This is a genomic window from Agrobacterium sp. CNPSo 3708, assembly GCF_028674915.1.
GTDB classification, from domain to species: Bacteria; Pseudomonadota; Alphaproteobacteria; order Rhizobiales; family Rhizobiaceae; genus Agrobacterium; species Agrobacterium cavarae.
This window is the reverse complement of the sequence record NZ_JAQZSF010000005.1, coordinates 345,720-402,778: the sequence shown is the minus strand read 5'-3', so window position 1 is coordinate 402,778 and position 57,059 is coordinate 345,720. Positions and strand designations below refer to the sequence as shown.

The window sequence follows — 57,059 nt, the reverse complement described above, 5'->3', positions numbered from 1 at the left end:
TCCAAAACCTCCGCTGCCTGATAGAGCCGGATATCGCTACGCAAGAGGGCCGGGTCAGCGATGCCGCCTACGTCAATGCGCATAGAAAATCGCGCTTACCTTTTTTATTAAAAGAAAGCTATTCGTATTTAGGCTTCGTCACTCAGTATGATTGATAGTTGGTATTTACACCATCGATAAGTACTCTTTATCGTTAGCATTGCTCCTTCAATAGAACGGCTGTATTTTTCACTTCTTGTGGCGTGGGCGGCGACCATGTCACTGATGACAGGTTCGTGCATATAAGCAACGATATCTAACGGGCGCTGGCAATGAGCGCCGCCCGTTAGGTATCGTCGCGTTTGCTTCGAGCATATCACCGCCGACGGGCACGAATGCAGTCAATAGCCAGTGACGGGACGAGTAGCTTTACTTGATGAGCAGGCTACGAACGATCACATTCCTTGCGCTTGCCTAGTTGTAATGTAGAATGTCCGACCGGGATCGCAGAATCGTGTTTTCCCAATCAAAACTTTATAGGCTCGCGCCACAGCGTCGACCTCTAGTTGGCTTGGAAATAGCAATTTTCGCTCCTCTACCGCGTCTGGCGTTGTCTGAAGGAAATCACGACAACGTAAAAGACTGGAACGAAGAATATGGCCAGAATGGTCGCCGAGATCATGCCGCCGAAAAGGCCTGTGCCGATCGCGTTCTGCGTTTCGGAACTTGCACCTTTGGCAATCACCAGCGGTATGATACCGAGGGTAAACGCTAGCGAGGTCATGACGATTGGACGCAGACGCAGACGAGAGGCTATGATGACGGCGCCGAGAAGCGCTTCTCCTTGCTGCTGGCGTTTGCGCGCGAACTCCACTATCAGCACGGCGTTTTTGGCGGATAGGCCGATGAGTGTAATCAGGCCGACCTTGAAGAAGACATCGTTTTCCAGCCCGCGTAGATGTACTGCGATCACAGCGCCGATGATGCCAAGCGGGACGACCAGCATCACGGATAATGGCACCACCCAGCTTTCGTAAAGCGCCGCCAGAACCAGAAAGACGATCAGGAATGAGAATGCCATCAGCATCGGTGCTTGCGTGCCCGATTGCCTTTCCTGAAGGGACTGGCCGGTCCACTCCACAGCAAAACCCTTCGGCAAGTCGGCCGCAAGTCGCTCCATCTCCGCCATCGCTTTACCGCTGGATACACCCGCAGCCGCGGACCCGGAGATGCTTGTGGAAGGATATCCGTTATATCGGGTGAATTGCAAAGGCATGGTAGACCAACGCGGCGTAACGATTTCCGAAAGCCGCACCATCTTGCCGGCATCACTGCGCACATGAAGGTTCAGTACGTCATCCACCTGCATGCGGCTTGCAGCCTTAGCCTGGACGATGACCTGCTGCAGGCGTCCGTCGCGTGGGAAGTCGTTCACATGGGTTGAGCCGATCGCCCCGGCAAGCGTGTCACTGAGCGTCAGGAAAGAAACGCCAAGAGCGCTGGCCTTGGCTCGGTCCACGTCCAGGGTAACGCTCGGACCTGACGGCAAACCATCGACACGGACACCGGTGACCAGCTTGCTCTGAGCTGCAAGCTCTGTCAGCTTTGCCGCAGCATCGGCAAGCGCCTTCTCGCCGTGGTTGGCGCGATCCAGAAGCCGCAAGGCAAAGCCGGACGTCGTGCCTAGCTCGTCGATCGCTGGCGGCTTGAGGCTCGATATCTCGCCTTCACGAGCCCCAGCCATTGCCACGGTCGCAGCCGACAATTCAGCGTCGATGCTCGTCTTTCGTTCTCCCCAGTCCTTCAGCGTGGTGAAGGACATTGCGGTATTGGGTCCGGAGCCCGAGAAGCCAAATCCCATGATCGTCAGGTTGTTGGCAATGTCCGGTCTGGTCTTGACGTGTTCCTCGAAGAGATCGACGACGGCTCGGGTTCGTCCCGCCGTCGCTTCTGCCGGAAGGGTGAAGGACGTCATGAAGGAGCCTTGATCCTCTTCCGGGACGAACGCCGTGGAGATCGTACCATAGCCGTAAACGACGGCTGCAATGATCGCGATGTAGACGACCATCGCCCGCCCCGTCCTGCGCACGAGAGCCTCGACCCAGGAGGTATAGCTGGCGGTCAAACGCTCGAAACCGCGATTGAACCAGCCGAAAAAGCCTTTCCGCTGATGCTGATCGCCTCTGACGGGCTTCAGGATCGTCGCGCAGAGTGCAGGTGTCAGGCTGAGAGCGAGAAAGGCCGAGAACAGGATCGAGACCGCCATCGACGCTGTAAACTGCCGGTAAATTGCGCCGACAGAACCGGACGCAAGCCCCATCGGCAGGAAGACCGCCGTCAGAACGAGCGTAATGCCGATGACCGCGCCGGATATTTCGCTCATCGCCTTGCGTGTGGCCTCAAGCGGAGAAAGCCCCTCCTTCGCCATCAGCCGCTCCACGTTTTCAACCACGACGATAGCGTCATCGACGATAATACCGATGGCCAGTACCATGCCGAACATTGTCAGCGCGTTGATCGAATATCCGATCGCCAGCATGACCGCGAATGTTCCAAGAAGGGCGATCGGCGCGACGATGGCGGGGATGAGCGTGTAACGAAGGTTTTGCAGGAAAAGCAGCATGATCAGGAACACAAGGATCATGGCCTCTGCAAGAGTCTGAACCACCTTCTGGATGGAAACCTTCACGAAAGGCGCCGTATCGTAGGAAATCGCATATTCCAGTCCCTTGGGCATGGTCGTCGATAGTTCGGCGAGGCGCTGGCGCACACCGGTCGAGGTGGTCACCGCATTGGCCCCAGGCGTCATCTGAATGGCAGCGGCCGTCGCGGGCTTTCCACCATCGAGGATGGAAAAGCTTGAACTTTGCGATCCGACCTCGATCGTCGCAACGTCGCCTAGCGTCAGTCTGGACCCATCAGGATTGGAGCGGAGGATGACCTGCGCGAATTGCTCGGGGCTCTGCAACTGCCCGCTAACATTCAAAGGTACAGTGACCTTTTGACCCGGCACGGTAGGCGCTTCACCGATCCGTCCCGGAGCCACCTGAATATTCTGCTGCTGTATGGCCTGCGTCACCTCCGCCATCGAGATGGAATGGGCAACGAGGCGCACCGGATCGATCCAGATCCGCATCGCGGCCTCGGAGCCGAAGGACTGCACGCGGCCGACGCCGGAGACACGCTTCAATTCCGGGGCGATGTTGCGCACGAGGTAGTCGTCAAGTGCAAGCCCATCAAGCGAACCATCCTTCGATTTCAACGATACGATCATCAGGAAACCGGACGATGCGGATTCCACCGTCAAGCCGGCGCGGCGAACCTGTTCCGGCAGGCGCGATTCCACCGCCTTCAGACGATTTTGAACGTCCACCTGCGCAAGTTCCGGATTGGTGCCTGGCTTGAAGGTGACAGTGATGGTCGTGGAGCCTGAGGAGTCCGCCGAGGAATCGAAATAAAGAATGTTCTTCGCGCTCGAGAGCTCACGCTCGATCAAGCTCGTGACACTGTCATTGATGGTTTGCGGCGTTGCTCCCGTATAGGTGGCGTAAATTGACACGCTCGGTGGAGCAATCACAGGAAAACGCGAAACAGGAAGTTGGGGTATGGAAACAATCCCTGCAATGACGATCAGAATAGCGATAACCCAGGCGAAAACCGGCCTGTTGATGAAAAACTGCGGCATGATGCGTCCGCTCCTTAGCGTTTTTTCTCTGATGCGGCAGATGAATAAGGGGAGGTTTCAAGCCGCTGTCCGCTCTGGACACGATCCTGCCCCAGCACGACCAAAGTCTCTCCCGCGGCCAGCCCGCCGGTTACGATGTATTGGCCCTCGACGGTCGGTCCGAGCTCCACCGTCCGACGCGCGCCAGTCCCATCCGCGCCAACGACGAGGACCTGTGGTCGTCCAGCCAGATCGCGGATCACCGCCTCTTGAGGCACGCGTATTGCCTCGCTGTAAACGGCGCGCGGCACCATGGCCCGGATGTACATGCCTGGAAGCATCTGTTCATCCGGATTGCTGACGAGAATGCGAATGCCGAGGCTGCCTGTGGTGCTGTCTACCGAAATGTCCGAGAACTGAATTTTCCCATCGTGGCGGTAGGGACTTCCGGCAATGGTCATGATCTTGACCGGCAGTTCGTCTGGATTCTGCGAACCCGCCTCGGCAGCGGTGTCGCGCAGAGCCTCCATGCTCATTGCCGACTGTCGGACGTCGACATAGACTTTGTCGATCTGCTGGATCACGGCGAGTGGCGACGTGGCAGAGGACGACGCAAGTCCGCCCTCGCTCATGAAAGACTGACCGATAACCCCGCTGATGGGGCTGCGGACGGTTGCATAGGAAAGTTCGAGCTTCCGGCGAACCAGAATGGCTTTGGCTTCCGCCGCAGTCGCCTTGGCCTGAGCGAGCGCCGCAGTGGCGTTATTGAAGGACTCCGCGCTGGTAATCTCCCGGGCAGACAGCGATTTCGCCCGATCATACTTGATCTGCGCGTTCAATAGCTCGGCCTCGGTACGCGCAAGCACAGCTGCTGCTGCATCCACGTCGGCGGAGAACGGCGCAGGGTCAATCTGAAAAAGCGGCGTATCCGCTTCGACGAACACGCCTTCGGTATAGAGCTTTTTCTGAATGATACCGCTGACCTGCGCGCGGATTTCCGCCGTGCGATAGGCAGACACACGTCCCGGCAGTTCGTCATAGACCGTAACCGTTTCAGGCCGAACGGTCATCACACTGACGCGGGCAGGCGTTGCCACCTCGGCATTGTCCTCATTCTTGCTTTTGTCGCTGCATGACAAGAGAACGATCGGCAAGCATAAGACGCTCATTCTCCAGAAGCGGGATCCGCATAGCATGAGTGTCCACCATCCAATTCTATGACAACCTGTTTGACCGGCGACCGTCTAGAATTCGACGATGGGTGGGATGTGCAGGCTTTGTCGAGATACTGTGGAGGCCGCGCCCTAAGCTCGGCCAGAAAGCCTGGCGTGGCGGGTAGAAAGTCAGCGTTTGACAACTTCGCGCTTGATCACGCATCGCTTCATCGAGCGATCGAACCGATGCTGTACTCTGCATTCAGTTCTCTTTATCTCCACGAAGTCTCCACAATCCGTCCATGAAACCATCAAGCACCGGCACTAGCGTCGGCCCTGTAGATCTCTTCGACTGACGTATCAGGAAGTCGCGGCGCTCCATTGAATCTGATGGTGAAAATGATGACGATCCCAATGGACCAGAAGAACCTGACGCAATCCACACCGGTTCATGCACGGCGATGGATCATTCTCATCGCGGTCATGTTGGCATTTCTGCCTGTCGTGCTCGATATGACGATCCTGCACATCGCCGTGCCGTCCTTGACGCTCGCGTTGCAGGCGTCCACCACGCAGGTCCTGTGGATCATCGATATTTATTCGCTGCTCATGGCGGGGCTGCTCGTTCCAATGGGAACGCTGGCCGACAGAGTTGGCCATAGAAAGATGCTGCTCACAGGGCTGCTCGTTTTTGGCATGGCGTCTGTCGTGGCAGGATTTTCGACCGGCCCATGGATGCTGATCGGTGGACGCGTCCTGCTCGCTTGCGGTGCTGCAATGATCATGCCCTGCGTGCTGGGGATCATTCGTCGGACCTTTGAGGACCCGGGTGAGCGTGCCATTGCACTTGGCCTATGGGGCACTGTCGGTGCGGCTGGCGCAGCTATCGGTCCGCTGGTCGGCGGCGCACTGCTGGAGCACTTCTGGTGGGGATCGGTCTTTCTCATCAATGTCCCGGTGGTTCTCGTCATCATACCGATCATCGCCCTCATCTTGCCGAAAAAAGAATCTGTCTCACCAGGCGGGTGGCAGATAAGACAGGCGCTGTTGTTGATCGTCGGGATCATAGGCCTGGTCTTTGCCATCAAAAGCGGCTTCGCCGGGAAGCAATCGCTCGTGGTCGTGGTAATAGCCGCCCTGATCGGCGTCGCTGCCCTCGTGGTTTTCGTGCGCATGCAGCGTTCTGCCGCAAATCCGATGCTTGACGTGACACTCTTTTCACGCCCAGCGATCGTCACCGGCGTCGGCATGGCGATCGTCACGGCAGGCGCACTTGCTGGCGTCGAGCTCACCATCGCACAGGAGCTGCAATTCGTGCTGGATAAATCTCCACTTGAGGCTGGTCTGTTCATGCTGCCCATCATGGCGGCCGCGGCCACAGGAGGGCCGCTCGCGGGCTTCCTGTCGGCCAAGTTTGGTCTTCGCGCCGTCGCCACCACCTCGCTTGCCGTCGCAGCGGTCTGCCTCGTTATGTTGGCGCAGTCCGATTTCCACAATCAGAATCTCGTCGTCGCGGCCTGCCTCACGATGCTTGGCCTGTCGCTCAGCATCGGCCTGACAGCGTCGTCTATCGCGATCATGGGCGCTGTCGAAGCCGACAAGGCGGGCTCGGCGGGGTCGCTCGAGGCGACGGGATACGAGCTTGGCGCGGGCCTCGGCATTACTTTCTTCGGCGTTGCTCTATCGGCAATCTACATGGCGGCGATGGCGGTGCCTGCTGGCATCCCCGCAGAGATCGTCGATGCCGCACGCCATTCCATCGGCGATACCTTAGTTCTAGCTGAGACGCTTCCGGACGACCTCGCGACGGCGCTCGTAGCGGCTGGCAAAAACGCCTTTTCTGCCGCGCATGCGGTGCTGTTGACTGCGGCAGGTACACTCATTGGCCTCTTGGCAGGCGCCGTCTTTTTCGCCCTTAAAAATGTCGCGGCTGATCATTAGGGCGCAGTCACATCCTTAGGGCAGCCAACCTCTTTAAGCTCCGCAACAAGCATTCTGAAATCGATTTGGATCTTCAGATCCGAACAGACAAAATAAGGATATTAAGATGTCGTCCATCGAAGCTGGGAAAATCAATCTCAAATACCCTCTGCCCATCCGTTGTCTACACTGGGCAAGGGCTTTGCTGATCCTAGGGCTGATCGCGTCCGGCTGGTACATGACACGCCTTCCCGAAAGCGACATGGCGACCGCCTCGATCCTCTACCCCAATCACAAGCAGTTCGGCATTCTCGTGTGGCTGCTTGCGATCGTTCACCTGACGCTGCGCTGGCGTTGCGCAAAGTTCATGCCGTCCGCCCCATCAGCGCTGACCGCATGGGAAAGAATTCTTTCGCACGCGGTTCACAAGCTTCTCATCCTTCTCACTCTTCTCGTTCCAATGCTGGGCTATTCGCTCTCCAGCAGCTTCTCCCAAAGCGATGGCGTGCCCTTCTTCATGATAGCTCATCTGCCGGAACTGCTTCCCAAGAACGATAGTGCTTTCGTGGTCTTTCAAACATTGCATCGGTACGGCGCCTACACGATTCTGGTGTTGATCGGGCTACACGTTTTGGGGGCTCTCAAGCACAGGCTCATGGACAAAGGCGGCCCGAAAGATGTGCTTGCCCGCATGATCTGACCCATCAGGTGGATTGCTCCACCCGTTATACGCTCCGATGCAGACGTGAGGTACGAGGTCGCTTCCAAGTATGAAGTACATGCAGTTTCACAATATCCAACGGGCAAAGGCGGGGTCCGGCGGTGCGGATCCCTGCCCCAAAACACATTTGTGCTGTGGTCGGGACGTCGGAAAAGCTCCAGATCGTTTAGTTGCTCAAGCGGGTCATCTCCTTCTCGCACCTGAACATGCCTCTCTCATCAATATCGGAGCCGCTTTCGTCATGACCATGCGGGCCCGGATGCGGAGTATTGTATTATCCGACGATTTTAAATCTGCGTTCGTCGACGTAAAAATGAATCTAACGCTTTCAACAGACGGTTTGTGTGTCGTTCATTTGCGGGTTTTAGGATACCGCCGCTCTGTCCCGTACCAGGGCTTTTGTTACATGCCTGGGCATGCTTGCCCGGATCGAGTAAAAAAGGCATGCTCATTCTTATGTGAAACATCGTCTATTGTGACGACGGCACCTCCGACCCACTCCTCATCGACGAGAACGCGAAAGACAATCGAACCTTTGGTCTGAAACGAACGCTCTATGTCCTTGTCCTAGGATCTTTTTCCTAGTAGCTCCCGGTTCATTGGCGAGCGCGCCGGATAGGGCGCGCTAAAATACCTTCTTGAACTATAGCAGATGCTCACCTTCCGCGGCATACAGACTCAGATTGGCTAGCGTGGAGGGTCCGACATATGGATTCCTGTCATCGATGTAAGCAATGGTGACTTCCTGCCGCGGACCTTTATTCAACGCGTTGAGCGGTTCCTGAGCAGTCGTTACGGGCGAGCGAAAGTAGACTCATCCGCCCTCTCTTCGATAACCTCGACGGCATCTTCCCTCGCGTGCCCTTATTCGGTCGCGACTTGCTCTACAGTCGCTCGTAAGCGATCGTTTATTTGCGGACCGGTCGTATGCCACGCAAGAGCCAGCTCAAGGATAGAGAAGGCAATACAGGCGAGAAGCAGTGTTTTCTCGTTCATGTAGCGTTTGCCGCGAAGAGTCGTAAGCGGGTTTCGCACAGCACTGCGGCGAAAAGGGTGCCGTATCACCAGCTCGGATCCCAGCCGGGTGGAGGCTCGTCGGCTTCCCAGGTGACATCGTCCCACGCATCGATCTCGTGATAGAAGTCCCGATCCTCATAGTGATCGGACCAGTAGCTATTGATACTGAAGGAAACCGTCGGCACCGCGGGCTCACGCACAAGACGGACGTAGGCTGGCACGCGAAGCCTTTGAGAGTCGTGCTCTATTTCAACATAAGCGCCCGATACCCAGCCCCGACGGCCGGAGACTTCGACATCGCACCAACGGTAACCGTTTGTGCAGCCCAACACGTTCAGATTTATACCTTGGGGAAGAATACCGATTGAAGGATAGCGCGTGCTTGGACCCGCTCGCATGTTGATTTCGGCAGCGGCATAAGAGCCAGCCTGCGCAGCGTTATTGGTGAAGGTTGCTACGCCAGCTATGGCCGCAGCGAGAATGAGCGCGTTTCGCATCGAAACCTCGTTTAGATAACTCAACCGGTAGGAAGCCCGGCCGCTGGGAGCGGAAAATGCTCTCGAGTATGACTAAGCAAGTCAAAATCCAGATTTCATGGAGGAAACGTAGATAAACGATGGCGGCGGTTTATTTGTATGCGAAGTATTCTATCATAAATCCCCCGCGAAAGAGAGTAATGAGTTGTCGGGCAGACAACATGAGAACGCCGTGCGGAAAACTCTACCCGCGGGCGTGATCCCGGCACGGGAGTTGCAGTTCGATGCTGAAACCCTTGTCTTTTTTGGGAAGGATGATCGCGTCCCCTTGATGAGCCTGCATGATCGCCTTCACGATGGACAGGCCAAGGCCTGAGCCCCCAGACACGCGGTTCCGAGACACGTCGGCTCTCCAAAATCTCTCGAATGCGCGGCTGCGGTTCTCTTCTTCAACTCCTGGTCCCGTATCCGTGCATCGGAAATAGACATGATCCTTGTCCTGCCAAGTCTCAAGATAGATCGTGGAGTTCGGAGCATAACGGCGGCAATTGTCAAGAATCGCGACGATTGCCTGCCGTAGCTTGGACTTGTCGGCAACGGCCACAGCCTGATCCAACCGTCGGACCACGAGGCTGCCGGCGCCGGAGAGCTGATCATCCATCGATGTCACCGCAGCATCAACCTCGCTGGCGAGATCGATCTGAGAATATCGCAGGTCGAGTTGTCCCGCATTGCTGAGAGCCAACGTGCGCAACTCTTCGACAATACCGCCAAGGTCTTCAACATGGGCGATAAGACGGGAATACAGCTCAGGGCTCGGCTCGAACGCTCCATCAAGCAAGCCCTGCAGTCTGCCTCGCAGGATCGTCAACGGCGTCCGTAATTCGTGAGCGATAGCCGAATTGGAGTATTTCAATTCCGTCTCAGCCCGTTCCAGTCGCTCTGCCATCAGATTGAAGTCGGAGACGAGCTCGCCAGCTTCACCAAAGCTGCGGCGAGGCAGCACCGCGCGCGCTGAAAAATCGCCGTGAGCGATCGTTCTTGCTGCGCTTGCGACCGATTTCAGCGGCTCGGTAACATAGCGCGCGAGGCGCCAGCCCACCAACGATGCGGTCAATATCCCGACTGCGAGCAATAGGCCCAACGTTATGGTGTCGCCGAGTTGCCACGCGCTTTCGTTTTCCACGCCTGGATAGAGCCAGTCGTAAATGAAGAAAAAATAAGCGACCAAACCGGCGTAAACGACGACGAACGCCAGCAATGTAAGCAGCACCATTGCCCGTATGAGGCCTGCATTTAGGTTAACCCCTTTAGATGTCATCAATTCGATACCCTACGCCCCGAACACCCGTTAGGACGCCCCCCGCCCCCGCAGCGGTCAGCTTACGCCTGAGATTGCTGACATGGCTATCGACGGTGCGATCCAGCGCCTCGCCCTCTGGAAGACAAGCGTCAACAAGTTCAGATCTCTCGAACACCCGGTTCGGCGACGATGCCATATGAGCGAGAATTCGGAACTCGGTACGTGTAAGATCGAGGATCACCGGTTCGGAACCGGCATTGACCACCGCCCGATGCGCTTGAGGATCTACGCTGAGGGGCCCGACGCGTAAGACGTGATCTGCACTACGACCCGCCACGCGCCGTAACACTGCTTTAGCGCGCGCGACGACCTCAAGCGGATTGAAAGGTTTTACGACATAGTCATCCGCGCCGATGCGCAGAGCTTGCAGCTTGTCCAGATCATCTGCAAGTGCCGTCACCATGATGACAGGGGTGTCGGAAACCCGGCGTATGGCAGCAAGCACCTCATACCCATCTTGACGCGGTAATTTTATGTCAAGGACGACTAGATCAGGTCGCAAACGCTGGTGATGGCTCAAACCAACAGCACCGTCACCGGCAGTAATCACTCTGAATCCTTCACGCGCAAAATAGGTTTCGATGATGTCTGATATTTCCGGATCGTCTTCTATGACGAGGATGAGGGCGTTGTTCATAAGTTATCTCTCGATACAAAAGGTCTAGAAGCCGGGATCTTGGGCACCTCGCAGACATTCCATCGCTCTACGATGCGCCTCCCGCGATGATAGCGTCACAACTACTTGCGAGCTTCGTCGTTCAAAAGTTAGTTGGACTGACTTACCGAGGAACGTCAACCGATGATGTTGGCTGTCGGCCCGGGCTCCACTCAACGCGAATATTTCCTCGACGATTTCTCAACAAACCAGGCGCAGTAGCTTCTCTGCCAGACACGCACCGGCGTCAATGTGCCGCTGTGCCGGTCGAGCTGGCTTTCACGGAGAGCCTTTCACAAATGAAAAATCCAAACTTCAACAGAGAGCAAAGCCCACTGTGCCTTAAGGCGGTGTGCTAATGCACGCCTACTGCGACTTCGACGGTACCATCGCTGAAATCGATGTCACAGACGCTGTCCTTGAGCGGTTCGCTTCCGCAGAATGGCGTGATGTCGAGCGAGCATGGGAAGAAGGGCACATCAGCGCCCGTCAATGCATGAGCGCACAAGTAGCACTCATACACGCATCCATGAGCGAAATAGATGCATTCTTAGATACCGTGAAAATCGACGCGGATTTCGCGGAATTCGCGAGTTGGTGCTCGACCCACATGATTCCCGTTACCGTGGTCAGCGATGGTGTGGACCGCTTTATCCGTCGCATACTGGCCAATCACGGTCTCGAGCATCTCCACGTCATCGCCAATCGTCTTTCTGTCGAAAATACCGGTAGCAGACTCCACTACAGTTTGGACACCCCGTTCTTCGAATCTACCTGCGGGGCTGGATCAGGCGTGTGCAAATGCGCCATCGTGCAATCGGATGCCAGACAAATCTATGTAGGCGACGGGCGCAGCGACTTTTGCGTCTCCTCGAAGGTCGACCTTCTTTTCGCAAAGCACGCGCTGGCTGTACACTGCGCGAGAAATTTCATCCCGTTCGTTCCTTACACAACGTTCAAGGATGTTCAGAACTTGGCGGCCGCTCAACTGATGAACCTCGTGACGTTCCATGACGCAGGCCTTCTCCTCTCCCAAACTGCCTAATCAGGACAATAACTATGCATTCTCTAGTCAAGCCGGCTAACGGCCAAATGAATATCGCATCAGAAAATGACCTCCGTGTCCTCGAGCAAACATATTGCTCGCACGGCGACACTGTCCACTATACCGATCACCCGAAGTTTTTCTCGGGCTGTGACGGCTCGTTCATGTATGACGAAGCCGGTACCGCATTCTTGGATCTCCAGATGTGGTACTCAGCGGTCAATTTCGGTTACCGCAATCCGCGCCTTAACGCAGTGGCTCATCGGCAGTTAGACACGCTACCTCAGGTCGCTTCTCAGTATCTCCACCGTGAAAAAGTCGAGCTAGCGACGTTGATCGCTCAGGATGCGGAAAGAAAATTCGGTCGAAAAGGCCGTGTGCACTTCAACGTTGGAGGCGCCCAAGCTGTCGAGGATTCGCTGAAGTTAGTTCGCAATTACTCCGGCGGGAAGAGCCTCATGTTCGCCTTTGAGGGCGGCTATCACGGGCGCACGCTTGGCGCCACCTCTATTACGTCCTCTTACCGTTACCGTCGCCGTTATGGACATTTCGGTGAGCGCGCACAGTTCATCGAGTTCCCCTATCACTTCCGGGGACCGAAAGGCATGTCGAAAGAAGAATATGGGCACTATTGCGTCCAGAAGTTCGCCCGTTTGTTCGAGAGCGAATATAATGGGGTGTGGGATCCCAAAGCCGGCAAGTCAGAATACGCGGCATTCTACATCGAACCTATTCAGGGAACCGGTGGTTACGTCATCCCGCCGATGAACTTCTTCGTAGAACTGAAGAAGGTGCTGGATGAGCACGGCATTCTTCTCGTCGTCGATGAAATTCAGATGGGCGTCTACCGAACGGGCAAGCTCTGGTCGATCGAGCATTTCGGTGTGTCCCCCGACGTGCTGGTGTTCGGCAAGGCGATCACCAACGGTCTCAATCCGCTTTCTGGCATTTGGGCACGCGAAGAGATGATCAATCCGACGATCTTCCCGCCTGGCTCGACGCACTCGACGTTCGCGAGCAATCCAATGGGAACGGCTGTCGCTCTCGAAACTCTGAAAATGGCTGAAGAAGAAAACTTCGCCGCGAGCGTCACGTTGAAAGGCGCGGCCTTCCTGGATGGCTTGCGTCAGCTTCAAAGAAAGCACGCCATCGTCGGCGAAGTGGATGGCCTCGGTCTTGCATTGCGGATGGAGATTTGCCGCGACGACAGCTTTACCCCGGACAAGGCCACACTCGACTGGATGTCTGATGAGGGCATGAAGGGCGATATGATCGTTAACGGACGCAAATATGGTCTGGTGCTCGATGTCGGCGGTTACCACAAGAACGTCATCACATTCGCCCCGAACCTCAACATCTCCTTCGATGAGATCAATCTCGCAATTGAACTGCTTGATCAGCTTCTGACCCGCGCCGAACGGAGGTGATCTCGTGGACACGCTTCTGCTCCATCTCGACGATGCCCTACATCTGCAACCGACCTTTGTCGATGCCGCACTTTCGGTGGGCGCGCATGAGGTTGACGAACGACGCTGTGGGAGCGCCGTTCGCCTTTGGAGCAGGAGAGAGTCGCTCGATCTTCTGAGACCCAGCATTTCACGCTCTGCCCGCCTGCGTTCGTGTCCTAGACTATGTTTCCTTGGATCGGGCGACTTTCACCACGTCTCGGCGTTACTGATCGCCGAAGTGGCAGAAGCCTTCGACGGACCTTTGACCGTCATCCATATCGACAACCACCCGGATTGGGTGAACTTCCACAATGGTGTTCATTGCGGCTCCTGGATCAACGAACTTGCGAAAAAAGCGAGTGTTCAAAAGATCATCACGCTCGGTGTCTGCAGTGAGGATTTGCAATCGCCTGAGCGTAAGGGCGCTAACCTCACGAATTTGGTCAACGGGAAGGTCGAACTCTATCCGTATGATCATCCACCGAGCCGCGTGAAACGCAACTATGGCGATTGCGCAAGCTACACTCAGTCAGGCGATCGTCTCGTCTGGAACACAATGAAGATGATGGGCTCGACAGCATTCAACGAATACCTGATCTCCAGGATTTTCACCTCCAACGTCTACATCACCATCGACAAAGATTCTCTCGCCTTGGATGACGCAATCACCAATTGGGATCAAGGCAAGTTGCGTCTCTCAACTCTCCTCAGGCTCTTGAGCGACATCGCCGCACGGCACCGCATCATCGGAGCGGATATAATCGGTGATTACTCGAAGCCCACCTACTCTGGCTCCCTCATCACGAGGCTGTTGAAGCAGGGTGAGATCTTGATTGACCAGCCACTGTGCGCCCCCGACGCCGCAATGACGCGGGACCGCAACACTGTCACCAATCTCACACTTCTAAGGTCTCTCTCGGAGATGATGAAATGACGGACGGGCTCAATAACACGATGCTCGCTCTGATCCTGTTTTGCGTGCTGACGGAGGCCGGCCGGGAAGTCTGCTTCAAACTTGCCTCCGCCAGAAGCGGTCGTAATGCGTACCTGAATCCTTGGACCTTAACCGGGATCGTCTTTTGGGGCACGGAACTGGTGGCATGGACATATGTCCTTGCCCACGTCCCTCTTTCCATTGCGTTCCCGCTGATGGCTTCAAGTTACGCGGTTGTCAGCGTCGCCAGCGCTTATCTCTTCAAGGAAAAGATTGGCCTGCGGCATTCTATAGGCGTTGCTCTCGTCTCTGGCGGCGTCATTTGCGTGGGAATATCAGGCCTATGACATATTCTTTCACTGCCTCACAAACACAGTTTTCCCGACCGATCACACGCCCTACCAGCGATGGAAAAGCCGAGACTTTCAGCCCTTTGAACGACGAGCTTTCATTTTTTGAAGAGGGCACGAACGGTAAGGCAATTCTTCTTGTGCATGGCATGAGCGGCGCGCCTGCCGAGATGAGACTGGTCGCAAGGCAATTCAATCGCATGGGCTACTCCGTGCTTGCTCCTTTGCTCGCTGGACACGGGCGCGGCGAGAAAGCGCTGCGTGGTTCACGCTTCGAAGACTGGCTGGAAAGCGTTGCAGCTGCAGCCGACTGGCTTTCGACCAGAAGCGACACAGTCTTCGGTGCGGGCATCTGTGTCGGCGGTAAGCTGACACTACTCGCGTCGCATATGAAATCCTCGCCCATTACGTCGGTCGCACTTTACTCGCCCTGCTTTCATTACGACGGGTGGAACGTCCCGCGCTACTACGCGATCCTGTCGCCGCATATCAGGTGGATCAGGCTCATACCCTTCGTTGATCGCCTTAATTTCAACGAAACGCCTTCGCTTGGCATAAAGGATGAGCGAATGCGGCGCATGATTTCCGGAATGGAGAGTGAAGGCATTCTTAGCCATTTCCCGGGCCGCGGCTTGGTGGAAATGGATCGCCTTGGCCATCACCTCAAAAAGCAATTGTCCGATATCGTTACGCCGTCGCTCATCATTCATTCGACGCAGGATGATCTTAGCGGTCCAGACCACGCTCGTTACATCGCCGCACGACTAGGCGGACCGAAGGCACTGCATTGGTTGAACGACAGCTATCACATGATCCACGTGGACAAAGAGCATCGCAAAGTAGCCAATCTTTCCACCAGATTTTTCGAGATGAACCATGCTTCTAGAAACGCGATTTGATATCGACCACGGCCCGAGGTTCAATGCGCAAAATCTCAAATTCGAGATGCATGAGACGCTTGCTACCATAAACAGAGGCGCGTGGGATGCCTGCTTTCAGTCTGACATAGAGCGGTACGATTATTTACTGGCGATTGAGCAATCGGAACTTGCCGGTTTTAATTGGAGGTATGCGACGGTTACCTACTGCGGAGTGATCGTCGCCGCCGCGCCAGTTTTCCTCTGCGATTACCATCTGGAAACAACACTGGAACGAGGCAGGCTCACTTCGTTGATCGAAAGCATCCGGACGAAGTTTCCGCCATTTTTGTCGCTCAAGCTTGCATGCATCGGGTCTCCCTGCACGGAATGCGCTGTCATTGGCATTCACCCCGCTGTACCTGGTTATAGCGAGGCTGATCTCATATCGCTGTTACTCCGTTGCTCGGAACGGTGGGCGCAAAAATCCGGGTACGGATTGTTTGCACTCAAAGACGTGCCAATGCCTCTTGAGCCCGAGTTGTTTGAAACAATTCAGTCGCAAGGCTTCGTTGCCATGTCGAGTCTGCCGACAGCGTGGCTGGCCATCGATTTTCCTGATATCGAGACCTATCTGTCCAGGCTGTCCAACTCGACTCGCAAAGACATGCGCCGCAAATGTCGTTCAGCAAGCGAGGTGTCTGTCGAGAGGGTCACCGATCTGGGCGACATGCTGCCTCGCTTTCTCGAGCTTTATCACGATACCCGCAACCGAAGCGAATGGCAGTTCGAAGAACTGACCTCCGCATACTTCGCTGGTGTCCTTTCGCGCTTGCGAGAAAATGCGTTCTGCACCGTCTATCGTGTCGGGGACGACATCCTCGCCTTTAACCTGCTTCTTCACGATGGTGATCGGCTGATCGACAAGTTCTTCTGCATGGATGCCGAGCGAGGCAGGCATTACAACCTCTATTATCTCAGCTGGTTTGAGAACTTGCGCTTCTGCCTTACGCATGGACTGAAAATATATCAAAGCGGCCAGGCATATTACCAGAACAAGCTGAGGCTTGGCAGCAAGCTCACCATGAACTCGATGTTCTTCAAGCACCAAAATCGCACTCTGCACACGCTATTGAGCTGGATTGCGCCGTTCTTCAGCGACAGCGGACTGGAAAAGCAATGAAGGATTTTCATACGCTGTGGCTCTCGATTCCGCTGTTAAACACGCTGCAGCAGATTTTTCTCAAGCAGAGCGCCCACAGTATGTCAGGTGACTTTGGTATCGTTTGGATCATGTCACTCGGCTCTTCCGCTTGGTTCATCCTCGCCATCATCGCAGAAATTGCCTGTTTCATTTTGTGGATGCGCGTGCTTGCGAAGACAGACTTGTCGAAGGCATTTACCCTCTCTGCCATCAGCTATGTTTTTGTACTTGCAAGCGCATGGTTATTCTACGCCGAGCCGATCTCCACCCTCCAATTGGGCGGCAGTGGGTTGATCATCCTTGGAGCCTGGTGCGTGTCGACGGCGCCGGAGGAACGTAGCGCGTCGGCGCCCTCGACCAAATCTGCACAGTGACTGCGCGAAATCTTACGCCGGCGATGATTTTAAAAGCCGGAATGCTTTCCAACGCATCAATCGTCAGAACGGCTTCGCCCAAAATAGGGTGACGGCAATTGTATTGGGTTTCGTATGCCTCATGGTTCAGAAATGAGTGGGATGCAGTTCGCACCCTTCAAGCAAGCGCCCACGGCCTGCGGTTTTATGCTGAAATCGCAGCACTGGATCCTCGTCTCTCTGCTTCTTTCTTCCTGTCATCAAGGATCGCTGAACCCGTCAGACATCGCTCAGACGGCATTGCCGGCGCAACCCCAAAGCCCTGCAGTGTGGATTGCGGAACCAATGAAACTGGAATGGTGGAAAGCACTGAACGACAAGCAACTCGACGCGATCGTATCGCGCGTTCAGCAATCGAATTTAACTCTCGTCCAAGCACGTGAGCGCAGAGCCGCTGCCTCCGCGATGGAGCGCAGCGCATCTTCCGCTTACCTACCCAATCTCGCGCTCTCAGGGTCTGCAACCGGATCGACCGGCAAGATCAACATTGACGACATCTCCCGCCGCCCCGCCCAGATCAATTTAGAGACCGGATGGGAAATCGCTCTGTTTGGTCAGAACGAATTGACCCAAAAAGCTGCTTCCTTGGAACGCAATATGGCTGCGGAAGATGTCGAGGCTGCAAAGCTGTCTGTCACGGCGGAGGCCGCAATCAGCTATGTACGATTGCGGGCACTGCAACAGCAACGCGGCAATCTCGATGGTCTCTCCTCAGCCTACGCGAAATCTAAAAATGTCGCTGCCGTCCGCTCAAAGAGTGGGCTCGGAAGCAGTCTCGATACGCAGGTCGCTACTGACGAGAGCAGAGCGATCGAACAACAGAAACATGGCCTCGACAACGCAATAGCCGGGGAAATACAGCGGATTGCTATCCTTCAGGGTTTGCCAGATGGCGATGGCGCTCTCGCGGCAAAAGCGTCTCAACCCCTTCCCGCCAGAGCTTTCGTCGCACAAGTTCCCGCTGAAGTGCTTCGACAACGACCTGACGTTCGACGAGCCGAATGGAACGTATTGAAGGCAGGAGCTGACGTGGGGCTAGCGACTGCCGATCTTTATCCAAAGCTTCACCTCTCTGGGGTGATTGGGTTTGGATCACCGGTTTCCGGGTCTCTTTTTGGCGTCATTGGCGGACCCTCGTTACAGATACCCATTTTCGACTACGGGAAAAGACACGACATCGTCGAGGCAAGAAAAGCGCAAATGCGAGAAGCGATTTCAGCATACCACCAAGCAATTCTGGTCGCTCACGGCGAAGCCTTATCCGCCTTGCGCGCCCTTTCCGTTGCGCGACAGGAAACGCTTCGTGCGAACGCTGCGCACGCCACTGCCAAGAAGTCTGTTGCCGCCGCTGAGCTTCTGGCTCGCCAGGGTTTGTCGGATCAGTCAGTTCTTGCGGCGCGCCAAATCCACGCCGCGGAGAACAGACGCCTCCTGATCGAGGCGATCAAAGATGAGGCTGAAGCGTTGGTCGCACTTGCGCGAGCCACGGGAGGAAATCTGACCTCAGCCGCCCAGGGCGCGAAGAACAACTCTGATCCGCAACGAAAGAGCCGGTCATGACGATATCCATCGCTCGTAAGACGTTGCTTCACGAGTGGCGCCGGTTTCTGCCCGCGGCGATCGCGATTGCATTTTCAGGGGTTCTGATGACGGTTCAGGGTGCGTTGTTGCTGGGCATCGTCGGCGCCAATGGCCTTTACGTCACGCAATCCACGGCGGCGTATTGGGTAGGCTTTCCCGGTACGCAGAGCGTTGACCTTGGACGAGCGATCCCAGCAAGCGCCGCGACAAGTCTCTACGCCCAGCCTGCAATTTCGCATGTCGAGCCGGTCCTTTTTGGGTCCGGTGACTGGAGAGGGATCAAAGGCGGTGGCGGTGTGAGCGTCACTGTCCTCGGTATCGAAACGGCAAATAATAGCGAAGCGCTCGCGCGCATTATTCCGCAGACGCTTCGCAACGAATTGATCGAACCAGGCAGCGTTCTCGTCGACATTGCAGACGCATCAAAACTGTCGACAAAAAAGGGCGGCGTCGCGGAAGTTAACGGGCGTGCAGTCCGGATCGTCGGTTATATCGATGGGCTGCGAGGCCTCGGAGGTGTCAACGTTGTTACGTCTCAGGAAACTGCGCGCAATCTTGATCATAGCCTCCCAAGTGACGGTGGCGCGACTTACTTCCTCTACGACCTCAAGACAGGCGCGAACGGCCCTGCCGTTCAGGCAAGTTTGAACAGTGCAACCGATATCCGTCGCTTCGAGGTATGGTCCGCGCAAGAGCTCGCCTCAATGACAACGATGTATATGCTGCTTGATTCAGGCGCGGGCATCGCCTTCATCTTTGCAACATTGATCGCCGTGATGATCGGTGCTGTTATTACAAGCCAGACCTTGATGGGAGCGGTAGCAGGAACTGTTCCGCAATACGCGACGCTGAGAGCGCTCGGGATACCTTTCGACCGGTTGAGGATCATCGTCGTCGAGCAGGCCGGGTGGGTCGCGTTCTTCGGCTTCGTCATCAGCCTTATTCTGAGCGCCGCAATCGCCTTGGCGGCAGCGATCTACCGTGTCCCGTTCGAATTGCGTTTCAGCATTGTAGCCGCGGCCTCGACGGTTGTGCTTCTTGTGGCAGCAGTCGCCTGTCTACTGGCGATACACCGCCTTCAGGATACAGATCCCGCCATGCTTTTGAGGTAAGCCATGCTGCCTGTCCTCAGCGCACGCCATCTTTGCAAGTCTTTCACCATCCACAATATCCGTATGCAGGCGCTGTCGGATGTCTCGGTGGATATTTTCGCCAGCGAATTTACGCTGATGATCGGCCCCTCTGGCTGCGGCAAGAGTACTCTTCTTTCGATCCTCAGCGGAATGACGAAAGCGGATGCCGGCTCGGTAAGCTCTGGCAGCCTCACGCTTTCCTCATTGAGCGACAAAGAACGAGACGAGTTTCGCTTGAAGAATTGCGGATTTGTCTTTCAGGGCTTCAACCTTTTTCCAGGGCTGAGCGCTGTCGAGCAGGTGCAGGTCCCCTTGGACTATATGTCGGTCCCTTCACCGGTGGCTCGCGAGCGCGCGGTTGAGGCGTTAGCCAGTGTGGGGCTATCGAAGAAAAGCCATCTTCGACCAGCGGAGATGTCCGGCGGCGAAAAGCAGCGCGTAGCGATTGCCAGAGCTATCGTCAAAAGGCCCGCAATCTTGTTCGCCGATGAACCGACAAGCGCTTTGGATAGCGAAAATGGTCGCAACATCGTCGCGATACTTCAGGATATCGCGAAAGAGTCTGGCTCGGCCGTGCTGTGCGTTTCTCACGATATGCGTCTGGTAAAACAGGCTGATCGGGTTCTCCAGATGGAGGACGGACGATTGCTAAGAGATGTACGTCCGGTCTCCGGCAAAAGCACCACAGGATCTTGAGGATATGAAGTTTCTACCCCGCGTCAAACGTCCCACCGTGACAACAATTTCCGCTGGTCTAATTGGTGTCGCGCTCCTCTATTTCACCGCGCTCTCTCCGAATGCCGAGGAAGATACTGACAGGCCAGAGCTTGTGGGACCCCCAATCATGGCTGCCGCACGGGGTGTGGTGGATATTCCCGGCGGCCTATTACGTGTCACTTCTCCCAGAGATGGATCGGTTGCGTCCCTCTTTGTGCACGAAGGTGATCAGGTCAGAGCGGGCGACATCCTGGCGACACTGGACTCCGAACAGGAGTCGCTAGCAGCCAAGATTGCCGCGGAAGAGGCGGTGCAGGCGCAGGAGCAGTACAAGCTGCTGCAAATGAAGATGAAGAACCTTTCACGCCAGGCGGATCGGGTTAAACGCGCTGCTGCCGGCAATGCTGTCTCAGACCAAGCTCTCGATGATGCGATATCGGCGCGAGACAGCCTCGGCTCTGAACTCAAAGTCGCGGCGTCCATTCTCGCTGCTTCGCAAATGCGGCGCGATATGGCGATCCGCGAAGTCGAGATTAGAACAATTAGGGCTCCCGTCGACGGCTTCATTGTTCGGCAAGGCATCAAAGTAGGCGAGTTTGCCACTGCGAGCGGGGCGACGGAGATGTTTACAATCTTGCCTGAAGGTCAAAAGATCATAAGGGCGGAGATCCCCGAACAATTTCTCGACAGCGTAAAACCGGGACTGCCAGTTGAAGTCCTTGCCGAAGACAGATCAGGTCAATCATATGAAGGCCGTATCAGCCGTGTCTCCCCGGTGTTAATGCAGTCGACTGGAACGCCCGGAGAACGCAACGACATTCGTACCGCAACCTCTACCGTTTTGGTGAGTCGTGATGCTCCTTTCCGGGTTGGTCAAAGAGTGATAATTCGCGTCTACGAGTAGCTTGTCTTCTTTGAAATCAACCCGTCGGAAGTGCTTTTGCCACCATTTTCGCTGCAAACAACGTGACGGTTTGGAGGAGTGAGGCGATCTGTACAATAAGCATGGCCAGCAGTGACCATGGTACGCATTCAAGCTCGATCTGCACGCTTTCTGGACGATTCCTTCACAAACCTGTGTTTTTTAAGGGCACACCGATTGAGGCGCGTTGACGTTTGTCACCTGCAAGTATGGGCGGCTCGCAGACGTACAATATTTAACGCTCTAAGCAGGTCACGGGGCCCCCGTGCCAGAGATCCTATACTATGAGATGAGATCATGCACGATCCAGACAACGATTTTGGAGACTATGAAAAGTCCGCGCAGTTGCACACCCCATGGAGACGGGTGATTGCACTGTTTCGCCCTCACCGTAAGGCCCTCCTGATTGTTCTCGGGCTAATTGCATTTGCCGGCATTGCAGGCGCAACAACTCCCTTCATGATGCGCGCCATCATCGACAGCGCGCTCCCTGCTCGCGATGCCACACTCCTAATCTGGCTCTGCGTAGGCCTCATCGGCGTTGCGGTTCTCTCCGCCATCACCGGTGTCCTTCAGGCCTATGTTTCGACACACATCGGCCAGCAGCTCATGCATGAACTCCGTGTCACCCTTTATGAACACCTCCAGTCACTATCCCTCGCCTTCTTTGCGACAGCCCGCACGGGAGAAGTGCAATCGCGTATGTCGAGCGATATTGCGGGCTTGCAGTCTCTGTTTACGACAACAGCGACTGATGTCGCTCGGAATGTGAGCGTTGTGCTCACCACCATCGTCGCTATGGTGTTGCTTGACTGGCGTCTTGCATTTGCCTCGCTTGCATTCATGCCCGTGCTGCTATGGCTGAATAACCGCGTCGCAGCGCTGCGCGAACGGCTGACTTTCCGGCAACAAGAGCGAATTGCCGATATGTCTGCGACGGTCACAGAGTCCCTTTCCGCCGGAGGCTTTATCCTTGCTCGCACAATGGGTCGGACGCGTCATCTCGTTCGGCTTTTCCGCGAAACCTCATCCGACGTCGCGCGTCTTGAACTCAAATCCCATACCGCCGGCCAGTGGGAAATCGCGATCATCATGTTCGCGCTCGACATTCTTCCCGCCGTGACCTTTCTGATAGGCGGACTGATGCTTGCTCAAGGTTTCGGCGTTTCGATCGGAACGTTGGTCGCACTGATCGCGCTACAGGAGCAATTGCTGTGGCCAATGCTCGAGTTATTCGAGGCGCGTGTCGAGCTGCGCAAGGCTAGAGCATTGTTAACCCGCGTCTTTAGTTATCTCGATACAAAACCTACGCTTTTCGAACCTGCGAAGCCAGCCGTTGTCGACGTTATAAGTGTTCGTGGTGAGATCGTCTTTAATAACGTCTCCTTCTCCTACCCTGCGGCAGGCCGGCCGACGCTCGATCGCATAAACTTACGCATCGAGGCCGGTAAGCATACGGCCATCGTTGGTTCGACGGGATCAGGAAAGAGCACATTAGGCTATCTTCTCGCACGCCTATACGACCCGGACAGTGGTCGAGTAACGCTGGATGGCGTTGATCTCAAGGATTTCAGCTTTGAATCCCTCTCGCACATATTGGGTGTTGTTACGCAGGACCCATTTCTGCTCAACGCCAGCATTGAAGAGAACCTCCGCTTCGCCAAGGCCGATGCATCCGTCAATGAAATCGAACAGGCCTTGGCGTAGGCGCAGTTGAGCGAAAAAGTCTCACAGCTTCCTAAGGGCATACTCACTGAGGTAGGTTAACGCGGTTACCAGTTTTCCGGCGGTGAGCGGCAGAGGCTGTCGCTCGCCCGCACCATCCTTCGCAACCCGAGGGTGCTTCTACTTGACGAGGCGACCAGCGCGCTTGATCCAGAAACCGAAAACGCATTGTCCGCCGCACTGGCGGCCAGCCGGGATCGGACCGTAGTTTCGATCGCTCATCGTCTGTCGACCATCCGTCACGCCGACCAGATCGTTGTGCTTGAAGAAGGACGCATTGTAGAAACTGGAACACACGATCAGCTGCTAAAAGCGGGTGGCCGCTACCACCAGTTGGCGACGATTGGCTAGCGCCGACAACGACTGTTTCAGCACACGGGTCAAGAATGACGCCGACATTACAAATGTGCACAGCACTGTTGCAGTGAACTAGCGAACAATGGCTGCAGACTTGGAACCTGCAGCCGACTTGCATACGCTACAGCCTCCATCGCCCGGAATTTGACATCTGACCCGCTTTCTCGACGCGTCTTTATTGATGAGGCGGCAGCGGCCATCATCTCTTTGAACTCACTCAGAGCGACGCCATCCGCGCGCATTACCGAGAGGATCATCGGATCCCTGTACATCTCAGCGAGGGTCATTTCTCCTGTCGTACTGGTCATAACAGTCTCCTTCCGACGAGTTCGAAATCCAGAAAGCGAGCCGTCACTTGACGATCTCGCGACATGGTGTTACCGGTAAGTAACAAATGAATAGTTACCGACCAGTCACACCCCTGTCAACCGTCCCTCAGGATAAAATCTAAGTCTCATGAAATCCCTCAAATCTGATCGCTTATCGGAAGAGAAAATCCCGCCTCGTGACAGGATCGTCTCGACGGCCTGTCAACTGTTTCGCGAACATGGGATACGCGGGATTGGCGTCGATGCCATTGCAGAGGCCGCAGCCACCAATAAGATGACCTTGTATCGACATTTCGGCTCCAAGGACGATCTGGTGTGCGAAGCGCTCAAACACAGTTCTCAAGCGCTTGATAACGCTTGGGAAGATCTTGAGGCAAAAAACCCAGGCGACCCGAGAGCTCAGCTTGCGGCGTGGGTGGAAGCACGTGCTCAGTGTCTGTCGAATGAGCCCTATGGATGCGATCTGACCAATGCCGCCGTGGAGTTAAAGGAGCAGGGTCACCCGGTACACGCGGTTATAGAATCCCTGAAGATGCAACAGCATTCCCGTCTTGCCGATCTTTGTCGTTCGACGGGTGTCAGCGATCCCGACCTTTTGGCTGACACACTTGCCATGCTTTTGGAAGGCGCGCGCGTCAGCAAGCTTGCGATCGGAAACGAAGGTCCCTCCATGCGGTTCACACGTGCGTGTGAAGCAGCGATGGCCTCGTTCGGCATCGCTGCCAAGGCTTCCTCCTGAGTTCAGCGAAGTCGCGAGGAAGCAGGATCGAGACCAACGAGATCGGCCGTTGATCGATGCTTGAGATCACTACTCTCGATTGGCGAGACTACCAGCACTTGACAACATTCCGCCCCTCGGTAGCACGGCCTTTCTTCGAAATGATCCAGAACCGAGAGCGGGAAACTATCAAGACATTATCAGACCGCCATCGACGTTGATGGTCTGACCAGTGATATAGGCAGCATCCTCCGAGGCCAGGAACGCCACCAGGGCCGCTACTTCTGCCGGTGTGCCGGCGCGGCGCATGGGAATGTTAGCGACCCATTCGGACATCAGTTCGCCGGGCTTATAGTCACCAAGCATTTTGCCCCAGACGCGATCGTTGTAATCCCACATTTCCGTATCGATGATGCCAGGGCAGATAGCGTTGACGGTAATACCCTCTGGGGCGAGCTCCTTGGCAAGGCTTTGGGTAAGGCCGACAACCCCGAACTTAGATGCGGCATAGTGCGGCGTGTAGATGAAGCCTTGTCGAGCCTGGCCAGAGGCGGTGTTGATGAGGCGACCCTTCGTTCCGCTCTGGCGAAAACGGCGGATAGCTTCCTGGCAGCAAAGAAATGCGCCCTTGGTATTGACCTCCATATTGAGGTCCCACTGATCCTCACTTAGATCCTCGACTTTGGAAATGGTGATGACGCCCGCATTTTGAACAGAGATGGAAAGGGCTCCCAGCGCGGTCTCCGCCGCCTCGTAAGCTTCACGAACCGCTGCGGCATCACGCACATCAAGCGTGACGCCAAAGGTTCGAAGGCCGGTTTCTTCGGCAAGCTTCGCCGCGACATCCGGAGTGTCCTTCTCTACAGCAGCGATGGCGACCTTTGCTCCTTCTTCAGCGAAGCGACGAGCAATGCCGTAACCGATACCCTTGTTGCCGCCACTGACAAAGACGGACTGACCTTCAAAACGTTTCATCTCTCCTCCTTATGAAACTTGGAACTCGCTATGGGCCGACCAGGCGTTCGGCGGTGAATTTGTCGGTGACCAGAACATCGATAACGCCGGTTCTGAGAGCGCCGGCAATGGCCTCGGTTTTCTTTGCCCCGCCAGCCAGCGCGATCACGCGATCAACATTGGCCAGATTTTCTAGCGGTAGTCCGATAACCCGGTCATCCAGCGGCGTCTTGACGGGCGTTCCGTCCTTGTCGAAGAAGCGCAACGAAATATCGCCGACAGCGCCTGCTTGAGACAGGTCCGCTAGCTCCTTATCGGAAAATATGTTGCCGGAGCGTGCCAGAAGCTCGGACGGCTCGACTGCGCCGACGCCAACGATTGCAAGCGTGATCGAGCCGAAGAGATCGATCGTATCGCGCACGAAAGGATCGGACAGCATCAAGAGCTTCGCTTCGCGAGAGCTTGCTACACCCGGGACAGCTAGAAGCTTCGGGTCGGCTTCCGTTAGCCGTGCAAGGCGAGTGGTAATCTGCGTTGCGTGGGTCTGTACCGATGGATCGCCCATGCCGCCAAGTGTCTGGACAATGTATTTGGCTTTCGCACCTTTCAACGGATGAATGTTTTCGACCATTTTGAAGATGGTTTGGCTCCAACTGGACACGCCGATAATTTCATTTTGCGAAAGGGTAACTTCCAGAAAATGCGCTGCCGCTTCGCCGATCCTCGCCATGATCGCCCCGTCACGGTCTTCGCTGCAATCGACGACGATGACTTCAGGCAAGTCGAAACGTTCACGAAGCTTCGTTTCCAGCTCGCTGAAGGTTCCGACAGGCGGTATGATGCTGGTGCGCACAATGCCTTCCGCCTCGGCGCGCTTCAACATGCGTGAAACAGTTGCCTGGGACAAGTGAAGATGTTCGGCAATCTCGGCCTGGCGCTTATGCTCGCTATAGTACATCTGCGCGACACGCGAGATCAGACGAAGTTCGTTTATCCTACCCATGGCACCCCCAATGAATTTTTATTCACTTGTAGCGGACGGGATTCTCAAGGTCGAGCGGGCAATGGCATCCTTCCACGTGGCGAGGTTGTCATTTTTGTTGGAAGTGACCGGAGCGATCTTGGTGCCGCTGGCATTGAGGCTGGCGACAGTCTGGAGGTCAGACCACATACCGAGCGCAAGCCCTGCGAGGTAGGCGGCACCCAGGGCAGAGGCCTCCGGCGCATCGCGCTGAATAATGGGATGATCCAGCATATCGGCTACGCATTGCATCAGAAAGCGGCTCTGGCTCGGACCGCCATCGACGAACAGACGGCCGAAACCTGTGGGCGACTGTGCACCCATCGTTGCGAAGACGTCGTAGACCTGAAACGCGATGGAGTCGGTTACAGCACGCGCCATCTGTGCGCGGCTTGTGGAGAAATTGATCTGGGAAAACAAAGCGCGGCAATCGGAATCCCAGTGAGGTGCGCCGAGGCCGACAAAGGCCGGCACGAAACCAGGCCCGCCCGGCGCGGCCGTCGAGGCCAATTCCACGAGCGTGGCGACATCCGGCAACCCTAGGATATCGGTCATCCATGGTAGCGAGGCGGCAGAGACCAGAATATTGCCTTCGAACGCGAAGGTCGGCGTGCCGCCAAGCTGCCAAGCTACCGTCGTGGTGATGCCCTGTTTGGGTGCAATGAAGTGCGGCAATGTGGTCATGACCGAGGATCCGGTACCAAAGGTCACCTTGCCATCGCCAGGATTGAATGCCCCGTGGCCGAAGAGCGCGGCGTGACTGTCGCCAATCGCCGCCAGAATAGGCGTCCCGTCTTTGATGCCAGGGACGTCTTTAGTCACGCCGAATTCGCCGCTACTATCACGAACATCCGGAAGGGCGTTAATGTCGACGCCGAAGAGCGTGCAGAGTTCGTCGCTCCAGACGAGCCGCTTGAGATCCAAGGCTTGGCTGCGGGCTGCGTTTGACGCGTCACAGGCATGGACCTGACCGCCAGTGAAGCAATGGATCAGCCAGCTATCGATAGTGCCGAGCCTGACCTTGCGAACTTTGGGCGCGCGGTCGAGCAACCATCGCATTTTGGCGCCGGGAAACATTGGGTCGATAGGAAGGCCCGTGAGCGCCATGACACGATCGGCGTGGCCACCTTGGATGAGATCCGCACATGCGGATGCGGTGCGGCGGCATTGCCAACTCAGGACGGGCCCGAGCGGATCACCTGTCACTGCATCCCAGATCGTTACGGATTCGCGCTGGTTGGAGATAGCGATTGCCTCCACGCACACAGTGACTGGCGCGGCTTTGAGGCAACCGTCGATAGCTTCTAAGACGGAGGACCAGATGCGTTTTGGGTCCTGCTCCACCCAGCCGGGCTGTGGATAAGCGATACCGACGGGTGCCGAGCCTCGCGAGAGGATCGCTCCTTCTTCCGAAACCAGAATTGCTTTGGAATTCGTAGTACCCTGATCGACAGACAAAATGGCGCGCATCGCTATGCTCTTTTCCCAGCAGATAGTGTTGGCGCGTGATCCTAGCCGGGATTGTCAGGCAAATCGAAGTACCACGCGGGTGTGAAAAAGGGCGCCGCCCACGCCTCAAAGATGGAGACGTGAGCGGCAGGGAGGAGACTTATTTTCTTTTGATCAGTGCCTGAGCCGCGTCGGCAATAGCGGCCGGTGCCATCCCGAACTCATCGAGCAGCCATTCGGCCGGGCCGGTATGGGCAAAGACGCCGGGAACGCCGAGGCGTTTCATTGGCACCGGAGCCTGCTCCACAACCACTTCGGCGATGGCAGAACCCAGCCCGCCATAGATCGAGTGTTCTTCCGCCGTCAGGATCGCACCTGTTTCCGTTGCCGCCGCAACGATGGCCGCTTCATCGATCGGTCGCACGGTTGCCATGTTCAAAACGCGAGCTTTAATGCCGCGTGTTGCCAGGATGTCTGCGGCCTTGACCATGCGGTGTGTCAGGGTGCCGTTAGCGATCAAAGTCAAATCCGTGCCGTCGCGCAGGAGATTGGCTTTGCCGAGTTCGAAGATATGCCCTTCCGGCAGCAGATCCGGCACGCCGACACGCGACAGGCGCAGGAAGCAAGGGCCTGCATACTCAGCCGCCCATTTCACTGCAGCGGCAGTTTCGATACGATCACAAGGCGCAATCACCGGCAGATTTGGCAAAACACGCGTCCACGCGAAATCCTCGATGGAGTGGTGTGTCGGCCCAAGCTCGCCATAAGCCATGCCCGACGAAATGCCGACAAGTTTTACATTGGCATTGGAATAGGCAAGATCGGCCTTGATCTGCTCCAGAGCGCGGCCTGTCAAAAAGCAGGACGCGCCGCAGACGAAGGGCAGTTGCCCACCATTTGCAAGACCAGCACCAACACCAACCATGTTTTGCTCGGCAATACCGACATTGACCAGACGTTCTGGAAACTTCGCCTTGAAGCCGCCGAGCTTTGACGAGCCGACCGAGTCATTGCATACGGCGACAACGCGTGAGTCGTTTGCGGCAAGCATCTCAATTGTCTCGGCGAAGGCATCGCGGCAGTCATGGAGTTTGGGGGCAGATACGGGCGCGTTCATTATAATGCCTCCGAAAGTTCTTTGACGGCGATGTCATATTGTTCTTTGCTCGGCACCTTGTGGTGCCAATCCACCTTGTCCTGCATGAAGGATATGCCATGGCCCTTGTTGGTATGGGCCACGATGCAGTGCGGGCGATCGCTACGGTGTTCGAGTGCGGGAACGACCTCGCCCATCTCGTTACCGTTGATTTCAGAGACGTCCCAGCCGAATGCTTCCAGCTTGGGTCGAAGCGGTGCAATATCGTTGGTGTCAGAGAGCGCCGCACCTTGCTGGAAGCGATTGTGATCAATGATAAGCGTCAGATTATTGAGGCCAAACTGGGCGGCAGACATAATCGCTTCCCAGTTAGAGCCTTCCTGCATCTCGCCGTCGCCGGTCATCACATAGGTGTGGTAATCGGCGCCAGAAAGCTTGGCGGCTTTGGCCATGCCGACCGCAACCGGCAGGCCGTGGCCAAGTGGCCCGGTATTGGTCTCGACACCCGGCACCTTATTGCAGTTGGGATGGCCATTCAGACGCGAATTAGGCTGCAGGAAAGTTGAGATTTCGTCTTCCGGAATAAAGCCGCGCTTGGCGAGCGTGACGTAAAGGGCGCATGCCGTATGCCCCTTTGATAGGACGAAGCGGTCGCGCGCCGGGTTCTTCGGATCATCCGGCCAAATGCGCAGGACGCGGAAATACAGCGCCGTCATGACATCGATGGCAGACATTTCTCCACCCACATGACCTGCACCGGCTTCGAAAACGGCTTGCACATCGCGCAGGCGGATCTGGCGCGCCACGCGCTCTAGTTCTTTCGGCTCCATGAAATCCTCATCAAGATGCACGTGTGAATATTTATACATATAGCTATATAATTGCATAAGCGGCCAAAGTGTCAAGTTCCAAAAGAGACAGCGCGGTGATTTCATTTAATCACCCGCCCGCATCTGCGCTATTGACAAGGGTCCAGAAACTGAATTATGAATTTTGCACCGGATGTGAATATTTATTCTCATCGGACTAAAAGTTCTAACGTAAGACCAGTGGGAGGAGCCATGACCGTGTTGGAGCGCAAGGACGCAAACGTCCAAATGAAAAATCCGCTCGCCTGGTTGAGTGGAGCCACGGGACCTCTCGTCGGTCTGCTGCTTCTGTGTGTGTTCCTCTCTTTTGCCAGCGATAATTTCCTGTCGCTGCGCAATGGTTTGAACATCCTCGATCAAATCACCGTTCTCGGCATCATGGCCGTCGGCATGACGTTCGTTATTCTGCTCGGTGGCATCGATCTCTCGGTGGGATCTGTTCTTGCCCTGTCGATGATGATCATGGGATGGACTGCAAATGTCGCCGGGATGCCAATGGGCGCAGCCATCGTGCTAGCATTGCTGGCATCTGGCGTTTGCGGGCTTGCTGTCGGCATACTTGTCACCGTGTTTCGTGTGCCTGCATTCATCGCTACTCTTGCCATGATGTCGGTCGCGCGTGGTGTTGCCAACATGATCACCGACGGCCAGCAGATCGTTGGTTTTCCTGACTGGTTCATGATGCTCGCGATTGATCGGCACTTCGGCGTGCTAACCGCAACCGTGCTTCTGATGCTGGTTGTCGTCGCCGTTTCATGGGCATTTTTGCGCTACCGTGCTGAAGGCCGTACCGTCTATGCCGTCGGCGGCAATGCTGAAGTGGCACGTCTGGCCGGCATCAATGTTCAACTGGTGACTATCGGCGTCTATATCGTGTGCGCTGTTCTCGCAGGTCTTGCCGGTATCGTTCTCGCAGCGCGCCTCGACTCCGTCCAGCCGTCCAGCGGCTTTGGATACGAGCTTGATACGATTGCAGCGGTTGTCATTGGCGGCACATCCCTCTCGGGCGGCGCTGGAGGTATCGGCGGTACGCTTATTGGCGTCCTCATTATCGGCGTGCTGCGCAACGGCCTCAACCTTCTCAACGTCTCGCCTTTTCTTCAGCAGGTCATCATCGGCGTCGTCATCGTTCTGGCGGTCGGGGCAGAAACCCTGCGCCGTAGAAGAGCCTGATCTTCAAGCTTCGGCGGAGATCGACTCCGCCCTCAACAGACCATCTCCCTTCCTGGAGGGGGAGGAAACCGGCCCGAGGGGAGGAGGCAAAGTCTCCCGAAAGCCATCACCAAAACCGGAGGAAAACAACATGAAACTGTCTCGTATTCTACTGGCATCGGCAGCACTTGCCCTCTCACTCGGCTCCGCCAACGCCGCCGAAGTCAAGAAGATCGGCCTTGCAGTGGCCAATCTTCAGGCAAACTTCTTCAACCAGATCAAGCAGTCGGTGGAAGCAGAAGCCAAAACGCGCGGCATCACGGTCGTGACCGTCGACGCAAAGGGTGATGGCCCGACGCAGGTCAACCAAATCCAGGATCTTCTGACCCAAAATATCGACGCGCTGATCTACATTCCTGCCGGTGCTGCTGCCGCGACCGTTCCGGTGAAGCTTGCAAAGGCCGCCGGCGTGCCTGTCATCAACGTTGACCGTAACGCAGACGGTGCGCCTGGCGATACGTTCCTGGCGACTGATTCCGTCGCATCTGCAAAGTCGGTCTGCGACTACATCATCAAGCAGGCTGGCGGTAAGGGGAAGATGGTCATCATTCACGGCCAGAAGGGCACGACGCCAGAAGTGGATCGTACCAAAGGCTGCATGGAATCCGTCAAGGCGAACCCGGATGTGAAGATCGTTGCTGAACAATGGTCGAACATGTGGAGCCAGGACGAAGGCTTCCAGATCATGCAGAACATGCTTCAGGCAAATCCGGATGTCTCCATCGTCTTCGCTCAGGCGGACGGTCTGGCACTTGGCGCAGCGCAGGCCATCAAGGTTGCCAATCCATCGCAGAAGATTGTGGTTGGCGGTTTTGACGGTGACACCGCGGCCCTCGAAGCGCTGAAGAACGGCGTCTTCAATGCGACAGCCACCCAGCAGACGCAGAAGATGGGCCGCACTGCTGTCGAGATGGCCGTGAAGATTGTCGGCGGCGAGAAAGTTGCACCGGTTCAGTTGATGGATGCGACCCTGACCACCAAAGAAAATGTCGACGGCTTTATCGCCAACCATCCTTGATTACACTGCGGGTGCCGTTTCTCGGCGGCACCCCACCTCGTCGAACCGGACATGGCGCGTTGCGACCATCCGGTCGTCTCGATTGCAAGTTTTGGGAGGTCGTAAGCATGCGTGAGCCGGTTCTTTCGCTGCGTGGCATCAGCAAACGTTACGGTCCGCTTGAGGTCTTAAAGAACATCGATCTCGACGTTTATGCTGGCGAGGTCGTCGCGCTTCTGGGCGAGAACGGCGCAGGCAAATCGACCCTGTCTGGCATCATTGCAGGATCGCGCGAACCATCGCAAGGCACCATGACCTGGCTTGGCCAACCCTACGCCCCCGCCTCGCCGCGCGAGGCGATCGACAAAGGCGTCGTGCTGATACACCAGGAACTGAAGCTTCTGCCTGAGCTATCCATTGCGGAGAATGTTTTCATCGGGCGCTGGCCGATGAAAAATGGCAAGGTCGATCGTGCCGAGATGGTGAGGCGCGCGCAGGAGCAACTGGCCCGCCTCAATCTCCACATTCCCGCCTACCGCAAAGTCGTAGGCCTTTCCACTGCAAACCAGCAGCTCATTGAGATCGCCAAGGCGCTGGCGCTTGATGCGAAGCTACTCATCCTTGACGAGCCGACAGCAGCCCTTGGCGGGGCGGAAACGCAGGCGCTGTTCGAACAGGTCCGAAAGCTGAGGGCTGAGGGCGTTGGTATCATCTACATTTCGCACCGAATGGAGGAGATCCGACAAATCACCGACCGGATCGTCGTCTTGCGTGATGGAGAACGGGTCAACGAATTCGCTGATAGTTCTACGCCCGTACGCACCGTCGTGGAGAGCATGGTCGGCCGTTCGCTGGAGCGCATGTTCCCTACCCTACCGAAGGCCAGCCAAAAGGTCGTGCTCGAGGTCAAAGGACTGACAGGCGTCAACAGCGCATTTCGCAATGTCAGCTTCGATGTGCGTGCCGGCGAAATTCTTGGTATTGCAGGCCTCATCGGCGCTGGCCGGACCGAATTGGTGCGGGCAATTGCCGGTGCAGATGCGACTTCTCAGGGACACATTATCCTCAATGGCAAACAGCTCAACCTGAAATCCCCCTCCGACGCCATCGATCATGGCATCGTCATGGTGCCGGAGGATCGCAAGCTTCAAGGGCTCGTGGTCGAGCATGAAATCGGCGAAAACATTATCTACGCCAATCTCGACCTACTTGGAACGCGTTGGATCACACCTGGGCTCAAGCGTCGTTTCGCCAATGCTGCTATTTCGAAGTTTGGCGTTAAAGGCAAAGGTGAACAGCCGGCATCCGATCTGTCTGGTGGCAATCAGCAAAAGGTCGTCATCGCCAAGTGGCTGGCGCGCAATCCGCGTGTGGTCGTGCTGGATGAGCCAACCCGTGGCATCGATGTCGGCGCACGCGCCGGCATTTACGACATCATCGTCGATCTGGCGAAACAGGGCGTAGCGGTGATCGTGGTCAGCTCCGATCTTGAGGAAGTTCTCGGCGTTTCCAGCCGCATCCTCGTTCTTGCCCAAGGAAATCAGGCCGGTATTCTCAACCGTGACGAAGCCAACGATGTGTCCGTCATGGAACTGGCGACAATTTGAAAAAGGAAACCTGCATGTCCACGATCACGCTCAACGCGCCCAAGCTTTTCGATCTTTCCGGTCAGGTGGCCCTCGTCACGGGTGCGGGTTCTGGTATCGGCCAGCGCATCGCCATGGGTTTGGCACAGGCCGGCGCCGATGTCGCGTTGCTCGACCGCCGCACAGACGACGGCCTTGCACAAACGGCTGACTTCATTGCAAAGGCCGGTCGCAAGTCTGTTCAGATTGCCGCAGATGTCACCAGCAAGCAGGCGCTGGCAGACGCCGTAGCCAAAACCGAGGCGGATCTCGGGGCGCTATCGCTTGCCGTCAACGCTGCAGGCATCGCTAATGCCAATCCTGCCGATGAAATGGACGAAAGCCAGTTCCAGACGATGATGGATATCAACCTGAAGGGCGTTTTCCTTTCCTGCCAGGCTGAGGCCCAAGCCATGCTGAAGCACGGACGCGGCTCGATCGTCAACATAGCGTCCATGTCCGGTGTGATCGTCAATCGCGGGCTGATGCAGTGCCACTATAACGCCTCCAAGGCGGGCGTCATCCACATGTCGAAATCCATGGCGATGGAGTGGGTTGGACGCGGGCTGCGCGTCAACACGATCTCTCCCGGCTATACGGCGACGCCGATGAATACGCGTCCCGAAATGGTCCACCAAACAAAACTGTTTGAAGAGCAGACGCCGATGCAGCGCATGGCCAATGTCGATGAAATGGTTGGGCCGGCCATCTTCCTGCTGTCTGATGCAGCAAGCTTCGTGACCGGCGTCGATCTTCTGGTCGATGGCGGGTTCTGCTGCTGGTAACGGGCAGTCTTAAATTCAGATTACAAAATGAAAATGCGCCCGAACTGGGCGCATTTTGCATTGGTGACCTCAAGCCACCTGCTTGCGCTCTTCGGCTTCCCGGGCATTCACATACTCGACCAAGTCCTTAATCGTCACGAGCAAAAGACCGTGCCGTTCGGCAAACACCTCTAGATCGGGCAGCCGGGCCATGGTGCCATCGTCATTGGCAACTTCGCAGATGGTGCCGGAGGGTGCCTTTCCTGCGAGTCGGCAGAGATCCACGGCGGCTTCCGTGTGGCCGGCGCGGCCGAGAACGCCTTTCGGATTGGCACGCAACGGAAAGATGTGTCCAGGCCGAGCAAAATCTTCCGGCTTCGTCTCCTTGGTGACCAGCGCCTGCACGGTCTTGGCACGGTCCTGTGCGGAGATGCCGGTGGTCGTGCCAGGAATGTAATCCACCGATACGGTGAAAGCGGTCTTGTGGAACTCCGTATTGCGCGGAACCATCAAAGGAAGCTCCAACTCGTCCAGTCGCTCGCCTTCCATGGCAACACAGATGAGACCACGAGCGTGGTTCATCATGAATGCGATCTGGCCGGGAGTGATGGTCTCCGAAGCGGCGATGATATCGCCTTCGTTTTCACGATCCTCATCATCCACCACGATGACCATGTCACCGAGAGAGATAGCTGCGATCGCATCTTCAATTTTAGAAATCGTCATGTCTTGCCTTTCAAGGGTTATGCCGTTTCCGGCACTTTCGCGTTTGGTCAAACGCCAAATTTCCCTTGGGCGAACAACGTAATTAGGCCCCACTGGATGCGGGTCCTCTTTACCTTGTTCTCTTCCATCCGGACTATACCGTCGGCTCCGGCATCGCACCGGATCTGCTGACCTTCCGGAGACCGGAAGCGCTCGCGGGCTCCGGGATAAATCCCGATACCGCCGGTGGGGAATTGCGCCCCGCCCTGAGAACAAGACAATCATACGGCAAGCAGGAGCGGTATTTCAAGCTGGAAATAATGCATTGATTGGAGGCGATATCGGATAGTTAGATTGCCGCGGCTCTGCGAACAGCTTGAGTTCGTTATCTTCCACTCCCGTCCCTTCAGTTCAGAAGTTTCGTCCTTGTACGGTAGCGAAGGAGATCCGGCGAGGAGCATCTCTCCCCATCCACGGCACGGCCCCTTCACAGGGTGGAACCCGTCGCAACGGCACTTCCCAATAGTCCCCAGGACTGCATGAGAGATCTCAATGCATCTTTGTCAGCAGCATCGAGGACTGGAAGACCTGGCGCACGGACCGGTCCGACATGAAAGCCCTGCATGGCAACGGCTTCCTTCACCACCGTCACGTTGGCACCATTGCGATATTTTGTTCTCAGCCGTTCGAACAACTCGATCCGCTCGACGACGGAACGGGCAGCGGCAAAATCGCCAGCTGCGAGCGCCGCTTGCACCTGTAGCGAAAACTGCGGTGCAACATTGACCAGCCCGGACGTGAAGCCCTTCGCCCCCACCGCAGCAAAGGCAGGCGCCCAGCTTTCGGCCAGTCCGCATACATAAAGCGCGCCGTTTGAGTCGGACGCGGCAATTGAGCGGGACAGTAACATCACGTCTGTCGTCGCGAACTTTATACCGACGATATTGGGATGAGCGGCAAGGCGCGTCATATCTTCGACGCTAAAGCCTTCAGCCCGGACATAGGCGACGAGCGGCAGTTCGCTTGCTTCAGCAAGTCCGCGGAAATAGTCGATCTGGGATTGGGGCGCGGCGAAAGGATCCACGGGCTGATGCGACATCACCGCCGAGGCGCCCATGGATTTTGCTTGCCGTGCCATAGCAACAGCCTCGCGCTGAGACCTCCCGATGGCAGCCGTTACCGGCGCGACGCCTTCCACACCTGCGATGGCGGCCTCATAAACCTTGAGAATTTCATCGATCGTCAAGGCGTAGAACTCGCCGGTGTTGCCCGCAGCCACGATATTGTGGATACCGGCGCGCGCAACGCGGCTGTAAATCGTGGCAGTTACCTGTGCATCGATCTCACCATCTGTGCCGTAGGCAGTGATCGGCACGCCTGATACGCCGTGCAATCGGTCGCGCATGTCGAAGCGGTTCATGTCAGAAATCTCCAAATGAAAAGGATGTGCGGCTAAAGCGCAAACCGTTGAACGGGAGCGCCGGCGACAGGCGCATCGAAGGCGATGAGAGTGCCTTGTGCCCTCGACGTCCCCTCGCCGGTTGTCAGGCTGGTAACATAAAGCGTCTTGAGATCCGGCCCGCCGAAACAGGGCATGGTGGGACCGGCGAAAGGTATCTGGTAAATTTCGACGATCTGGCCTTCAGGGGAAATCCTATTCAAGCGACCGCCCTGCACGCCGGCGCTCCAATAGTAGCCTTCGCAATCGGTCGCAGCACCATCCGGTCTACCTTCGCCAGGGACAAAATCGTGGAGACGCTCTGCAGCTCCAACTGCACCAGTGTCGGCATCGAAATCGAAGGCTTGGAGCATGGGGCCGCTACTATCAGAGTGGTACATGCGTAGGCCGTCGGGACTCCAGGCCAGACCGTTGGACGTCAACAATCCCCCATCAATCAGGCAGGTGAAGCTGCGGTCGGGTGAAACGCGATAGAGTCTCGCATTCCCGGTTTGAGGAACGGCCTCGTCTCGCGTTCCCACCCAGAAATGACCGTCCGGCCCGACTTTACCGTCATTGAGGCGACTGTCCGGCCTTCCCCCGTCAGGATCGCAGAAGAATTCAAGTTGACCTGTTGCCGGATCAAGGAGATGAACGCCAGTCTGTAGTCCGGCGAGCACCATGCCGTTTTCGCACAGACCGAGGCAACCAATCGCCGCCGGCATGTCGAAACGATCGAGACTTCCGTTCGCCCTCAGCCGATAGGCAGCCGGTGCGAGAATATCGACGAACCAGAGAGCACCGGTTCGCTCGTCCCAAACGGGCGATTCTCCGACTGAAAGCGGCGTATCGATGAGCGAGCGAATTTTCGGTTCGAAAATCCTTTGTGACGTCATGCCTTCCTCTTTCCCCCCGAGCCGCCTCACGAGACAAAGCTCCGCTCCAGCGTGTGGCCCCAGACCACACCCACTCAAATTGTTCGATGCGGGATTGTCGTCGTCCCGAAGATGTTTTGTTAACTTCCCACCCCTTGGAACATGCGGGCACGTGCCATCAGGATATGGTTCTTCATCGCGTCGTGAGCGGCCTGTTCGTTTCGTGAGAAAATCGCCTCGACAATTGCTGTGTGTTCTCCCTGCACCTCACGCACGTGATGCGGAGGCCGCTTTAGACTCAGGCTTCTCGTAACCGACTGACCGATGGAAAAGTGAGGCCTGAACAGGGTTCGGACTGTCGCATGAAACTGGTTTCCACTCGCAATCGCGATGGCCTCATGGAGCGCAAAATCTTCGTCAGCACCCAGGTCTCCTCGCTCCAGGCATTTTTCCAGCGCCAGGATCGCGTCAGAAATGCGAGTGCGGTCGACAGCTTGCCAGTTCCGGGCGGCCAATTCAGCCGCCGACGCTTCGAGGCCCGCCCGGAACTCAAAGAAACGTTGGACATCAGCTAGAGACCCAACTGGCACTTGCTGCAAAATCGAGCGGTCTGGCCTTTGTCGCACATAGGAACCCGATCCTTTGCGCGACACTATAAGGTCATCATTGCGAAGGCGCTCCAGTGCTTCTCGCACTACCGGGCGCGACGCTCCCAAAAGGGCGGCAAGATTCTGTTCGGACGGCAACCTCTCGTTGACCGGGAAACGGCCGTCCGCAATCATCGATACGATTTTCTCGTAAATGATATCGCTGAAGCGGGTATCGCCTCTCGTCGGCGTCGTCGCAACTGGACCGTCCATCAGCGCCTCTTATCCTTTCTCAACTGCTCGAACTCTCCCTACACTTCCGGATAGAGACCGAAAACACTACGGCACGCGAGTCCTTTCTCAACGAAGACCTCAAGCACCGCCTGCTCGACTGCATCCTCCCACCACCTTTTGGGTAGTAGCGATTGTACAACCAGTGCCTCCGACCTTCGGCTTTCCACGCTCAAACAGGATGAGCGCGAGGAATTAAGGTGGGAAAATTGCCTCCCCACGCCTCTTTGTTGAAGTAGGTGTCAATCCTCCGCTTTGACAGCCTGAAGCTTCCCGAAACTTTTAGGAACACATAAAAAATCTGTAATAATCTGTCAATACTTGTAATCATCTGAAATCTGATTATGGTGCCCTTATCCGATGAGGAGATCGGAGAACGGTCGGGGAGGCCGTGGCCGGCAAACCGCCTAGCGTGGCGCCGGGTATCATCTTTGGGAGGGATTTCGGAATGCGCGAGAAGCAAGGACTTTCGCTGGGCGTGACGCGCCGTACGTTTTTGGCAGGTGTGGGCGGGGCCGTGGCCCTCTCAGTTGCCGGCGGCGTTGCCAAGGCGGCAAGTAGTGGAGAAGCGCCACAGCTTGCAGCCTTGGTAAAGGATGGAAAGCTGCCTGCGCTGAAAGATCGACTACCCGAAAACCCTCTAGTCGTCACTCCGCATGAGAAAATCGGTACCTATGGTGGCACCTTGCGACGCGGTATCCGCGGCTCCTCCGACCATAATGGCATCCTGCGCATGGTGGGCAACCAGGGTTTGGTACGCTGGAACCTCGAATTCACCGAGGTACTGCCAAACCTGGCAGAAAAATGGGAGATCAACGCCGACGCGTCGGAATTCACCTTCTATCTGCGTAAGGGGACCAAGTGGTCCGACGGTTACCCCTTCACCGCCGATGACGTGGTCTTTGCAATCGAAGACGTGGTGAAGAACAAGGAGCTTTACGGATCTACTCCGGCCCAGGTCTCAATTGGTGGAAAGGCTGTGGATGTTGCCAAAGTCGACGACTACACCGTCAAATTCAAATTTGCGGCGCCGAATGCGCTCTACCTCGAAAACCTGGCAACGCCTTTGGGTCAGCATCCAACCTTATTTGCAAAGCACTACTGCAGCAAGTTCCTCCCAAAATACAACACCAGCATCGAAGCCGAAGCGAAGGCGGCAGGTGCAGCAAGTTGGACCGAGTTCTTCCGCAGCAAATGCGGTGATATCGAAGTTCCGTCCCGATGGTCGAATGTGGACAAGCCTACTCTCGATCCATGGGTCGTGAAGGAGCCCTACTCCGGCGGCGCCACGCGTGTCGTGATGACGCGTAACCCCTACTTCTGGCAAGTAGACACCGAAGGCAACCAGTTGCCCTACGTGGATGAGATCAATTTCGGCATTTCCCAGGACGTCGAATCCCTGATGTTGAACGTCATCTCCGGCAAGATCGACATTCAGGAACGCCATATCAGCACGCTGGCCAATAAGCCCACTCTGTCCGAAAACGCGAAAAAGGGCGACTACCGTTTGATGACGCTTGTGCCCTCTGCGGCGCAGCAGTGCCAGATCTATCTTAACATCACTCACAAAGATCCGGCTATGCGGACGATGTTCGCCGACAAGTCCTTCCGCCAAGCGCTTTCCTTTGGGCTCAATCGCCAGGAAATCATCGATATCGTCTATTTCGGTCAGAGCGAGGGATACCAGACAGGACCCCGCCCTACTCATCCTTGGTACCACGAGAAGCTTGCACACCAGCTTACCGAGTACGACCAAGACAAGGCCAATGCCATGCTGGACAAGGCTGGCTACGACAAGAAGAACGACAACGGCATTAGGCTTCGTCCTGACGGTCAGCCTATATTCTTCGCAATCGATGTGATCCCGACCCTCTATCCGGATCTTGTCGATACGCTTGAACTGGTAAAGGCTCAGTGGGCCCAGATCGGTGTGGACATTAAGGTGAACACCATCGAACGCGCGCTCTACTATACACGTGGAGACGACAACGCCCATGATGCGGCCGTTTGGCCCGGCCCAGGCGGTCTCGACCCGATGCTCGATCCGCGTGACTTCTTCGCCTTCCATCCCCAGGGTTCGCGCTACGCCATACCGTGGGCACAGTGGTACACATCGAACGGGCAGAAGGGCCAGGAACCACCTGAAAGCCAGAAGAAGCGTTTCAAGCTTTTCGACGAGGCCCGCTCGACCGCCGACCTGCAAAAGCGTGGCGAGAAGATGAAAGAAATCTTCGATATTGCGGCAGACGAGTTCGAGACGATCGGTGTCTGCCTGGCTGTCGGCGGTTTCGGGATCATTCGCAACAATCTGCGCAACGTTCCTGAAACGGAACCCGACAGCTGGACGTGGCCAAATCCAGGTCCCGCCCTGCCCCAGCAATTCTTCTTCACCAGCTAAGGCACGGCCAACCAAGCCTATTAAGCGCGAGACGCTGATCTGAAAGGTCGCAACCGCTTCACGCGAACGATGGACGGTGCCGCATCTTCAAAATGCGGCACCCCTTTGATCCGCCACCCGCCGTCCTTCCGATGAAGATCAATCGGTCGGAAAACGTCAGCCATGGCCTTGCTTGCGAGAGACTTATGCTAGCCTTCATCGTTAAACGCCTTTTATGGATGATCCCATCGCTCTTTGCGGTCAGCTTCCTCGCTTTCGTCCTGATACAGCTGCCGCCGGGCGACTATGTCACGACCTACGTCGCAACGCTCGCTTCCTCCAATGAGGTGGTCGATCAGAATACCGCCGCGCTGCTCCGCGAACGTTTCGGTCTCGATCAGCCGATGATCATTCAATATCTAAAGTGGGTGTGGGGAATCGTCACGCGGGGCGATTTCGGCATCTCCTTCGAATGGCAACAGCCGGTATCCGGTCTGATCTGGGAGCGCATGGCACTGACCCTCGTGCTCGCCATTGCTAGCCTTCTGGCCACTTGGGCGATTGCGCTTCCCATAGGCGTCTATTCTGCGGTCAAGAAGTACTCGATTGGGGACTATTTCTTCACCGCATTCAGCTTCTTCGGTCTCTCAATACCCTCTTTCCTACTGGCGCTCGTGCTGATGTATGTCGCGGCGGTGGAGTTCGGGCAGGATGTCGGCGGCTTGTTCTCGCACGAATATCAGGCCGCTCCTTGGAGCATCGGCAAGATGATAGACCTGATGCAGCATATCTGGCTGCCGGTTATCATTCTTGCGGTTTCCTCGACAGCAAGCCTCATCCGCGTCATGCGGGCTAACATGCTGGACGAACTGCCCAAACCCTATGTCACGACCGCACGTGCCAAGGGTCTATCGGAGTTTCGTCTGCTGACGAAGTACCCCCTTCGTATCGCGCTTAACCCGTTCATCTCTACTATCGCATGGCTTTTGCCAAACCTGATTTCCGGTTCCGTTGTCGTCGCGATCGTTTTGAACCTTCCGACAGCTGCGCCTTTGCTGCTTCAGTCGCTGATGGCGCAGGACATGTATCTCGCCGGTGCCTTTGTCCTTCTGATCTGCGCACTGACGCTTATCGGCTCCCTGATCAGCGACATTCTACTGGCCCTCGTCGACCCCCGAATCCGTCTCGAATAGGAGCGCGCCCATGACTGATATCGCTATCACCGCTGGTCGCCCCGATCGCGCCGCCGTCGCCTCGCAATGGCAGCTGATCTGGTGGGCCTTCAAGCGCCACAAGCTCGCCATGGCTTCACTCTTCATAACCCTCGCGATGTACACGGTGGCCCTCGTGCCGGGCTTCTTCGCGGTCAACGATCCTGTCCTGCAAAACGCTCGTGCAACGTTCCATCCGCCTCAGCGCATTCATCTTTTTGATACGTCGAACGGCTTTGAGATCGGACCCTATTACTACCCGATGAAGCTGACCCGTGATCCCAACACTCTTGCAGCCATTTTCACGGAAGACACCACAAAGAAGGTGCCATTGCAATTTTTCGGTGGCGGTTATGAATACAACGTGCTGGGACTGTTCTCCTCCAACATTCATCTGCTAGCCTCCACCGACAAGAGCCGGCCGCTTTTCATCTTTGGCGCTGATCGTCTTGGACGCGATGTGTTTAGCCGAGTTGTCCAAGGCGCGCAGGTTTCGTTGTCGATCGGACTTGTCGGTGTCGCTCTGTCGCTTTTGCTCGGCGTCGTCCTCGGCGGCATTTCGGGCTATTACGGTGGACGCATCGACTTCGTCATGCAGCGCGTCATCGACTTCGTGCTGTCGCTGCCGACGATCCCGATCTGGCTGGCGCTTGCTGCGGCCCTTCCGCAGAACTGGCCGGCGACGATGCAGTACATGATGATCACCGTCATCCTGTCGCTTACCGGTTGGGCACAGCTTGCTCGCGTGGTGCGCGGTCGCTTCCTCTCCCTTAGAACGGAAGAATTCGTTGCTGCCGCGCGTTTGGATGGCGTGCCAGAACGGCGCATAATTTTTCGCCATATGCTCCCAAGTTTCTCAAGCCATATCATCGCATCGGTGACACTTGCCGTACCGGCGATGATCCTTGCGGAAACCTCGCTGTCCTTCCTTGGCCTCGGCCTGCAGCCGCCGACGATATCCTGGGGCGTCCTGCTGCGTGAAGCGCAGAACATCCGCTCTATCGCGACAGCCCCATGGCTCTTCCTTCCTGGTGTGGCTGTCGTCATCGCGGTGATGGCGCTCAACCTTCTGGGTGACGGCCTACGCGACGCCGCCGACCCGTACAACAAGTGAGATCACCGATGACAGACATCCCGAACATCGCGCCGCGCAAACCGCTCCTCGACGTCAGGAATCTCGTCACAGAGTTTCCTCTCCGAACCGGCGTCTTCAAAGCCGTCAATGATATTTCCTTTTCGATTGAACCGGGCAAGACGCTCTGCGTCGTGGGAGAGAGCGGCTCCGGCAAGTCGGTGACGGCGCGCTCCATCCTCCAGATCGTAGATGCTCCCGGTCATATCGCATCAGGATCTGTTCTTCTTAGCCGCGCCGATGGTTCAGTTGTCGATCTTGCCAAGCTTGATCCGCGTGGCAAAGCGATCCGCTCCGTGCGCGGAGCGGATATAGCTATGATCTTTCAAGAGCCGATGTCTTCACTTTCGCCGGTTCACACGGTCGGCGACCAGATCATGGAAGCGCTACGGCTGCACCTGAAGATGAGTAAGGCGGAAGCGCGCGCCGAAGCAATCTCACTGCTGCGGCAAGTTGAAATTCCAAACCCCGAGACGGCCATCGACAAATACGCTTTCCAGTATTCAGGCGGTATGCGCCAGCGAGCTATGATTGCGATGGCACTCGCCTGCAAACCGCGCCTCCTGATCGCCGACGAGCCAACGACTGCTCTCGACGTGACGACCCAAGCCGAAATCCTCGATCTCATCGCTCGGCTACAAAAGGCGAACGGTATGGCGGTGCTGTTCATTACCCATGACATGGGCGTAGTGGCGCAGATCGCCGATGATGTCCTCGTAATGCATCACGGTGTCGTCAAGGAATACGGTCCGGTAGAGCAGATCTTCCACGAGGCGCGCGATCCCTATACCAAAATGCTGATCGGTTCGGTGCTAAAGCTCGAGCAGAAGGCGGAAATACGGCTGAAGCGCCCGCCCCTCGATACGACCGCGCCACCGCTTCTCGAAATACGCGATCTGACGATGCACTTCGGCGCGATGAAGGCCCTGGACGGTGTGTCGATCAAACTGCTGCCTGGCGAGACGCTTGGCATTGTTGGAGAAAGTGGCTCTGGCAAGACGACGATGGGGCGCTCCATCATGAGGCTCTACGACCCGACGTCCGGCGAGATGCTCTATCGGAAGGCAGACGGTCGCATTATCGATCTCGCAAAGATCGAAGGCGAAGAGCTGCAGGCCGCGCGCCGGGAGCTGCGCATGGTGTTCCAGGATCCTTTCGGGTCTCTCAACCCCCGCATGACAGTTGCTCAGATCATCGGCGAACCGCTCCTCGTCAACGGGATAGCTAAAGACCGCGAGCTGGACGAACGGGTCTGTACGCTGATGGAGCAGGTCGGGCTCGATCCAAACGGTCGCGAGCGCTACCCGCACGCCTTTTCCGGCGGGCAACGCCAGCGCATTGGCATCGCCCGTGCCATCACGCTCAAACCGCGCATCATCGTCGCCGATGAAGCCACTTCTGCGCTCGACGTGTCGGTGCGTTTCCAAGTCCTCGATCTTTTGATGCGTATCCAGGACGAGCTCGGTCTCGCTTACATCTTCATCAGTCATGATATCGGCGTCATTCGCTACATGTGCGACCGGGTCGGCGTCATGTATCGTGGCAGGCTCGTGGAAGTCGGCGACGCTGAGAAGATCTGCAGCGCGCCCGATCACCAATACACGCAGGCACTGCTTTCGGCCATCCCACGTCCCGATCCGAGAGACCGCGATCGTTCACGGCGGTTCCGGTACACAGAGCCTGCGGTGCACATCGTCCCTCCCCTCGCCGCAACCAAGAATGGGAGCGTGCAACGATGAAAATTGAGGCCAATCGTACCGCTGCCGTGCACGCCCTGCAAATCGCCTGCTCAAAATTGATATCGGGCGGGTGGCCGGCCGTATTAACAACTGCAATGAGGGCAGGTGCAATTGGCTCCTCATCAAGTGAAGACCTCCCTCCCATCCCCACACAGAAAAGCGCCAAATCCTGCAATACCGGAACCTGCGGCAAGGCTCGACATGCAGACGCGCATTGCATGGATTGAATATTTCAAAGCTTAAGGACGAGACGAAAATGAAAATTGATCGGATGCGGGTGTACGTCACCCGCGACAAGGATAGGCCCCGTGTCATTGTTGCACTCGATACAGATGATGGCCTGACTGGCTGGGGCGAGTGCTACAACCACGGACCTGATCTCGCCTTGCCACCCATCCTCGATTATCTCTACGGCTTCATTGCCGGTCAGGACCCGACGCGGGTAGAGTATCTCTATAATCTCATGCTGCAGCAAAACCGGTTCCCGCCCGGCGCGCTTGGTCTGTCTGCCATTTCGGGCCTCGATCACTGCCTTTGGGATCTCGCGGCCAAGGCCGCGGGTGTGCCAGTCTACAAGCTACTCGGTGGCGAAGTCCGTGACCGGATCAAGGTCTATGCCGGCGTTTATACGGCACCGGATGTCCCGGCAGCCAAGGAAGAACTCGACAGGCTGAACGCCGAGTGGGGGTTTACCGCATTCAAGCTTAGCCCATGGCGGATTGACATGCACAGGCACCGCTGGGGCGAGGTCGTGCGTAGTTCCGCCGAGTATTTCCGCTCGCTGCGCGAAAACGTCAGTTCCGACTACGAAATCGCCTTCGACGCGCATGCGAAGATTTTCGAGCCCGCAGCAGCACGTCAGCTAGGAAACGCGTTGGCACCATACGATCCTCTTTTCTACGAGGAGCCGCTACGTCCCGAAAACATCGAGATGTATGGCGATCTGAAACAGGGGCTGAACTGCACTCTGGCCACTGGCGAAAGCCTTTACAATCGCAACGAGTTCCTTCGCCTTTTGCAGGTCAAGGGCGCCGATCTGATCCAGCCGGATATTTGCGTGGTGGGAGGTATTTCGGAGATGCGCCGTATTGCCACTTTGGCGGAGGCCCATTTCGTCGGTATTGCCCCTCACAACCCGATGGGACCGCTCGCAACCGCCGTCAACGTGCATTTCTCAGCTGCCCAGCAGAACTTCAAGATCCTCGAATATCGTCTTCCGAAGGGACAAGGATACATCTACGGCGGGACCGAGGTTCACAAGCAGGAGGAGACGACACGCTATGTCATCGATCCGTACCTGCCAAAGGACGGATATCTCGAACTCCGCCCCGACCGGCCGGGCTGGGGCGTCGAAATGGATGAACAGGCTATGCAAGAAGACGGCTACATCCACTGGCAGCGGCGCGTTCCCAAGCGTCCGGATGGATCCTATGCCTTTGCCTGATATGGTCGAAATCGCCAGTGGGCCTCTGTTGGCCCGCTTTGCTCCTGGATGGGGCGGTCGTTTGACGCATCTTGTCCATGCTGAACTCGGCGATATTCTTGTTCCAACGCATGAGACGGAGTTCGATCCATGGACCTGGCCGAAGGCTGGAGCTTATCCTCTGTTTCCCTATCACAACAGAGTGGCTGGCGCAGCCTTCTCTCATCTTGGAAGAGATTACACCGTCGTCCCTCACCCGGCGCTCGCAGGCGATGCCATGCATGGCCCCGCCCATCGGCGCGGATGGCGTATCGAGGAGCAAGCGAGCGATCGTGTGACGCTCAGGCTTGATTACCGGACCGATGATGAATGGCCGTTTTCTTTCACCGCGTGGCAGACGTTTACTCTAGACGATCAAGGATTATCCATAAAGCTGAAGCTTCTGAACCGCGCAGATCATCCTGCTCCGGCGGTTATCGGATGGCATCCTTATATCCAGGCTAGTCTTGACAATAAGGCATATACCGACGCGACTGCCGCCTACGTGCTCGATCGATTGAACATGCCGATCAGCTCTGTTCCGGTTCACCATGACTATGCGACGATCCCGGCCTCGTCCGGCTATACGCTGCACTTTTGCAACTGGAAGAGGGCGGAGTTGCTGCGTGACGAAGCCAAATTAGTGATCTCTGCCGACCCGATTTTCGGTCACATCGCCGTCCATCGAACTGAGCGCTACCTCTGCCTTGAGCCGGTTTCTGCAGCCGCTGGCGTACTAAGATTGCCAGAGAGCGAAAGACAAGCATCAGGCTTCGCCGTGCTCGGACAAGGCGAGCATCTGTCCGGCCGCATCAGAATGTCCATCACCTCTATCAAACACGGAGAGCCCTCATGAAACGTCTTCTGATCACAGGCGGGGCTGGTGCAATCGGCCGAGTTATGCGCAAACGCCTGTCCGGTCTTGCAGACGCGATTCGCCTGGCCGATATCGTTACCTTGACGCCTGAGCACGACCGCGAAGAATGCATTCAGTGCGACCTAGCGGATGCAGCAGCCGTAAACGCCATGGTCGCAGATTGCGACGGCATTCTCCATCTGGGCGGAATTTCCGTGGAACGGCCCTTCGATGAGATACTCCACGCCAACATTATTGGGGTGTATAATCTCTACGAGGCCGCCCGGGCACATGGACATCCGCGCATTCTCTTTGCCTCTTCGAACCACACGGTCGGCTTTTATCCGCAAACGCAGAGGCTGGGAGCGGATGAGCCGCTTAGGCCAGACGGGCTCTATGGCGTGTCAAAAGGTTATGGCGAGTTGCTGGCTCGCATGTATTTCGACAAGTTCGGTCAGGAAACAGCATCGGTTCGTATCGGCTCTTGCACGAAAGAACCGGTCGATTATCGGATGCTATCCAGTTGGCTATCCTACGAGGATTTCGCCACCCTTACCGAACACGTCTTCACTGTCCCAGTGCTCGGCTGCCCCGTCATCTGGGGTGTTTCATCAAATCCTGCTAGCTGGTGGGACAATTCAAACGCCGCCTGGTTGGGCTGGCAGCCACGAGATTCTGCCGAAAACTGGCGCGAAACGATCGAGGCTGAAGGAATTCCATCGGCAGATGATCCACTGGTCACCAGACAAGGTGGTCGCTTCACCGAACTCCCGATCATTACCAATAAGCCGCCAGTCTGAGAAAGAAGAATGACAATCCGAGGCCGGCACCCACTAAGCTCTCAAAAATAGGTCCTTAGCGGCTTGCAGCCAGCCACCCAATTGAGGAGGAACGGTATGTATGTAGGAACACAGCTCGCCGCGCGCGACGATGATGACTACCGCATGTGGGCACAGCTAGGCGTCAAGCACATTTGCGCGGACCCTGATGGTCCGCTGGGCGCATGGAATAGGGACGATCTGAAGCGGCTGCGCGATAAGGTCGAAAGCTTTGGCCTTGAACTGGACATGATCCAGCTTCCGCTCCCATCCAGCCCGATCGAGACAGCCACCTATCCGGACATCCTGCTTGCGGGGCCCAATCGCGATCGGCAAATCGATGCGATTTGCACCCTGATTGAAGACCTCGCAGCCGTCGGCGTCCCCGCCGCCAAGTACAATCTCAACCTTATCGGTATTCCTCGCACGCCAGACGAGGCCGGTCGAGGGGGATCGATGAACGCGTCGTTTCGCTGGGACAAGATTGATCAGAACACAGCGCCCGGTCTGGCGGGAGCCTTATCAGAGGACGAGAACTGGGAGCGCATCGATTATTTTCTCGAGCGCGTAGTTCCCGTTGCCGAAGCCAACAGGATCCGCCTTGCCTGCCATCCGCACGATCCCTATACCCCGCCAGGCTACAAAGGAGTCACGCGCGTCCTTGGTACTGTTGATGGACTGAAAAAGTTCGTGACCATGCGCGAAAGTCCGTATCACGGCCTGAATTTCTGCCAAGGCACAGTGGGTGAGATGCTGGATAATCCACGCGAAGAAATCGAAGACGTCATACGCTGGTTCGGCGAGCGCGAGAAAATCTTCAATCTGCATTTCCGCAACATCCGCGGTCGCAAGCTTTCTTTCATGGAGACTTTCCCAGACGAGGGCGACATGGACATGGCACGCTCGCTACGCGTCTACAAGGAGGTCGGCTATCAGTACATGATTATGCCGGACCATGTCCCCACGATCAGCGGTCGCGACCCCCAGGGCGTCGCCTTCGCCTTTTGCTACGGCTACACCACAGCCCTGCTTCAGGCACTAGAGACCTACTGACCCCAACATCTACAATCAGGATAATATTATGGACCCGAACGAACTCAAGACGGCTCTGGGCAGCGGACTGCTCTCTTTTCCCGTGACAACATTCGATACCGATTTCTCCTTCGACGAGGACGCCTATCGAGAGCACATCGCCTGGCTTGACGGCTTCGGCGCAGCAGTATTGTTTGCTCCTGGTGGTACCGGCGAGCTGTTCTCCCTAACGCCGTTGGAGGCGGCCTATGTCACAAAGGTCGCCAAGGCCACGTCCGTGAATACCCCGATCGTCGGTGGTGCGGCCTACGGAACTGCCATGGCCGTGGAGATGGCAAAGGCTGCGGAGGCAGCTGGTGCTGACGGCGTCCTGCTTTTGCCCCCTTACCTAATGCTCTGCGAACAGGACGGTCTCGTCGCTCACGTTAAGGCCGTCTGCGACGCAGTTGGCGTTGGGGTCGTCGTCTACAATCGAGACAACATCGTGCTATCAGCGGAAAGCATCGCGCGACTTTGTGATATCTGCCCAAATCTGATCGGTTTCAAAGATGGCTATGGCGAAGTCGACCGGGTAATCGAGATCACGACGATGCTCGGCGATCGGCTGACTTACATCGGCGGAATGCCAACGCACGAACTTTACGCTACGGCATATTTCGCAGCCGGCGTAACAACCTACTCCTCTGCCGTCTTCAACTTCGTGCCGGAGCTCGCTCAGCGTTTCTACAGCGCGCTACGTGCCGGCGAAACCGACATCACCAATCAGATATTGAAGGATTTCTTCTTTCCGCTGACCAAACTGCGCAACCGAAAGAAAGGCTACGCCGTATCGATTATTAAAGCAGGTCTACAGGCACGTGGACGCAAGTGCGGACCGGTGAGGCCCCCACTGACCGACCTGACAGCAGAAGAATTCGCGCTCCTCAAACAGATCGTCAAGGCAGCGGCTTGATTGTTCTGCTGCTGAGAAGCACACAGTCAAGTTTGCAATGAAGAGAATGGATCCCGTCTGCGACTGCGACTTCGATTTCGATTTCGATTTCGAGGTTGCCGTAGCGGCCCACTAGATCGAAACGGCCCATTGCGTTGTGAAGTGCTACCCGATTTTGGGCCAGCCGGAGCTGGATTTTTTCGGGGTTTGACGCCGTCATGCCCTCCCTGGCCCCCGCGCGTGCTCCGTGGCGCGAGGCAGGTGGCTAGTCTCCTCGGCGTTACTATCTGCGGCTATTCGTCGGACGCGAAAATCCCGTTATGTTCGCCAGTAACTGGAGCGCTATTGTCCTTCGTCGGTCCCGATAGTAAAAAATCAGCATTAAAACGCAGGAGAATTACAGATTTGGTGGCGATCAGGCGCCGGCGATAATGTCGAAACGCTTCAGTATAGCGGCGATTTCTGCATCTTGTTCTGCATTGGGAAGAAGCGCAGGCTGACGGCTGGCCCCTACGGACGCATCTTGGACGTAAAGCGCTCGCTTGACCATGGCAGGCGCAAATCCAAGCGCATAAAGGTCTGTGCGAAAGGCGGTGAACAGAGCCTGCTGGCGCTCCGCCTTGGCAATATCGCCAGTGTTGAAGCCGTTCAAAATGCCCGCCAGCACCTGGGGAATGGCGTTGCCCAAGCCAGAGATGCAGCCCGCTGCACCATTTTGTAGCGACCAGAGCACCAGATGATCGGGACCGGAGTAGACTTCGAAACCGGGTACGTCGCGGGCGACCGCGAGGTAGGCTTCCAGCGTCTCCTTTGCTCCGCCACTGTCCTTGATCCCCGCAATATTGCCATGTGCCGAAAGCGTCCGTGCAGTCTCAGGCTCGATGTGGTTCTGCGTGCGGGCCGGAATGTCGTAGAGGTAGATCGGCGTCTTCACCGCATCGGCAACTGTGGAAAAATGCCGGATTAGTCCGTCCTGCGTGCAAGCAATGAAAAAGGGGGTGATGACAGCAATTGCATTGACACCAATGCGGTCGAATTCGCGTGCAAGCTTCAGCGTCTCAAATGTCGCCGGCATACCTGCATTGACGATTACGTCAACCTGACCATTGACTTCATCGACCACGGCCTCGGCAAGCTTGACCTTTTCGTCGAAGGTCAGCGCGGAGAAATCGCCATTGGTGCCGGCACACATGATGTTGTTGCCAGCCTCGACCTGTCGGCGCACCTGCGCGCGCGTGGCCTCGAAATTGATGGTCTCGTCCTCGTTGAAACATGTGACGAGAGCGACGAAGGCCTTTTTCGACATGATGAGATACTCCTCAGAATTATGAATCAGGATGCACGAGCAAGGCGCGCAGCGCGTTGGGCCGTCTGGACATCCGGGTCTGGATCGAGGCCCGCGGCAAGCAGCGCCTGCGTGTAGGGCTGCCGCGGCGTCTCGAAAATCTGCCGCACTGTACCGATTTCGACCACCTCACCCTTTTGCATGACCATGACGTGATCGGCGAAATCGCGCACCACTGGCAAATCGTGGGCGATGAAAATGAAGGCAATCCCTATCTGCTTGCGCAGCTTGTCCAAGAGCGCAATGACCTGCGCCTGCACCGATACGTCGAGTGCTGAGACCGCTTCGTCGCAGATAATCAATTGCGGCTCGAGCGCGAGCGCCCGTGCGATAGCGATGCGTTGGCGCTGGCCGCCGGAAAACTGATGCGGATAGCGTCCCATATGTTCGGGCTCAAGGCCCACTTGAGTCAGAAGTTCCGCCACCCTCTCGCGCCATTTCGCTTTTGGCAGGATGTCAGGGTGAATGACCCAGGCCTCCGAGATCAGTTGATAAACCGTCATTCGCGGGTTCAGCGATTGCGTCGGATCCTGAAACACCATCTGTAGATCGCGACGCAGCTTATAGAGTTCAGCAGCTGAGAGAGTGAAGAGGTCCCTGCCCTTCCAGAAAGCTTGACCAGAATCGGGCTCGTCCAGCCTAAGCAGGATGCGCGCAAGTGTAGATTTTCCCGATCCGCTCTCGCCGACGACAGCCATGGTTTCGCCAGCCATAAGATCGAAGGAAACTCCCTTCAGCGCTTCGAAGGCTCCATAGGTCTTGCGGACATTGCGCACCTTCAGTACAGGCTCGCCACCTGAAAGCGGCGCGTGCATTTCGCCCTTGCCAGGTGCCGCGGAAATCAGCTTCTTCGTGTATGCGTGCTGCGGGTTCTTATAGACATCGCGCACCGTCCCGGATTCCACCAGCACGCCTTTTTCCATCACCACCACGCGGTCCGCAATTTCGGCGACCACGCCCAGATCGTGGGTGATGATCAGCACCGCCATGCCGGTTTCCCGTTGAAGCTCCTTGAGAAGAGCCAAAACCTCGGCCTGAACCGTGACATCGAGCGCCGTCGTCGGCTCGTCGGCAATCAGAAGATCCGGGCGCAATGCGAGCGCCATGGCAATCATCACGCGCTGGCGCTGGCCACCGGAAAATTCGTGGGGATATTTGTCGAGTGACGTTTCCGGGCTCGGAATGCCGACACGGCCAAGCAATCGGAGCGCCTCGGCCTTCGCCTTGGCATCATCAGTGCCATGGGTCGTCAGTGCTTCGCGGATTTGCCAGCCGACCGTATAAACGGGGTTCAAGTGGCTCAGCGGATCCTGAAAGATCATCGCAATGCGGCGACCATTGATTTCTCGCCGTTGGGCTGGCGGCATAGTGAGAAGATCAACGCCATCCAGCAATACCTGGCCAGATGTGATGCGGCCAGGTGGCATGTCGATGAGGTTCATGATCGCCGACGAAGAGACGGACTTGCCAGAACCGCTCTCGCCAAGGATCGCAAGTGTTTCACGGCGGTCGAGATGGTAGGAGATGTCGCGCACCGCCTTGACCACGCCGTTTACGGTGTGGAACTCGACCGAGAGGTTGCGAACTTCGAGCAGGTGATCAGCCATTCGTGCGGCCCTTCATTTCAAGACGCCAGCGCTGCACAGGGTCAAGCGCGATGCGCAGCCAGTTGGACAGGAGGTTCAGCGACATGGTCGTCAGAATGATCGCCAGTCCCGGCCAGAAGGACAGCCACCACGCATTGGTCAGATACTGCCGTCCTTGGCTGATCATCAGACCCCAGGTAATTTCAGGAGGCTGAATGCCGATGCCGAGGAAGGAGAGTGCGCTTTCGGCCAACATCACATAGGCGAAATCAAGCGTGGCGAGCGTCGTCAGCGTTGGCAGCACGACGGGCAGGATGTGGCGAAACAGAATGCGCTTGTTGGAAGCGCCCATCACCCGTGCCGCCTGAACGAACATGCGTTCGCGAATTTCCAGAACCTCAGCGCGGGTGGTGCGGAGATAGACAGGGATGCGAGTTATCGCCAGAACGAGCATTAGATTGAGGATCGACGATCCCAAGATGTAGAGGACGATAACGGCGATCAAAAGCGACGGGAAGGACATGATCACATCTGCAAGCCGCATGATGACCTGATTGACGCGTGCAGACGAAAAACCTGCAATCAGGCCGAGGGCAGTGCCGATGATCGATGAGATCAAGACCGCACCCGCCGCCACCATCAAGGTGTTCTGGGTGGCAACGAGGATGCGGGCGAGAAGCGGACGGCCGAGCGCGTCGGCGCCCATCCACCAGACCCACGCCTTTTCGAAGTCGAAGGGTGCGGCGTTTCGGCCGCGCAAGTTCTGCTTCGTCGCAACATCGCCAAGCCAGCTCGGGCCGATCACTGCCAGAATGATGATGAATACGAGAAAGATCGCAGCGGCGAGAGCGAACTTGTCCGCCAGGAGCATACGGAACATGCGCTGATTGAAGGGCGGCTCGTGCGCGATATCCGTGGCAGTCGTGACATCAGTCATTGTCTTCCCTCCCTAATGCCGGATCCGTGGATCGAGAAACGCGTAAGCGAGATCGATCAGGAGGTTCATGATGAAGATCGCGACAGCCGTGACCAGAATGGCGGCGAGAACGACGTTGAAGTCGCGTTGCAGGATGGAATCGATCATCAGCTTTCCGACTCCGGGAAAACCAAAGATGGTTTCGATGATGACCGCGCCGTTGAGCAAGCTTGCAGCCTGATCGCCCAGCACGGTGATAACCGGCAACATCGCATTGCGCAGCGCATGGATGAAGATGATCGGACCGGATTTGACGCCCTTGGCGCGCGCCGTCTTTACGTAGGCAGACGACAGCGCGGTGATCATGGACCCGCGCACAACCTGAACGATGATGCCGAAGGGGCGCACAAAAAGCACGCCGATCGGCAGGATCCAATGCCAGATTGAGCCCGTACCCGATGTCGGTAGCCAGGTGAGATTGACGGCGAAGACCACGATCGCAACGATTGCCAGCCAGAAATCCGGCACAGACGCGCCGATCAGCGAGACGATGGACGAAAAGCGGTCGAAAAACCCACCGACACGGAAGGCGGCGAAAGAGCCAACGACAATCGCCGCGACGGTGACGAGCGTCATGGTGCTGACCGCAAGCCACAAGGTCCAGACGAAAGCTTCCAGCACCACATCGAGTGCAGGCCGGGCTTTGCGCAACGATTCTCCAAGGTCGCCGGTCAGCACGTCACCGACATAGCGACCGAATTGGACAAGCAAAGGATCGTTGAGGCCATGCAATTCGCGAAACTGGTTCTTCAACTCGGCAGAAGCTTCGACCGGAAGGAAAAGCGCTGCGGGATCGCCCGTCAGGCGGGAGAGAAAGAAGACCATAACGATCAGCCCGACCAATGAGATCAGACTGGCCACGGCCCGTTTTCGAATGAAACTCAGCATGGCGTCCTCGGAGAAACCTGTGCGGCGACGTCATTTCGCCGCGCATTGTGCAAACGAGACGGCGGCTTCGGCCGCCATCTCTGACTGATGAGGTCTTACTTGATCTTGATCTCGGAAAGCTGCAGCATCGAGTTCGTTGCAATCGTCGGCTTGAAGTCGAGACGTTCGGACACCCGGGCAAATCCTACCATGTGGAAGAGCAACACGTCGGCCACCACATCATCATGCAGGTAGGCGATCAGTTCCGACCACAACTTGGCGCGCTCATCGCCGACAGCCGCCGAAGCACGCTTGATCAGATCGTCGACCTTCGGATCGGAGAAGCCGGACTGCGTGCCTTCAGAGGCATATTTGAAGAACATCGAGAAGGAGGGGTCGCCCTTGGAATTGTCGTGCATGGCAGCGACGATCTGCGGACCGCGATCCTTGGCAAATGGCTTCGAATAATAGCGTTCGTGCTCTGCAACCTCCACGAACTTCAGATCGACCTTGAACCCGACATCCTGCAACTGTTGCTGAATGGCTTCCATGATTTCGGTAACGTTCGGGAAGTTTGCCGAGCGCGCGATAATGGTGATCGGCGTATCGACCTTCACGCCATCTGCCTTGGCCTGTTCAAGCAGCTTCTTGGCACCGTCGGGATCGAACGGAAAGACCTTCACATCCTTGTTCCAGCCGAGTGTCGTTGGCGGCACGATCGCCGTCGCCAGCACGGCGCTTTCCGGCACCAACGTGCCGAGAAAAGCCTGGCGGTCGATTGCAAGGTTCAGCGCGCGGCGTACACGAACGTCGTTGAGCGGGGCGATATTGTGGTCGAGACGCAGATAGACCGTTTCACTGTCGAGATAGGAGAAGTCAGTCTTCGGGTTCGTCGCGTCGAGCTGCGAGATAGACGGTGAAAGGTCAGCTTCGCCGGCCTGAACCATCGCGGCACGAACGGCGGGGTCTGCGCGGAACAGATAGGTCGCTTGCGTCACTTCAGGCTTGGTGCCCCAATAGTCGTCGCGGCCGCTCAGAACGATCTGCTGGCCTGGCGTCCAGTTGGTGAGCTTGTAGGGGCCGGTACCAACCGGCTCGCGGATGAATTCGAGTGGCGTCTCTTCCGGAACAATCGTTACCAACGTCATCAAAAGCGGGAGGATCGGCTGGACCGGATCGGCCTTGAAATCGATGGTGTAATCATCGACGATCGACGGCGTGACCTTCATGCCACCGAAATAACGGCGGGACTCACAAGCGTTCTTATCGCTCATGATACGGTCAAAGCTGTGCTTGACATCCTTGGCATCGAAGCCTGAACCATCGGAGAACTTTACACCCTGGCGAAGATGGAAGCGCCAGCTGCCATCCGCGTTCTGCTCCCACTTTTCCGCCAGGCGCGGCATGACGCCCTTGTTGGAACGCACATCCAGTTCAGTCAGCGTTTCGCTGACATTTTCCATGATGATGCGACCGATATTCGATCGGGTGGCCATGCATGGTTCAAGCAGGTCCGCCTCTTCGGCCAGCACCACCTTGATTGGACCGGAGCCCGCATAGGCTGGCGTAAATGCACTCGTCATGATCGTGCCAAGTGCCAGAGCACAGGAAATGGCAGTCCTTTTCATCTTTGTTCTCCTCCCCGATGAAGTCCATGCATGACAGGCCGGAGCCTGAACGAGCGAGCGGCAACCGTCGCACGGATGTTTGAATGGCCAGGATGTGGAGGCCAACCTTCTTCGACGACCTCACTCCAGCATGGCGCAGAGCATCCACGTTGACGTACATCTTGTCAAATGAAATCATCATGTAAAAATATAAAGGGAAAAGCGAACTATATTTATTATTTAATTTCAGATATTTATTGGATTACATCAGCGAAACATTTATCTTTTTCGACATAAATAAACTTGACAACTTTGGAAATTTGATCGATCTCGGACAGGGAGAGGAGCCTATTATGACCCCAGACGAGATAGCACGGCGAATGACTGGTGCGCTGACGCAAATAAGTGACGGACGCAGCGAAGCCTTTCTTCCATCGCCCATGATCCAGAACCACGCTGCTTTCCTGCATCGCCAGGCAGACGGCTCGTTGATCTGCGCCTGGTTCGGCGGCTCTCTTGAAGGCAAGTCCGACATCTCGATCTACGCATCCGTCC

Annotated in this window: 49 protein-coding genes, 1 pseudogene and 1 riboswitch (1 of these 51 only partly in view); of the genes and pseudogenes, 29 read left to right on the top strand and 21 right to left on the bottom strand. The window is 56.6% G+C overall.

The genetic code is table 11. The features are described from left to right. Nucleotides 1-574: 574 nt before the first annotated feature. Nucleotides 575-3,664: a multidrug efflux RND transporter permease subunit gene (locus tag PVA19_RS13665; RefSeq protein WP_274102926.1), complete on the bottom strand. Its 3,090-nt coding sequence runs from the start codon at nucleotides 3,662-3,664 to the stop codon at nucleotides 575-577. 14 nt (nucleotides 3,665-3,678) lie between these two features. Continuing rightward, nucleotides 3,679-4,812 carry an efflux RND transporter periplasmic adaptor subunit gene (locus tag PVA19_RS13660; RefSeq protein ID WP_274102925.1) on the bottom strand — a complete coding sequence of 378 codons (1,134 nt, stop codon included), beginning with the start codon at nucleotides 4,810-4,812 and terminating at the stop codon, nucleotides 3,679-3,681. A 387-nt stretch (nucleotides 4,813-5,199) separates the two neighbouring features. Here PVA19_RS13660 and PVA19_RS13655 point away from each other — a divergent pair, with 387 nt between their 5' ends. Then, nucleotides 5,200-6,738 (top strand): MFS transporter, encoded by a 1,539-nt coding sequence (locus tag PVA19_RS13655; protein ID WP_274102924.1) that lies wholly within the window; start codon nucleotides 5,200-5,202, stop codon nucleotides 6,736-6,738. A 106-nt stretch (nucleotides 6,739-6,844) separates the two neighbouring features. After that, on the top strand, nucleotides 6,845-7,417 hold the full coding sequence (locus tag PVA19_RS13650; RefSeq protein WP_274102923.1) for a cytochrome b: 573 nt from the start codon (nucleotides 6,845-6,847) through the stop codon (nucleotides 7,415-7,417). 1,082 nt (nucleotides 7,418-8,499) lie between these two features. Here the strand turns inward: PVA19_RS13650 and PVA19_RS13645 are convergent. The 3 genes from PVA19_RS13645 to PVA19_RS13635 all read right to left on the bottom strand — a co-directional run bounded on the left by PVA19_RS13645 (nucleotide 8,500) and on the right by PVA19_RS13635 (nucleotide 10,931). Further along, nucleotides 8,500-8,952, bottom strand: a complete 453-nt coding sequence (locus tag PVA19_RS13645) for an SH3 domain-containing protein (protein WP_274102922.1) — start codon at nucleotides 8,950-8,952, stop codon at nucleotides 8,500-8,502. 223 nt (nucleotides 8,953-9,175) lie between these two features. Beyond that, the gene (locus PVA19_RS13640) at nucleotides 9,176-10,207 is read right to left on the bottom strand and encodes an ATP-binding protein (protein WP_274102921.1); all 1,032 of its coding nucleotides are present in this window, start codon (nucleotides 10,205-10,207) and stop codon (nucleotides 9,176-9,178) included. Between the two features lie 34 nt (nucleotides 10,208-10,241). After that, on the bottom strand, nucleotides 10,242-10,931 hold the full coding sequence (locus PVA19_RS13635; RefSeq protein WP_274102919.1) for a response regulator: 690 nt from the start codon (nucleotides 10,929-10,931) through the stop codon (nucleotides 10,242-10,244). Between the two features lie 376 nt (nucleotides 10,932-11,307). On the opposite strand from PVA19_RS13635, the gene PVA19_RS13630 reads away from it, so the two are divergent. The 12 genes and pseudogenes from PVA19_RS13630 to PVA19_RS13575 all read left to right on the top strand — a co-directional run. Further along, a complete protein-coding gene (locus PVA19_RS13630) occupies nucleotides 11,308-11,994 on the top strand; it encodes an MtnX-like HAD-IB family phosphatase (RefSeq protein ID WP_274102918.1) in 687 nt (228 codons plus the stop codon). Between the two features lie 14 nt (nucleotides 11,995-12,008). Next, entirely contained in the window at nucleotides 12,009-13,421 is a 1,413-nt protein-coding gene (locus PVA19_RS13625; RefSeq protein WP_274102917.1) for an aspartate aminotransferase family protein, read from the top strand. Between the two features lie 4 nt (nucleotides 13,422-13,425). After that, nucleotides 13,426-14,376, top strand: a complete 951-nt coding sequence (locus PVA19_RS13620; protein WP_274102916.1) for an arginase family protein — start codon at nucleotides 13,426-13,428, stop codon at nucleotides 14,374-14,376. Beyond that, on the top strand, nucleotides 14,373-14,723 hold the full coding sequence (locus tag PVA19_RS13615; RefSeq protein WP_274102915.1) for a permease: 351 nt from the start codon (nucleotides 14,373-14,375) through the stop codon (nucleotides 14,721-14,723). The genes PVA19_RS13620 and PVA19_RS13615 overlap by 4 nt, the downstream gene beginning before the upstream one ends. Next, nucleotides 14,720-15,625, top strand: a complete 906-nt coding sequence (locus tag PVA19_RS13610) for an alpha/beta hydrolase (protein ID WP_274102914.1) — start codon at nucleotides 14,720-14,722, stop codon at nucleotides 15,623-15,625. Before PVA19_RS13615 ends, PVA19_RS13610 begins: the two co-directional genes overlap by 4 nt. Further along, entirely contained in the window at nucleotides 15,603-16,766 is a 1,164-nt protein-coding gene (locus PVA19_RS13605) for a GNAT family N-acetyltransferase (protein WP_274102913.1), read from the top strand. Before PVA19_RS13610 ends, PVA19_RS13605 begins: the two co-directional genes overlap by 23 nt. Beyond that, on the top strand, nucleotides 16,763-17,161 hold the full coding sequence (locus tag PVA19_RS13600) for an EamA family transporter (RefSeq protein WP_274102912.1): 399 nt from the start codon (nucleotides 16,763-16,765) through the stop codon (nucleotides 17,159-17,161). Before PVA19_RS13605 ends, PVA19_RS13600 begins: the two co-directional genes overlap by 4 nt. Nucleotides 17,162-17,485: 324 nt before the next feature. Further along, entirely contained in the window at nucleotides 17,486-18,760 is a 1,275-nt protein-coding gene (locus PVA19_RS13595) for a TolC family protein (RefSeq protein WP_274102910.1), read from the top strand. Continuing rightward, nucleotides 18,757-19,893 carry an FtsX-like permease family protein gene (locus PVA19_RS13590; RefSeq protein WP_274102909.1) on the top strand — a complete coding sequence of 379 codons (1,137 nt, stop codon included), beginning with the start codon at nucleotides 18,757-18,759 and terminating at the stop codon, nucleotides 19,891-19,893. Before PVA19_RS13595 ends, PVA19_RS13590 begins: the two co-directional genes overlap by 4 nt. A gap of 3 nt (nucleotides 19,894-19,896) precedes the next feature. Then, a complete protein-coding gene (locus PVA19_RS13585; protein ID WP_274102908.1) occupies nucleotides 19,897-20,610 on the top strand; it encodes an ABC transporter ATP-binding protein in 714 nt (237 codons plus the stop codon). A gap of 4 nt (nucleotides 20,611-20,614) precedes the next feature. Beyond that, nucleotides 20,615-21,535, top strand: a complete 921-nt coding sequence (locus tag PVA19_RS13580) for an efflux RND transporter periplasmic adaptor subunit (protein WP_274102907.1) — start codon at nucleotides 20,615-20,617, stop codon at nucleotides 21,533-21,535. Between the two features lie 315 nt (nucleotides 21,536-21,850). Further along, nucleotides 21,851-23,359 (top strand): annotated as a pseudogene (locus PVA19_RS13575) (ABC transporter ATP-binding protein); the annotation flags it as partial. 39 nt (nucleotides 23,360-23,398) lie between these two features. Here the strand turns inward: PVA19_RS13575 and PVA19_RS13570 are convergent. Next, nucleotides 23,399-23,575 carry a hypothetical protein gene (locus PVA19_RS13570; protein WP_274102954.1) on the bottom strand — a complete coding sequence of 59 codons (177 nt, stop codon included), beginning with the start codon at nucleotides 23,573-23,575 and terminating at the stop codon, nucleotides 23,399-23,401. A gap of 101 nt (nucleotides 23,576-23,676) precedes the next feature. After that, nucleotides 23,677-23,943, bottom strand: coding sequence for a hypothetical protein (locus PVA19_RS13565; protein ID WP_274102906.1), 267 nt, complete (start codon nucleotides 23,941-23,943; stop codon nucleotides 23,677-23,679). Nucleotides 23,944-24,091: 148 nt separating this feature from the next. On the opposite strand from PVA19_RS13565, the gene PVA19_RS13560 reads away from it, so the two are divergent. Continuing rightward, the gene (locus PVA19_RS13560) at nucleotides 24,092-24,703 is read left to right on the top strand and encodes a TetR/AcrR family transcriptional regulator (protein WP_274102905.1); all 612 of its coding nucleotides are present in this window, start codon (nucleotides 24,092-24,094) and stop codon (nucleotides 24,701-24,703) included. A 168-nt stretch (nucleotides 24,704-24,871) separates the two neighbouring features. Here PVA19_RS13560 and PVA19_RS13555 read toward each other — a convergent pair whose 3' ends face one another. The 5 genes from PVA19_RS13555 to PVA19_RS13535 all read right to left on the bottom strand — a co-directional run bounded on the left by PVA19_RS13555 (nucleotide 24,872) and on the right by PVA19_RS13535 (nucleotide 30,032). After that, complete coding sequence (locus PVA19_RS13555; RefSeq protein WP_274102904.1) at nucleotides 24,872-25,657, bottom strand: SDR family oxidoreductase; 786 nt, start codon at nucleotides 25,655-25,657, stop codon at nucleotides 24,872-24,874. Between the two features lie 28 nt (nucleotides 25,658-25,685). After that, complete coding sequence (locus PVA19_RS13550; protein ID WP_062426913.1) at nucleotides 25,686-26,639, bottom strand: sugar-binding transcriptional regulator; 954 nt, start codon at nucleotides 26,637-26,639, stop codon at nucleotides 25,686-25,688. Between the two features lie 18 nt (nucleotides 26,640-26,657). After that, on the bottom strand, nucleotides 26,658-28,127 hold the full coding sequence (locus PVA19_RS13545; RefSeq protein WP_274102903.1) for an FGGY family carbohydrate kinase: 1,470 nt from the start codon (nucleotides 28,125-28,127) through the stop codon (nucleotides 26,658-26,660). Nucleotides 28,128-28,266: 139 nt separating this feature from the next. Further along, nucleotides 28,267-29,223, bottom strand: a complete 957-nt coding sequence (locus PVA19_RS13540; protein WP_274102902.1) for a transketolase family protein — start codon at nucleotides 29,221-29,223, stop codon at nucleotides 28,267-28,269. Beyond that, nucleotides 29,223-30,032 carry a transketolase gene (locus tag PVA19_RS13535; protein WP_062442763.1) on the bottom strand — a complete coding sequence of 270 codons (810 nt, stop codon included), beginning with the start codon at nucleotides 30,030-30,032 and terminating at the stop codon, nucleotides 29,223-29,225. Before PVA19_RS13535 ends, PVA19_RS13540 begins: the two co-directional genes overlap by 1 nt. 231 nt (nucleotides 30,033-30,263) lie before the next feature. Here PVA19_RS13535 and PVA19_RS13530 point away from each other — a divergent pair, with 231 nt between their 5' ends. From PVA19_RS13530 to PVA19_RS13515, 4 genes are all read left to right on the top strand, one after another. Continuing rightward, nucleotides 30,264-31,244, top strand: coding sequence for an ABC transporter permease (locus PVA19_RS13530; RefSeq protein WP_062426909.1), 981 nt, complete (start codon nucleotides 30,264-30,266; stop codon nucleotides 31,242-31,244). 130 nt (nucleotides 31,245-31,374) lie between these two features. Beyond that, entirely contained in the window at nucleotides 31,375-32,301 is a 927-nt protein-coding gene (locus PVA19_RS13525) for a sugar ABC transporter substrate-binding protein (protein ID WP_062426908.1), read from the top strand. 107 nt (nucleotides 32,302-32,408) lie between these two features. Further along, a complete protein-coding gene (locus tag PVA19_RS13520; RefSeq protein WP_274102900.1) occupies nucleotides 32,409-33,887 on the top strand; it encodes a sugar ABC transporter ATP-binding protein in 1,479 nt (492 codons plus the stop codon). A gap of 14 nt (nucleotides 33,888-33,901) precedes the next feature. After that, complete coding sequence (locus PVA19_RS13515; RefSeq protein ID WP_274102899.1) at nucleotides 33,902-34,690, top strand: SDR family oxidoreductase; 789 nt, start codon at nucleotides 33,902-33,904, stop codon at nucleotides 34,688-34,690. A gap of 69 nt (nucleotides 34,691-34,759) precedes the next feature. Here the strand turns inward: PVA19_RS13515 and ribB are convergent, their stop codons facing one another. The 4 genes from ribB to PVA19_RS13495 all read right to left on the bottom strand — a co-directional run bounded on the left by ribB (nucleotide 34,760) and on the right by PVA19_RS13495 (nucleotide 38,547). Further along, nucleotides 34,760-35,395: a 3,4-dihydroxy-2-butanone-4-phosphate synthase gene (ribB, locus tag PVA19_RS13510; protein WP_274102898.1), complete on the bottom strand. Its 636-nt coding sequence runs from the start codon at nucleotides 35,393-35,395 to the stop codon at nucleotides 34,760-34,762. 112 nt (nucleotides 35,396-35,507) lie between these two features. Further along, a riboswitch (FMN riboswitch) is annotated at nucleotides 35,508-35,652 on the bottom strand. 209 nt (nucleotides 35,653-35,861) lie between these two features. Beyond that, nucleotides 35,862-36,794, bottom strand: a complete 933-nt coding sequence (locus tag PVA19_RS13505; RefSeq protein ID WP_274102897.1) for a dihydrodipicolinate synthase family protein — start codon at nucleotides 36,792-36,794, stop codon at nucleotides 35,862-35,864. A gap of 32 nt (nucleotides 36,795-36,826) precedes the next feature. Then, nucleotides 36,827-37,708, bottom strand: coding sequence for an SMP-30/gluconolactonase/LRE family protein (locus PVA19_RS13500; protein WP_274102896.1), 882 nt, complete (start codon nucleotides 37,706-37,708; stop codon nucleotides 36,827-36,829). Between the two features lie 119 nt (nucleotides 37,709-37,827). Continuing rightward, nucleotides 37,828-38,547 (bottom strand): FadR/GntR family transcriptional regulator, encoded by a 720-nt coding sequence (locus PVA19_RS13495; protein ID WP_274102895.1) that lies wholly within the window; start codon nucleotides 38,545-38,547, stop codon nucleotides 37,828-37,830. 466 nt (nucleotides 38,548-39,013) lie between these two features. On the opposite strand from PVA19_RS13495, the gene PVA19_RS13490 reads away from it, so the two are divergent. The 9 genes from PVA19_RS13490 (at nucleotide 39,014) to kdgD (ending at nucleotide 50,144) form a co-directional block, all read left to right on the top strand. Beyond that, the gene (locus PVA19_RS13490) at nucleotides 39,014-40,963 is read left to right on the top strand and encodes an ABC transporter substrate-binding protein (protein ID WP_274102894.1); all 1,950 of its coding nucleotides are present in this window, start codon (nucleotides 39,014-39,016) and stop codon (nucleotides 40,961-40,963) included. Nucleotides 40,964-41,148: 185 nt separating this feature from the next. Further along, complete coding sequence (locus tag PVA19_RS13485) at nucleotides 41,149-42,135, top strand: ABC transporter permease (RefSeq protein WP_062426900.1); 987 nt, start codon at nucleotides 41,149-41,151, stop codon at nucleotides 42,133-42,135. Between the two features lie 10 nt (nucleotides 42,136-42,145). Then, nucleotides 42,146-43,267, top strand: a complete 1,122-nt coding sequence (locus tag PVA19_RS13480) for an ABC transporter permease (protein WP_274102893.1) — start codon at nucleotides 42,146-42,148, stop codon at nucleotides 43,265-43,267. Between the two features lie 8 nt (nucleotides 43,268-43,275). Then, nucleotides 43,276-45,024 carry an ABC transporter ATP-binding protein gene (locus tag PVA19_RS13475; RefSeq protein WP_274102892.1) on the top strand — a complete coding sequence of 583 codons (1,749 nt, stop codon included), beginning with the start codon at nucleotides 43,276-43,278 and terminating at the stop codon, nucleotides 45,022-45,024. 256 nt (nucleotides 45,025-45,280) lie between these two features. Then, nucleotides 45,281-46,468, top strand: coding sequence for a galactarate dehydratase (locus PVA19_RS13470; RefSeq protein WP_274102891.1), 1,188 nt, complete (start codon nucleotides 45,281-45,283; stop codon nucleotides 46,466-46,468). Then, nucleotides 46,455-47,342 (top strand): aldose epimerase family protein, encoded by an 888-nt coding sequence (locus PVA19_RS13465; protein ID WP_062442729.1) that lies wholly within the window; start codon nucleotides 46,455-46,457, stop codon nucleotides 47,340-47,342. The genes PVA19_RS13470 and PVA19_RS13465 overlap by 14 nt, the downstream gene beginning before the upstream one ends. Continuing rightward, nucleotides 47,339-48,142: an NAD-dependent epimerase/dehydratase family protein gene (locus PVA19_RS13460; RefSeq protein ID WP_274102890.1), complete on the top strand. Its 804-nt coding sequence runs from the start codon at nucleotides 47,339-47,341 to the stop codon at nucleotides 48,140-48,142. The genes PVA19_RS13465 and PVA19_RS13460 overlap by 4 nt, the downstream gene beginning before the upstream one ends. Before the next feature lie 96 nt (nucleotides 48,143-48,238). Beyond that, on the top strand, nucleotides 48,239-49,213 hold the full coding sequence (locus PVA19_RS13455; RefSeq protein ID WP_274102889.1) for a mannonate dehydratase: 975 nt from the start codon (nucleotides 48,239-48,241) through the stop codon (nucleotides 49,211-49,213). Between the two features lie 25 nt (nucleotides 49,214-49,238). Beyond that, complete coding sequence (gene kdgD, locus PVA19_RS13450) at nucleotides 49,239-50,144, top strand: 5-dehydro-4-deoxyglucarate dehydratase (protein WP_274102950.1); 906 nt, start codon at nucleotides 49,239-49,241, stop codon at nucleotides 50,142-50,144. A gap of 394 nt (nucleotides 50,145-50,538) precedes the next feature. On the opposite strand, the gene PVA19_RS13445 is transcribed toward kdgD, so the two are convergent. From PVA19_RS13445 to PVA19_RS13425, 5 genes are all read right to left on the bottom strand, one after another. Then, nucleotides 50,539-51,429 (bottom strand): dihydrodipicolinate synthase family protein, encoded by an 891-nt coding sequence (locus PVA19_RS13445; protein WP_062600725.1) that lies wholly within the window; start codon nucleotides 51,427-51,429, stop codon nucleotides 50,539-50,541. A gap of 26 nt (nucleotides 51,430-51,455) precedes the next feature. Next, nucleotides 51,456-53,075: an ABC transporter ATP-binding protein gene (locus PVA19_RS13440; protein ID WP_274102888.1), complete on the bottom strand. Its 1,620-nt coding sequence runs from the start codon at nucleotides 53,073-53,075 to the stop codon at nucleotides 51,456-51,458. Continuing rightward, nucleotides 53,068-53,991, bottom strand: a complete 924-nt coding sequence (locus tag PVA19_RS13435) for an ABC transporter permease (RefSeq protein ID WP_274102887.1) — start codon at nucleotides 53,989-53,991, stop codon at nucleotides 53,068-53,070. The genes PVA19_RS13440 and PVA19_RS13435 overlap by 8 nt, the downstream gene beginning before the upstream one ends. 12 nt (nucleotides 53,992-54,003) lie before the next feature. Then, nucleotides 54,004-54,918: an ABC transporter permease gene (locus tag PVA19_RS13430; RefSeq protein WP_274102886.1), complete on the bottom strand. Its 915-nt coding sequence runs from the start codon at nucleotides 54,916-54,918 to the stop codon at nucleotides 54,004-54,006. 95 nt (nucleotides 54,919-55,013) lie between these two features. Beyond that, entirely contained in the window at nucleotides 55,014-56,525 is a 1,512-nt protein-coding gene (locus tag PVA19_RS13425; RefSeq protein WP_274102885.1) for an ABC transporter substrate-binding protein, read from the bottom strand. A 332-nt stretch (nucleotides 56,526-56,857) separates the two neighbouring features. On the opposite strand from PVA19_RS13425, the gene PVA19_RS13420 reads away from it, so the two are divergent. Beyond that, a protein-coding gene (locus tag PVA19_RS13420; protein ID WP_274102884.1) for a sialidase family protein crosses the window boundary here: on the top strand, nucleotides 56,858-57,059 show its start. It continues 989 nt past the right edge of the window; only the first 202 of its 1,191 coding nucleotides appear in the window; the start codon lies at nucleotides 56,858-56,860; its stop codon lies off the right edge, out of view.

Coding starts and splice junctions, on each gene's coding strand:
- PVA19_RS13650 (WP_274102923.1), top strand. CDS start 6,845: ATGTCGTCCATCGAAGCTGGGAAAATCAATCTCAAATACCCTCTGCCC.
- PVA19_RS13555 (WP_274102904.1), bottom strand. CDS start 25,657: ATGAAACGTTTTGAAGGTCAGTCCGTCTTTGTCAGTGGCGGCAACAAG.
- PVA19_RS13565 (WP_274102906.1), bottom strand. CDS start 23,943: ATGACCAGTACGACAGGAGAAATGACCCTCGCTGAGATGTACAGGGAT.
- PVA19_RS13625 (WP_274102917.1), top strand. CDS start 12,009: ATGCATTCTCTAGTCAAGCCGGCTAACGGCCAAATGAATATCGCATCA.
- PVA19_RS13635 (WP_274102919.1), bottom strand. CDS start 10,931: ATGAACAACGCCCTCATCCTCGTCATAGAAGACGATCCGGAAATATCA.
- PVA19_RS13615 (WP_274102915.1), top strand. CDS start 14,373: ATGACGGACGGGCTCAATAACACGATGCTCGCTCTGATCCTGTTTTGC.
- PVA19_RS13550 (WP_062426913.1), bottom strand. CDS start 26,639: ATGGGTAGGATAAACGAACTTCGTCTGATCTCGCGTGTCGCGCAGATG.
- PVA19_RS13630 (WP_274102918.1), top strand. CDS start 11,308: ATGCACGCCTACTGCGACTTCGACGGTACCATCGCTGAAATCGATGTC.
- PVA19_RS13605 (WP_274102913.1), top strand. CDS start 15,603: ATGCTTCTAGAAACGCGATTTGATATCGACCACGGCCCGAGGTTCAAT.
- PVA19_RS13535 (WP_062442763.1), bottom strand. CDS start 30,032: ATGGAGCCGAAAGAACTAGAGCGCGTGGCGCGCCAGATCCGCCTGCGC.
- PVA19_RS13500 (WP_274102896.1), bottom strand. CDS start 37,708: ATGACGTCACAAAGGATTTTCGAACCGAAAATTCGCTCGCTCATCGAT.
- PVA19_RS13600 (WP_274102912.1), top strand. CDS start 16,763: ATGAAGGATTTTCATACGCTGTGGCTCTCGATTCCGCTGTTAAACACG.
- PVA19_RS13560 (WP_274102905.1), top strand. CDS start 24,092: ATGAAATCCCTCAAATCTGATCGCTTATCGGAAGAGAAAATCCCGCCT.
- PVA19_RS13465 (WP_062442729.1), top strand. CDS start 46,455: ATGCCTTTGCCTGATATGGTCGAAATCGCCAGTGGGCCTCTGTTGGCC.
- PVA19_RS13580 (WP_274102907.1), top strand. CDS start 20,615: ATGAAGTTTCTACCCCGCGTCAAACGTCCCACCGTGACAACAATTTCC.
- ribB (WP_274102898.1), bottom strand. CDS start 35,395: ATGACGATTTCTAAAATTGAAGATGCGATCGCAGCTATCTCTCTCGGT.
- PVA19_RS13595 (WP_274102910.1), top strand. CDS start 17,486: ATGAAACTGGAATGGTGGAAAGCACTGAACGACAAGCAACTCGACGCG.
- PVA19_RS13590 (WP_274102909.1), top strand. CDS start 18,757: ATGACGATATCCATCGCTCGTAAGACGTTGCTTCACGAGTGGCGCCGG.
- PVA19_RS13480 (WP_274102893.1), top strand. CDS start 42,146: ATGACTGATATCGCTATCACCGCTGGTCGCCCCGATCGCGCCGCCGTC.
- PVA19_RS13645 (WP_274102922.1), bottom strand. CDS start 8,952: ATGCGAAACGCGCTCATTCTCGCTGCGGCCATAGCTGGCGTAGCAACC.
- PVA19_RS13655 (WP_274102924.1), top strand. CDS start 5,200: ATGACGATCCCAATGGACCAGAAGAACCTGACGCAATCCACACCGGTT.
- PVA19_RS13425 (WP_274102885.1), bottom strand. CDS start 56,525: ATGAAAAGGACTGCCATTTCCTGTGCTCTGGCACTTGGCACGATCATG.
- PVA19_RS13495 (WP_274102895.1), bottom strand. CDS start 38,547: ATGGACGGTCCAGTTGCGACGACGCCGACGAGAGGCGATACCCGCTTC.
- PVA19_RS13490 (WP_274102894.1), top strand. CDS start 39,014: ATGCGCGAGAAGCAAGGACTTTCGCTGGGCGTGACGCGCCGTACGTTT.
- PVA19_RS13640 (WP_274102921.1), bottom strand. CDS start 10,207: ATGGTGCTGCTTACATTGCTGGCGTTCGTCGTCGTTTACGCCGGTTTG.
- PVA19_RS13610 (WP_274102914.1), top strand. CDS start 14,720: ATGACATATTCTTTCACTGCCTCACAAACACAGTTTTCCCGACCGATC.
- PVA19_RS13485 (WP_062426900.1), top strand. CDS start 41,149: ATGCTAGCCTTCATCGTTAAACGCCTTTTATGGATGATCCCATCGCTC.
- PVA19_RS13430 (WP_274102886.1), bottom strand. CDS start 54,918: ATGCTGAGTTTCATTCGAAAACGGGCCGTGGCCAGTCTGATCTCATTG.
- PVA19_RS13525 (WP_062426908.1), top strand. CDS start 31,375: ATGAAACTGTCTCGTATTCTACTGGCATCGGCAGCACTTGCCCTCTCA.
- PVA19_RS13505 (WP_274102897.1), bottom strand. CDS start 36,794: ATGAACCGCTTCGACATGCGCGACCGATTGCACGGCGTATCAGGCGTG.
- PVA19_RS13515 (WP_274102899.1), top strand. CDS start 33,902: ATGTCCACGATCACGCTCAACGCGCCCAAGCTTTTCGATCTTTCCGGT.
- PVA19_RS13445 (WP_062600725.1), bottom strand. CDS start 51,429: ATGTCGAAAAAGGCCTTCGTCGCTCTCGTCACATGTTTCAACGAGGAC.
- PVA19_RS13665 (WP_274102926.1), bottom strand. CDS start 3,664: ATGCCGCAGTTTTTCATCAACAGGCCGGTTTTCGCCTGGGTTATCGCT.
- PVA19_RS13530 (WP_062426909.1), top strand. CDS start 30,264: ATGACCGTGTTGGAGCGCAAGGACGCAAACGTCCAAATGAAAAATCCG.
- PVA19_RS13455 (WP_274102889.1), top strand. CDS start 48,239: ATGTATGTAGGAACACAGCTCGCCGCGCGCGACGATGATGACTACCGC.
- PVA19_RS13540 (WP_274102902.1), bottom strand. CDS start 29,223: ATGAACGCGCCCGTATCTGCCCCCAAACTCCATGACTGCCGCGATGCC.
- PVA19_RS13660 (WP_274102925.1), bottom strand. CDS start 4,812: ATGAGCGTCTTATGCTTGCCGATCGTTCTCTTGTCATGCAGCGACAAA.
- PVA19_RS13545 (WP_274102903.1), bottom strand. CDS start 28,127: ATGCGCGCCATTTTGTCTGTCGATCAGGGTACTACGAATTCCAAAGCA.
- PVA19_RS13470 (WP_274102891.1), top strand. CDS start 45,281: ATGAAAATTGATCGGATGCGGGTGTACGTCACCCGCGACAAGGATAGG.
- PVA19_RS13435 (WP_274102887.1), bottom strand. CDS start 53,991: ATGACTGATGTCACGACTGCCACGGATATCGCGCACGAGCCGCCCTTC.
- PVA19_RS13475 (WP_274102892.1), top strand. CDS start 43,276: ATGACAGACATCCCGAACATCGCGCCGCGCAAACCGCTCCTCGACGTC.
- PVA19_RS13520 (WP_274102900.1), top strand. CDS start 32,409: ATGCGTGAGCCGGTTCTTTCGCTGCGTGGCATCAGCAAACGTTACGGT.
- PVA19_RS13460 (WP_274102890.1), top strand. CDS start 47,339: ATGAAACGTCTTCTGATCACAGGCGGGGCTGGTGCAATCGGCCGAGTT.
- PVA19_RS13585 (WP_274102908.1), top strand. CDS start 19,897: ATGCTGCCTGTCCTCAGCGCACGCCATCTTTGCAAGTCTTTCACCATC.
- PVA19_RS13440 (WP_274102888.1), bottom strand. CDS start 53,075: ATGGCTGATCACCTGCTCGAAGTTCGCAACCTCTCGGTCGAGTTCCAC.